Below are 57,671 nucleotides of genomic sequence, written 5' to 3' on the forward strand. Positions count from 1 at the left end.
GGTGCTGGCGCGGCAGGGGCCCGGCGCGGGTGACGGTGTCGCACAGGGTGAGGTGGCAGGCCAGGCCGTCGAAGCTGACGGCGCCGACGGCCAGGCAGCCGGTGGGGCGGTGGGCCAGGAGGGCGGCCAGCGCGTCCGGCAGGTAGTCCAGGCTGACGCCGGTGAGCGGTTCGCCGTTGTGTGCGAGCAGTGTGGCGGTGGGGCCGGCGAACAGAGTGTCGCCGGGGCGGTAGGCACGGATCGCCGGGGCGACGTAGTCGGTGAGGGTGGGTGCCTTGGGGGGCATCAGCACGAGCGGATTCTCCTTCGGAAACAGGACGGCACGGGCGCGGGGTTAAGGCGGGGCTGTCAGTCGGCGAGGCTGGCGCCGCCGTCCAGGTGCAGGGTCTGCATGGTGATGTGGCGGGCGTGCTCCGACAGCAGGAACAGCGCCGCGGCGGCCACGTCGGCCGGGGTGGCGATGCGGCGCAGCGGGATGCCGAGGCGGAACTGCTCGGGCACGCCCGCGATGGCGCTGGCCGGGTCGTGCCCGGCCTGGCGGAGCATCGGCGTGTCGGTGGAGCCGGGCGCGATGACGTTGCACCGGATGCCGAAGCCAGCCAGCTCCAGGCCGAGGCAGCGGGTGAACATGGTCGCGGCCGCCTTGGAGGCGGCGTAGGCGGCCAGGCCCAGCCGGGGCACGCTGGCGGCGTTGGAGGTGATGGTGACGATGGCACCCTGCCGGTGGGGGATCATCTGGCGGGCCACCGCCCGGCACAGGTGGAAGACGCCGTCGACGTTGACGGAGAAGAGCCGGTGCCAGTCGGCGTCGCTGAAGTCGGTGACCGGGCCGTGGTGCAGCAGGCCAGCCACGTTGACCAGCAGCCGCGGTGGCCCGTGCTCGGCCACGGCGGTGGCCAGCACGGCGTTCACGGCGGCGGGATCGGTGACGTCCAGGCGGTGGGCGCTGGCGGTGTGCCCGGCCGTGGTCAGGCCGGCGGCCAGCTCATGTGCTCGCTCGCCGTCGTGGTCGAGCGCGACCACGACGGCACCGGCGCGAGCCAGCGCGGTGGTGATGGCTGTGCCGATGCCGCCGGCCGCCCCGGTGACCAGTGCCGTCTGGCCGTTCAGCCCCCATCCGGCGGGGAGCGGCCAGGTCGGGTCGACCTCGGCTGCCGGGGACGCGGGCGCCACCCTGAGGCGGTTCATGGCGTCCCCGCATCGGTGAGCTGCTCCGCCCACCACCGGCAGGGGGTGATGTGGGCGTGCAGCAGCAGCGGATAGCCCTCCGGCGCGGCCAGCCAGTCCCCCAGCGGCGACAGGTCGGCCGCACACCGGACAACGACGCTGGGACAGCCGTGCCCGGCCGCGATCAGCGTCAGGTCCGCCACCCGCCCGGTTGCATCCTCGCCCCGGTGCTGTCGCTGGTCCTCGTCGTAGACGACGACCAGCAGCCGGGCGCGCAGGCGGGCCGCGCTCTCCAAATCCGCGGCGGTGCTCAGCGCGCTGTCCAGCTCGAGCGTGGTCACGGCCGGCCGGTCCGGTCTGGCCAGCGCCGCGCCGATGCCACTGGCCAGACCGAGCCGGGAGCCAGCCAGGCGGAAGGCGCCGGCGTCCGGGGTGCGCAGGTAACTGAGCGCATGGCCCATGAGAGGGCCGTGCTCGACGGTCAGAGTCCGCTGGTCGGGCAGGATCGCATCCAGCGCCATCGTCAGCGTGCGCGGGTCGATCCGGTCGGCGGGCTCCAGCATCGGCTGGTAGCCGATGTCGTGCCAGTGCCCCCGGGTGGCGATGCGATGCCGCACCTGCGTCGTGCGGTAGCCGTCCTGCGCGGGTAAGGCCTGCTGGACAGCACGGGCGGTGCGCGCGCAATCGCCGGCCACACCGAGGTCAACCCGCTGGTACAGGCCCAGCGCGGCAGGGTCGAGGTCGATCTGGGCCAGGCGGGCTTTCGGCGCCATCAAGCCGTGCCGGGTCGTCCACCCGTCCAGCGAGCACCCCCAGGCGATCACCAGGTCCGCGGCGTCCAGCAGGTCGGCCATGTCGGGCGGCGCCAGCACCCCTGCGATGCCCAGACTCCACGGGTTGCCGGTGAACAGCCCGCAGGCGGCGGCGGAGGTGGCCAGCAGCGCGCCGGCCTGCTCGGCGAGCGCTTCGAGCTCGGCCCGGGCGCGTATGCTGCCGCGTCCGGCGAGGAACACCGGCCGACGGGCGCGGCCGAGCAGCTGAGCCAGATCCTCCACGACGGCGGGGGCGGCCATCGGCGCGGCCAGCAGATCCATCGGCGGTTCGGCATCCGGAACCTCCCCGGTGTCGCTCGCGGTGCCGTCCCCAGCGTGGAGGTCGGGGAGGCAGATGACCACGGGCAGGCGGTGCTCCTCGGCCACGCGCGCCGCGTCCGCCACGATGGTGCCCACCGCCCGGGAGCCGGGCAGGTCGTAGGTCAGCGCGCCGGCGGCGTCGGCCAGCGTCAGATCGGTCAGGATGCGGTCGCCGGGAGCGGGACGCGCAGGAGGGGTGAAGACGAGCAGAGGAGTGCGGCTGGCGACCGCGTCCAGGATGCCGGGCACGGCGGCGGCCAGCGCATCGCTTGCCGCCAGCATCAGCACCGCCGGCCGCCTTCCGCTGGCCAGGGTGGAACCGCAGGCCATGGCCACGGCTCCGGCCTCGTGCCGGGCGTCCACCACCCGAACCCGGTGCGGAGCCAGGGCGGCGGCCAGAGCGGCGGTGTCCTCGCCCGCCGTGGTGAACACGTCGGCGATGCCGAGGCCGGCCACCGCGGCGCCGAACGCCGCCGATGGAAGGGCGGGCTCGCGGTGGAGGGACTGACTGCTCATCGCGCCACGTCCTGCCCCGCGGCCGCCGGGGAGGGCGGGTTCAGCGTGGCGAGGAGGGCATCCAGGTCGGCGATGCCCTGCCGGGCGTAGGCGATGATGGCGCGCAGCCGCTCCATCGAGCGGATGTCGCTGGTGCGCAGCATCGGCAGGGTATCGAGGTGGGCGTCCCAGCGTCCGTCCCGCTCCGAGATGGACGTGCCTGCCACACGCCGCTGATAGGGCGGCTGGTAAGGCGGCCGATGGGGTGATCGTGTCGGCGGCTCGATGTCGGTGATCGTCATGCGGGTCCTCCAGGAGACGGGACGAGCGGGACCAGGTTGGATCGGGCAGCCCGCATGGGGCTGTGGGAGCGGGGATCGGTCAGGCAGGCCAGTTCGGCCTCGGCCGCGCTGGCGATGGCCTCCAGGCGAGCGCGCTGGCGCAGCAGCGCGGCCCGCAGCTGATCCGCGTCCGCCGGCGCGGGGGGCATCGCGCCGGCGGACGCGGACACCGGGTGGGCAGGCACTGCCGCGGCGGTCCTGTCGGCCCTCGGCCCGGTCCTCAGGCGACGCACCAGGCCGGCCGAGGCCAGGAGCAGGGTGACGGCGGTGACCCCAGCGAGCACATCGGGGTAGCGGGCGGACACCTCGCCGGGGTAGCTGCCCAGGTAGGCGAGCGCGACCGCGGGGCCTATCGCTCCGCCGAGCATGCGGGCGGTCGTGAGGGAGCCCACCGCCAGCGCGAACCGGTCGGCGGGCACCCCGGACGTGCCCGCGATGGTCGCGGTCGTGGACAACACACCGAACCCGCAGCCCAGCAGCGTCAGCCCGGCGGCCGCCGCAGCGGAGGCGGGCGGTACGAGGTGGAGCCCCAGCAGCGCCACCGCACTGAGATAGCCACCTGCGTAGGTCGCCCACGAGGTGCCGACGCGACGGGCCAGCTTCCCGGTCAGCAAGCTGACCACCGCCACCGCGGCGGACAACGGCACGAGCGCCAGCCCCGCCTGCGTGGCAGGAATCCCCGTCTCGCGCAACAGCAGCGGAGCCACTGCGAGAACCGGAAACGCGGTCAGCCCGTACAGCAGGGAGGCCGTCATGCCCCACCTCCAGCCGGGGCAGCGCCACAGGCCTCGATCGATCGCCCCGGCCGGATGCCGCCGGGACCGGGCCAGTGCCAGCATGAACCCCGCCACAGTGACGGAGGCCGCCGACGCGGCGGCGAGCGATACCCATCCCCATTGCCCGCCCAGGGAGACCAGCAGCACCAGCGCGGTGGTGGCCGCCGCCAGCGCCGTCATGCCGAGCAGATCCGGGCGGGGCCGCCGTACAACAGGTGAGCTCGGCAGCGCGGCCGTCAGCAGGAGCAGCGCGCCGGCGGTGGCGGCCAGCGGCAGGTACAGGGCGCGCCAGCCGTAGGTGTCGAGCACCCATCCGCCCAAGGCGTGCATGACCAAGCCGCCGCCGCCGGTGGCCGCACCCCACAGCGCCGCCGCACCGCCGCGCCGCCGCGCCTCGACGCGGGCCAGCAGCAGCCCCAGTCCGGCCGGCAGCATCAACGCCGCGCCCACCCCTTGGGCGGCCCTCCCGGCCAGCAGCACCGGCCAGGACGGCCCGGCCACCATCGCGGCCGCGCCCGCCGCGAACAACCCCAGACCGGCGGCCAGCACGCCGCGCCGGCCGAGCAGATCGGCCAGCCGCCCGCCGGCGGCCAGTAGCCCGGCGATCGCCGCCAGGTTGATCGTGGCCAGCAGGCTCAACTGTGCCAACGGCACATCCGCGACGACGCGATCGCGGCCGAGCATCGGCAGCATCAGGGTGGCGGCCAGGGTGTCGGCCATCACCAGGGCGGTCGCGGCCGCGCAGACGAGCTTGACCAGGGCACCGGACGGGCGGCGGTGGGACCCGGCGGGGTCGGGCTCGTATCGCGGTCGCGGGGCGGCCGTCATGGTCGCGGTCATCGCCCGTACGCCTCGCCCCGCTGCCTCGCGGCACGATCAGCTGTCATCGCGCGCCGATGCTTCCCGGTGGGCCGCGGTACACCGCCGTTCGCGCACAGCTGGAAAGAGATCACGGCCGAACCGTAGAAGTCGTGGGTGTGAGCGGGGTTGCAGTCCGGTGTTGAGATCGGTTGTTATCCGGTGTCAATACGACAGGGGCGGCACATTCTTTGTGGATCCGCCATTTTCCCTGCGGCGGTGCCGGTCTCCGGCCGGCCTCGCCAAGTTGCCGTCATCCATCTACGATCAACAGTCGGGGTCCGCAGCCAGCAGAGCACCTTAAAGGATGTACCGTGCCCGACGATGCCCTCACCACGCAGGCTCACCTGCCAGCATCACCCGCCCGGATCTACAACTACCTGCTGGGCGGCACCGACAACTACGAGGTCGATCGCAGGGTGGCCGAGGTGGGCCTGCGCCGCGATCCGACCCTCGCCCAACTCGCCCGGGCCAACCGGGCGTTTTTGATCGAGACCGTGCGTCATGTCGCCCAGCAGCGTGTCGGCCAGTTCCTGGATGTCGGCTCGGGCCTGCCCACCGAGCTGAACGTGCATGAGGTCGCGCAGTCCGTGGAGCCGGGCGCCCGCACCATCTACGTCGACAACGACCCGGCGACCCTGGCCCACTCGCAGGCGCTCATCGAGGGCGACGAGCTGACCCGCTACATCCTGGCCGACATGCGCGACCCGCACGGCATCTTGACGCATCCCGAGGTCGTCCGGCTCCTGGACTACACCCAGCCCTGGGCTTTGGTGCTGTGCGCGGTGCTGCATTTCGTTCCGGACGCCGACGACCCCTACGGCCTGGTCTACCGGTTCATGCAAGAGGCGCCGCCCGGCAGCTACATGGTGTTCTCGCATGTCAGCAGCACCGACATCGATCCCGACCTGTTCGAGATTATGACCGCTACCAACGCCACCCTCCCGGTCCCCTACAGCTACCGAAGCGTGGAGGAGATCGGCCGCTTCTTCGCCCAGCCCGGCTGGAGCCTCCTGGAGCCGGGCATCGTGGACGTCCAGTCTTGGCGTCCTGGGAAGGCGCTCGAGCGCTATCCCCGCTTCGGGGCGCGCGTTCTGGGCGGGGTGGCCCGCAAGGATTCCTGACCGGAGCGCCTCAGCAGTTGGCGGGCGTCGGAGAGGACAAGGCGGGCAGCTTGGCACGGCAGCGCGCGGCGTGTTCGCTTCTGCCCTCGGCCTCACACAACACGGCCGCCTGGGCGTAGCGCTGGCCTGCCCGGTCATGGCGGGACAGAGCGGTCAGCGCGTCACCGGCGCCCTCTTCGGCGCGGGCCTGACCGGCCCGATGCCGTGCTTGCTCGCTCAGCCGGGCGGCACGCTCGAAGGCGTCCAGCGCCTCGCGCGCGCGATGGGCCGCGAGCAGGACCTGGCCCTGCGTGAGCAGCGCTAGGACCAGATAGGTCTGATGGGTAGGCAGGACGGCCAGCCGCGCGGCCACGGCGAGCGCCTGGCCGCCAGTGTCGAGCGCTTGTCCGTGGCGTCCCTGATCGCTGAGGGCCAGGGCCAGCGCCCGCAGCGCCAGCAGTTCCTCGTGCGCGTTCTTGGTGGTGCGGGCGAGGCCGAGGGCGCGTTTGGCGTCGGCCTCGGCCTTGGCCAGGTGCTCGGCGCGCCGATCGCCGAGGTCGGATGCGGTGGCGAGGTGGTGCCAGCAGGTGGAGCGCAGCGCCAGCGATCGGGCCGCCCCGTGCCGGTCGGACAGGGTCTCCCATACCGAGACGCATTGATCCAGCAGCGGCAGCGCACGGTAGGCGCCGCTGGGCTGGCGCACGATCAGATGGGCGAGGTGGTAGCGCGCCTCGGCCGCCCAGCGGGCGTTGACCGGCGCGACGGCCTGGAGAACCCGCCGCCACATGTGTTCGGCGTCGTCATGGCGGCCTTCCCGGCACAGATACGAGCTCACGCGCAGCGCGAGCCCCATCGCGTGCAGGTACAGCTGCTGATCGCAGGCGACTCGCACCACGTTGAGCAGGTTGCCCATTTCGGCGGCCAGCCACCGGTCCGCGTCCTGCATGATCAACGTCCGAGCGGGGGCAGGGGCGAACCCGGACAGGGTGAATGTCGACGCCATCGGCGGATGGCAGGGCGCGCGCACGATCTGCGCATCAGCCAGGCACACCAGTTCCAGCCAGCCGAGGAGCAGGCGGTAGATCGCCACATCGCGTTCGTCGGGCAGAGCAGCCAGCCGGTCTGCTGCGTAGGCCCGGAGCAGATCATGCTGGCGGTAACGGAGTTGTCCCAGCGTGTCAGCAGGGACGGTGGTGAGCAGGCTCTGGCGCGTCAGCGCGTCCAGTATCCTCTCCACCTCCTCTACGTTGCACTCATACTCCAGCATCGCGACTTCCCAGCTGGCGAATCCGGCGGACCCGAGCAGGGATGCCAGGCGGAAAATCCGGCGGGCCCGTTCCGGCAGTGCCTCGTAACTGTCGCTGATGCTCGCCTCGACCGCCACCTCGTCGGTGGCGAGCATGGACATCCTGCGCCTGCTGAGCTGATCGGCGAAGGTTCGCAAGGGCCAGTCCTGCTGGGCCGACAAGCGAGCCCCCGCGACGCGTACGGCCAGAGGCAGACCGCTGCACAGGGCGGCGATGTCGGCGGCCGCGGCGGGTTCGGCCTGAACGCGCTCGGCGCCGATGATGTCGCCGAGCAGGCTCAGTGCCTCCGGCTGAGTCAGCGGACCAAGCCGGATGCTGCGGATGCTGGCCATCCCGACCAGATGCGGGCGGCTGGTGAGGAGCACCGCGCAGCCGGGAGTGCCCGGCAGAAGCGGATGAGCTTGGTGCATGCCGCAGACGTCGTCGAGCACGACCAGGACGCGACGGTCGGCCAGCAGGGACCGGTACAGGGCGGTCCGGCTGCTCACCGTGGCGGGAAGCTGGGCGGGAGGGACCCCCAGTGCGGTCAGCACCTCACCGAGCACTTCTGCGGTGTCGCGGGGACGGTCCGAAGTGCCGGCCATGTGCACGTAGAGCTGCCCATCGCCAAAGACGGGCCGTAGCAGGTGTGCGGCCTGATGGGCAAGCGTGGACTTGCCCACTCCGGGCGGCCCCCAGACGGCGGCGATGGGCACGCCTGCCGCCGGCCCGGACAGGTGCGCGACAAGCTGGTCGATCTCGGCCGTGCGGCCGGTGAAATCGGTGACCACGGTCGGCAGCTGAGCCAGCGGCAGGCCGTCGCGGGCCTGTACGGATGTCGCCGACGGGAGGCGGCCGGTGGACGCCGATGCGCTGCTAGGGCCGGTCGGTGGCAGCCGGTCGGCAGCGATCTGGTCGCGCAGGTGCCGGAGCTGGGCGCCGGGTTCGGTGCCGGTGTCGCGGGCCAGCAGCCGGGCGATCGTCTCGTACTGGCGCAGGGCCTCCACCCGGTAGCCCGCCCGGTACAGCGCGGTCATCAGCAGTGCGTTGAGCGGCTCCGACAACGGGTCCTCTATCAGCTCCCGGCGGATGTCGCCCAGTAGCTGCTGGCCCTCGCCCAGCAGCAGGCGTGATTCCAGCAGGGCCTGCTGACTGACCTTGCGCTCCCACAGCAGTTCCGTCCGCCAAGAGGCCAGGCGCACAGGGTCGTCGGGTACGTCAGCAAGCGGCGGGTCACCCCACAGTTGCAAGGCCTGGCGCAGGCAGGCAACCGCCTCTGCGTGGTTGCCGGCTGCGATGTGCTCGTGCCCCTGCTGGGCCAGGCGGCGGAACTGCTCGACGTCGAGGCTGTCGTGAGGTTGCAGCTCGATGCGATAGCCGTGCCCGCGGGCTGGCGGCACTCGGCCGGGCAGCAGACGGCGCAGCTGCGACAGAGCGGTCTTCAGGGAGTTGTCCCGGCCGGCGGCCTCGCCCCAGACGGCCTCCATCAGCAGATCGCCGGCGACCTCGTCCGGCCAGGCCAGCAGCAGCGTGGCCAGCAGCGGTCGCCGGGTGCGCGGGATCTCGATGGGAGCCTCGTCCTGCACGCTGATCTGTCCCAGGACGGAAAAACGCACCTGTTCGCACCCCCTGACCGGAGTCGTCGAATCCGCTGCCGCAAGCATGGGGGCGCGGGCGGCAGCAAAGCGTGAATCACACGCCCGCCTTGAGTTGTGGTGCGGTGCGGGAGCAGAGCCCTCAACGTCTGGCGGACTTCACGCGCTCTGGCCGACCTGGTGAGGGCGGTGCGACTTCTGGGGAGCGTGCGCCCTGATTTGATCAAGACACTTACGAGCTTGTCAACCCTTGGAAAACATGTTGACTGCCGATTGACTGCGAGGTTGTCTGATGGCATCGCTGAGCTCCCGGGAGGCACTGTGGCCACACTCGCCGAACGTCTGGCAGAAGCTCTGGCCGCCAGGGGGATGTCCGCCCAGGAGTTGGTCAACGCCGTCACGGACACGGGCCGGAGCCTGACCAGGAGCTACATGAGCCTGCTGGTGTCGGGCAAGAAGGACAACCCCAGCCTCGACCTGCTCCGGACGATGGCCGAGATTCTCCGGGTGTCCTGCGGATGGCTGGCTGGCGAGGATGTGCCGCGGGACAGGCCCGTGGCCGAGCAGGCCGGCATCGCCGGGATCCCGCCCGCCCTCGAACTAGCCGCCGACTACGAACTGCTGTCGCCGGAATCCCGGCGTTCCATCAGCCACATGGTGCAACTGGCCCTACGTGCCGAGGCCCGCCCCGGCTCCCGCCGATCCGCAGCGCCCCTCCCCACCACCGGCGGCCAGGCAGGCGGTGGCGCCCACCCCTTCCCCGCCATCGCGGTGTACCAAGCCCACCATCTCACCGTGGAGCTGAACAATCTCATCGGCCAGCGGCTATATACCCTGCGTACGGCCGCGGCACTGCCGCCCGCCGAGGCCGCATCGATCCTGGCCGCCAGCGAGCGCGACATCGTCGCCCTGGAACGCGGCGAGCGCCCTATCTCCGAGGCCGAGCTTGACCGGCTGCTGACACTGTACGGAGTGCAAAGCGCCGAACAGCGCGCCCTGATCGGCGAGGTCGCCCGCGGCGAGCACGCGCACGCCTGGTGGCTGCGCTACTTCGCGACGATGCCGCCGTGGGTGGCCACCATGCTGGCGGCCGAAGCCGACTCCCGGGTGATCCGCGCCTACGGCGCCGAAGCCGTGCCCGCGCTGCTGCAGACCGAGGCCTACGCCCGGGCCGCCCGGCAGGCCGCACACCGCCCCGACCCTGCCCACGACCAGGTCGAGCTCGCCGTTCGGCTCGTCATGGACCGCCAGATCAACCCGATCGAGCGCCAGTCCGCCCGCCTGTGGGTCATCCTGCGCGAGGCCGCCCTGCTGGATATGCCCGGCGGGCCCGACGTGCAGGCCGAGCAGCTCAGCCATCTCATCGACCTGTCCAAACAAGAGAACATCGCCCTGCGCATCAACGCCCGTCACGGCGAGCGCTACCAGCCCCGCGGCGGCAGCTTCACCCTCCTGCAGCGCCTCGGCCGTCCCAATCTCGTCTACGTCACCGGACTGGTCGAAGACCGCCTCATCACCCGGCCGGAGGTCGTCGACGAATACCTGGTGGCCCACCTGCGGCTCGACATGTCGGCCGAACGCGAGGAGCGCACGATCGAGATCCTGACGGATATCCGCCGCCACGTCACATCTCGTTGACCATCGCCGTCCCTGCGCGTCGCCGGGCGGCCGTTCATCCTGCTGCCACCCCGACCCGAAGGAGCAAGCAACCGTGAGCCAGCCCGCCTGGATTGCCGGCGTGGACCCCACCGCGGTCTCCGCCGCAAGGATCTACGACGCCGCCCTCGGCGGCGTCAACAACCTCGACGTCGACCGGCGGGCGCTCGCCGCCATCCAGAAGGTCACGCCGTACGTCGTGCCCACGATCGTCGAGAACCGCAACGTCCTGCAGCGCATGGTGCGCTACTTACGCCAGCAGGGGGTACGCCAGTTCCTCGACATCGGCGCAGGCCTGCCCACCCGCGGCCAGGTTCACGAGATCGCCGACGATGCCAAGGTCGTCTACGTCGACAACGACCCCGAGGTCATCACCACCGCGCAAGCACTCATGGCCGGCACCGACCGGGTGCGGATCGTCCTGGGCGACGCCCGCGAGCCGGACGCCATCCTCGCCCACCGCGACGTGGCCGACTTCCTGGACTGGACCAGCCCCCTCGCCCTGCTGCTGATCGGCGTGCTGCACTTCATCCCCGACGAGGACGGCGTCTACGACCTGGTCGACCGGTTCAAGGCCGACCTGAGCCCCGGCGACTACGTCGCGATCACGCACGGCACGACCGACGGGTTCAACCCGGCCTGGTACGCCGCAGTCGCCAAACAATACGAATCGGCCCAGAACCGGCCCCACAATCGCCCCTACAAGGCGATCGAACCGTTCTTCACCGGATGCGAGCTGGTACCTCCGGGGCTCGTCAACGCCACCCAATGGCGACCCGACCACCGTGTCGCGCACCCGCCGGAGCACATCGGCATCTACAGCGGCATCGGTAAGATCCTGCCCCGCTCCAGCTGAGATCACGAGCCAGTCCCCCTGCCTGCCTCCGGTCGGACCGGGGCCGCCGGCCGGGCCATTCATCCTCCCGCACCCGCACGGCACGCCCCACCCTCTTGCCCGGAGGCCAACCATGCGCCAGACCACCGCGATGGTCTACCACCCCAACAACCCGGACCTGCGAGCCAACCCGTGGCCGACCTATCAGTGGCTGCGGGACGAGCAGCCCCTCTACCACAACCCCGGCGCCGGCTTTTGGGTGCTGTCGCGGCATGCCGATGTCTCGGCCGCGTGGCGCGACCCCGCCCTGTACTCCTCCGACCACGGTCCCGCTCTGGAACACTGGGCCCCCGACGCCTCCGCCACGATGGGGTTCGTCGCCATGGACCCGCCACAGCACACACTCCACCGGCGCCTGATCTCACAGGGCTTCACCCCTGGCCGGGTGCGCCATCTGGAACCGCGTATCCGCCAGCTCACTCGCGCCTACCTGCAGCCCCTCCTGGAGGAGGGTTCACTCGACTTCGCCGACTTCGCCACCGCGATCCCCGTCGACGTCATCTCCGAGCTTATCGGCGTCCCGGTCGCCGACAGGCCCCTGCTGCTACAGCTCAGCCGGCAGATCATGACCCGCGACGACGCCAACGGCCGGCTCACTCCCGCGGTGCGGCAGGCCAACGCCGAACTGGCCAGCTACTACGCCAGCCTGATCGCCGAGCGGCGCGCCCGGCCCCGCGAAGACCTCACCTCCGCGCTGCTACGGGCGGACATCGATGGAGAACGACTCGCCGAGCGCGACGTCATCGCGACCCTGATGCTGCTCGGCGTGGCCGGCAACGACACCACGGCGAAGCTGCTCACCACCGCCTGGCGGTGCGCCTGGCAGCATCCCGACCAGCGCGCACGCCTCTGGTCGGGCGAGCTCGACGTCGGCTGCTGGGTGGAGGAGACGCTGCGCTATGAGGGCCCCTCGGCCTACACCGCACGCCGCCTGACCCGCCCCACCGAACTGCACGGCGTTGTCGTGCCCGCCGGCGCATGCGTCCTGCTGGTGATCGCCGCGGCCAACCGCGACGAGCGTGTCTTCCCCGCCGCCGACCGCTACGACCTGAGCCGCGACACCAGCCGTACCTTGGCCTTCGGCCTGGGCCAGCATTTCTGCCTGGGCGCCTCGCTGGCCCGGCTGGAAGCCACCGTCGTGCTGCAGGAACTGGTGCGCGCGGTGGAAGCCGACTACGAGGTGGACCTGGCCGCCGCGTCCTGGGCCGTCAGTCCCAACGTGCGCGGCCACGCCACACTGCCCACCACGGTCAAACGGCGGTAGCCACCCGTCTGACCGCACCGCCGCGCGGCCCTCCTGTCCCCGGAAGGGGCAGGAGGGCCACATCCGCGTGCTCACTGCGACCTCCGGCACCGGACGCTGACCTCGCAGCAACCGGATCACAACCGCGCGAACACCATCGGTGGCTACCCTGCTCGCCATGATCCACTACAGCATGTCGTCGCGCACGCTCACGCCCAGCACCGCTCCCGCAGCCGCCCCACCCCGGCCGGCGCCCTCTGGAACAGGCATGAGGCCCGACCTCACTACCGAACTGCCGGTCACCTCGCCCGCCGCCTACGCGGCCCTGGTGCCGGCCCTGCCCTCCAGCACCCCTGGAGCTCCGCCGCACACCCTGTGGAGCATCTCTCCCCTGGCCGCGGCGCACCTGAGCTTGGACAAAGTCCTGCTCCACCAGAAGTGGCTCATCCAGGCCGGAGCCGCACACACGGTGCTGATCACCGACGTGCACGCTGCTCTGTGCCCGGACGCCGATCCGTTCCGGATCGAGCAACAAGCCCGCTGCTACGAGCACTACCTCAGCCAAATCTGCGGGCTCGCCGCCACCATCGTGCGGGGCAGCGCCTTCCAACGCTCCCCCACCTACCAGCTGCAACTGGCCAGACTCCTGGACCGGGACACCGACACGAACGCCGGCAACAACCCTCGCACCAAAGCGGCCGCCATGCAGATTCTCGACCCCTGCTTCCTCAGCATCGACGCCGTCATGCTCGACCAGGAAACCCTCCTGCCACGCCCCGCCCACAGGCACCAGACCGGTGACGGGCCTGCCCCCATCTACACCCCGCCGCTGTACAGCACGACCGGCCGCCCCCTACGGGAGAGCACGCCCGACGCCCGGATCTTTATCCACGATAGTCAGCACGAACTCGCCCGGAAGATCAAACAAATGTACGCGCCGCCAGCCGACCACACGCTGGCACAAGGCAGTGTCAACGCCGTCCTGGAGTACTTCCGCTGGTCGGTGTTCCCGTGGGTCACCGACGCCGTGCCCGTGCACCTGACCGACGGCGGCTACGGCTTCTTCACCTCGTACGACGACTTGGAAACGGCCTATGCGGCCGGCCAGATCCACCCCAGCGACGCCAAGACCGCACTGCTGCTCATGCTGACGGCCCGGCTGCAGACGATCCAGGCCCACCTGCCCGACACCCCTTCAGACGCTGATCGATGACACCAGGATGGAGCAGGAGCAGACCGCCAAGGCCCCACCGAGTGGCGGACCAGGAAGCCAACGTCCACCGGCGTGCTCCGCTGGGCGCATTGTCGACCAGGGGATGTCGAGCGGGAGAGCCACAACCACCCTTCTCCCGTGGAGACCGCATGGTCGAGAATGCCCTACACCTGACTCAGGACTGGCTCACGCCTTCCCCATCCTCCACGGAGCTGAACACGCAGGGACTGGCCGACTTTCTTCGCGGATTCTTCGGCCCACTGTTCCTCGTCACCGTTTCGGTGGTCGCCTTGTTCTTCCTCTTCACCCGCGAGATCACGCGGTTTGTGCAGTTTCTCGCCGTGGCCATCACCATCGGCGTGATCTTTTACGTGCCGAACGTCATCGAGGTCCTCGCTCGAGGCATCGCAGGAGCCTTGGGGCTGGCATGACCCTCATCACCTGCGAAGAAGCTGGCCCCAGGCACGGTGGCCCTGCCAGAGCAGGTCCGGCCGTGACGCGCCTTTCCCGACGAAGCCGAACCACCGGCGAGCGACCGTGGGGCACGCAGAACTCCTGGTCTCTGATCGGCTGTAGGGACGCGTCGGTCATTCTGTTCAACCCGCGGGCGGTCTGCCCTGCCCGCGCCTTCAGAGGAGCACCCGACCAGGTCCGGCGCGGGCCGCTTCTTCGGCTTCGGCCATCAAGGGGACTTCGTGTGACGGAGTGCTGATGTCATGAAACTGCGAGCAACTACGCGGATCGCCTGCACGGGTCCTCGCAATTTGATCATCCGTGCGCTACGGCCTCGATCCTCAGTACAGGGAGGGGACGGGTGAGGGCGCAGCTCAGCGCGGGACAAAGGGACATATCGAGGTTGGCGATGCCATCCGAGCTGAGACGCCGCATCGAGAATGCCGGCAAGGGCCATGGCTACCCTCAGCCCAGCATCCACCCAGCCGAACTGATCAGTACCTTGCACCTGGAGCAACGCGAGGATCCGGAACGTGCCGCGTCTCTCCTACCCGTGACTCCGATGCTGCTGGGAGCCGCGCAGGTGCCGATATCCGGAGGGAGGCATGTGTTCACATTCCGGAACCCGCTGAGCGCGCGCCTGCCCTCAACGGGGCACCCCGCGGAGCACGGAATCTGCCGAGCGGTGCGCCGGGCAGTACCTTGCGGCGCCCTTTGGCGTGGCGGTCTTCAGCAGGTCCGAAGAGCTCTGCGCATCTCGACGCTGGTCATGGCTTGGCTGGTGTAGATGCCGGCCGAGGGCGGTTCCATGGCGCCGCGCCGAGTAGTGTGCGGTCTTGCCCGCCCGCCCCCAGGCGGCCTGTCACTGGGTGGTCGATCTGCCACCGCTTCCGGCTTTCCACCGCGGTTGCGCGGTTCGCGTATCACGCGCAGCGTCAGCCGGAGGCGCCCTTGGCCTGAATAGCCCATCGCCCGGACGACATCCCGGGCCCTCCTAATCCAAGACGCATCAGGTGCACGATCGGCCACCGGCACGATCGCCAGCACCTCTGTCTGGTGCGCCCACGAACACCTCAGGAGCACACCGTGAGCCATGCGCTCTCTTCAGTACGCCCGAAAACGGCCTCCGGCCACCGCTTTGGCCGGCATTTCGGCGAGGCCGACACCACAAGCCCAGCCATGACCACGCACTCCCCTGTCCGCCTGGACGACCTGCCGGACGGGACGGTCAAGATTCCCCTCGAACTGCCGCATGGAGCGGCCTGGCCGGTCGCGGTGCAAGTGGCCGCGCTGTCCCAACGGCAAGCGGGCTGCACCGCGAGCATCGGTTATCTGGCCAGACGACTCAGGGTGCACCCTTCCACGATCTACCACGGGCTCGCCGCTGCCGGAGGATGGATCGTCACCGACTCCAGCACGTCCGTGACCCGCCGCTTTCTGGCCCCAATCCCGCAGAACGCCGCGTGGGCGCGCATTTCGTACCGGGCGGCGGCCGGAGTCGGCTGTCACCGTGTCGGCGGCGTGTGGGCGCCCCGCCGGAACCGGGCCGCGCTGCTGGAGCTGTACTGCCGGCTGCGCTGCGATGAGGAGGTCGGCCGGGTTCGTGAGCAAGCCGCGCTGGCCGAGGATCTGGGAGTGACGGACCGGACAGTGCGGTCTCTGCTGGCCACGCTGGAGTCCGACGGCTGGATCACCGGCCACCGTGTGGGCCGTCTGATCGCCTATCGAACGCACGATGCCCCCTTGCGCGTGGCGAACTCTGGTCCCGGCGTTCGTGATGAGGGGGGCGGGTGCACCATGTTCGCAGCGGACGAGCAATCCCGGAAGGCGGGACGAGACGATCTTGGAAGTCGCGGCGAAATGATCTCGGAAGCTGAGCCTGCACAGAAGCCCGACGATCAAGCGGGAGGGAGGAAGCGTGATGGTTTGCCTCTCGCCGTAGGCGCTCTACAGCACCGTAGGAGCGCTGAGGACGGATCGCTGCCCGAGAGGGCACAAATCGGCGGCGTCGACGGGCAGGCGATGGAGCGACTGCCGCGCCCGGCGATGCGACCCGGCGGAGCGCTGAGTGTGATGTGCGCGTTGCCGCTCGGCTGGCAGGCGCGCATGTCGGAGACCGAGCGGGAACGGGTGCTGACCGCGATCGAGACTGAGCTCCGAAAGGGCCGGACCGCCGCAGAGCTGTCGGCTCGCGTGCGTCGCCGGCTGACGGTCTGGCGTGGGTTGCCGGTGCGGCGGCCGGTGGCAGCGGCCTTGACGGTGGTGCGGCGCGGCTACCACTGCCCGCGTCCTGAGTGTGAGGATCATGTGCTGCCCTCCGGGCATGCCTGTCTGGCGTGCGTGTCCATCGGAGCGCAGGTGAATGAGGCACGCCGGGCGCCGGTTGCCTCGTCTGCCGTCCCTGGACCCGGTGACCGGCCGACATGGCCGCCGAAGCCCGTGCCCTCTCCCCCGCCTTTCCGGGCCGGTCTGCCGGATGACTTCGCCGATGCTCGTCGCCGTGGCGCGGCCCTGGCCCGCCGTACGCTCGAGGCCTGGAGACTACCGACCGTCGACAAGCTCACCCCGTCCGGGCAAGGCATCCATTCAGGTAGATAGTGAGGCAGGCGTGCGCACGGATGTCAGGACCAGCTCTATTCCGAACTTTGGACCCACCTGGCATGCGATCTCTGGTGAGGGTGGCCTTGCGGCGGCGATGGCATCGATCGGATCAGACTTGCCCAGAAAGCGGCGGGCCCTGCGGTCCGATTGGGTATCTCGATGGCGTCGATGTGCTCGGCCTTCAGCAGGCAGGTCAGGGCGGCACCGTAGACGCCGCTATCCACGACCTCGCCCCTGTCCAACTGCCCGAAGCTGCGCATCCACGCCAGCAGGGCGGCGCATCCGGCCGCTGTGGCGGGGAAGTGCACGGTCCCCAGCACGCGTCCGGCGAGGTCGACGACCGCCGCAGTGTGGGTGTCCACGCCGCCGGCGACTTCACTGATCGATACCCGGGTAGGGCATCACCTATGATCAGGAGAAAGCAGATACGCCGTCCGTCAGAAGCGACAGCATGCTGGTGATCAGGACGCGCTCCACGTCCTCGGGAGCCAGCCGGCCCTCCTCGCGCTCCTGAGCGGCGCTGTGCACGAGCGAGAAGAACGTCGTCACCAGCCAGGGAAGCGGCAGGTCGGTGCGGAAGTCACCGCCCCGCCGCCCACGCTCGATGAGCCGTTCCACCCGGCGCAGAGGCCGGTCGTGGTGCCGCCTGATCCGCTCGGTGGCCATCGTCCGGTCGGCGGCCACGAAAAGCCGGCGGTGCTGGTCGAGAATCTCCCATGACGACCGCAGCAGAGCCGCCATGGCCTCCGGCGCCGGCGCGGTCTCCAGCGCCGGGTCCTCCAGCGCCGGGTCCGCGGCGCCGATCACGTGGTTCAGCACCGCCTCCACCAGCGCCTCACGCGACGGGAAGTGCCCGTACAGGGTCACTCGTCCCACCCCGGCGGCCTTGGCGATGGCCGCGACACTGGCGGCCGGGTCGGAGCTCAGCAGTCGCGTACCCGCGGCGAGGATGGCCGCGATATTGCGCTCGGCGTCGGCCCGCCGGACGGGCACGGACTGTCGTGAGGCGGCCTTCACCATGCGACCACCCTACGACGCCCACCCTCCGTGGCCGACAGCATGACCGGACAACCCAGCACCGCGCCACCAGCACGGCGAGGCCGCACCGATCCTTGTGTTGCACAGCACCCTGCACGCGTGTCGTCGCCGTAGCCCTGATCTGCGTCAGAGTCGGGCGGCTGAAGTGGGGTCCACCAGAACGCTGCCGGCGGACCCCGGTGCCCGAACTCTCAGGAGTCCGCGACGGCGCAACCGGCGGCTTCCACCGCCGCGCGGACCTGTTCCTCGCCGACAGGGCCATCAGTCAGGACGCTGACCCGCCCCTCAGCCGGATCGACCTCCACACCGACGACTCCCGGCACCTGGATGAGCTCCGACTTGATGGCGGCCAGACAGTGGCCGCAGGTCTCCGGGGACAGGCCGGCGATGCGATAAGCGACGAGGCTGTAGGCAACAGTGATCATTGGATCCCTCCTTCTGCTTCACGGCGAGTACTGCGCCGCGTCAGAACAGATCGTGCTGCACGGAAGTACCGGCGTGGAGGTATCAGACGCTTCCGAAACACGACATGGCGAAAACCGGAACCTTTGCCACAAAAGGGCCGAATGTGCCACTGTTCAGCGTTGAGCCGGCGCTAGGGAGGAAGTTCGGTGGTGGACGAGGGGCCGCTTGCTGCGGATGACAGCGTGGCGCGTTCCTTGTACGCCCGCATGCGGGACCGAGGAGAGTCGTTGCCCGAGGCCGCCGAGGAGCTGCGCCTGGCGGCGGCGGACATCGACCGGGCTCGCTCCCAGCTCGTCCGGCTCCAGCTGCTGAATCCTGAGACGCAGACCGCTGCCGACGTCGCCACCGCGCTCAACCGGAGCCTGCAGAGCAGCCACCGGCTGCTCGACAGCCTGATCGAGCAGCACGTCAAGACGGCTTCGCTGGCGAAGCACTATCTCGGCCTGTCCGGACCGGCGGACAGCCACGCGCATGTGGAGTTCTTCCCCTGGCCCGACCGCCGCGAGCACCTGTCCGAGCGCATTGACGAGCTGGCCGAACAGGCTGAACACGAAGTGCTCGGCATGCATCCGATCGCGCCGTGGACCCGCGAATCGCTGGAGGCCGGCCTGGCCCGCAGCGAGACCACCGCCCGCAACGGCGTACGGTTGCGTGCTCTGCACGCGCAGATCGCCATGTCGAACCCGCTGATTCGTGAGTTCATGGGTGAATGGCGCAGGTGCGGCATCGAGGTGCGGGTCACGCCTGTGATCCCTACGCGCATGCTCATCTACGACCGTCACACCGCCGTCGTCCAGGCCGATCCGGAGTCGCTGCAGGCGGGCACCGTGCTGATTCGCGGCGGAGGCGTGGTGAAGTCGCTGGCGGCGATCTACGACTACTGCTGGACGACGGCCTCCGAGCCCGAGGACGTCCCACGGTCGACCGATGGCGTGTCGCTCACCGAGCAGCAGCTCGCCGTGCTGCGCATGCTCGCAGCGGGGGCGAAGGACTCCGCCATCGCGCGCAGCATGGGCGTCTCGACGCGCACCATCACCCGGCTGGTCGGCGAGCTGACGGCGGTACTGGGCGCGAGCAGCCGGTTCCAGGCAGGCGTGCGGGCGGCACGACTCGGCTGGCTCGACCCCGGCTGACCGGCGAGCCTGCCGCGCGATTCAGTCATCGACGTCGAGGGCGAACCCGTCGGCGGCCAGCTCGGTCAGGAAGGCGATCGGGTCCACCAGCTGCTCGATGTGGCGCACGCCGGCCGGCAGTCCCGGCAGGTGGCGAACGATCAGCGCGGCCGCGCGGCCGGTCGCGCGGCTCTGGGAGTGCCCGCTGAAGGACGCCTGAGCCGCCCCCGCACTAACCGTCACGGCGAAGCCGTCACCGCCGAAGTGGATCTTCGTCAGCGCCGTGAGCAGCAGCCCGCGTGTCCGGGGACGGCGCAGCAGCCCCGCGATCGTGGGCCGCCGGGCGGCGGCCAGCAGCGTGGTGAACAGGCGGGAGTCGAGGCACAGGCCCGTGCGGGCGGACGGCACGGCGATCGTGCGGGGCAGCGTGTACTGGTCGGAGAAGGGGAAGCGGTGCACGGTACGGGTTCCGTACGGCTCGGGGAAGGCCATCGTCCACGATCCGTCGAGCACGCCGAGCCCGTCGAGCGTCCAGGCGATGGCCGCGGAGCCGTGCTGCTCCCCCGAGCCGAGCAGCACGCCGATGCGCAGGTCGCGGCCCGGTGACCGCTCGTCGACCAGGCGGGCCAGCAGGTTGGTGACGCCGGGGACGAGCCCGACGCTCAGGGCGGCGGTCGTGCCGCGTGCGGTGGCGAGGTCGTCCAGCTCCTCGATCGAGGCCAGCACGTCGCGGGAGGCCGACACGTCGACGTAGCCGATGCCGCGCTCCAGGCAGGCGCGGGCGACGGAGGCGTTGCCGGTCTCGGCGCACATGAGCACCGTCGTGACGCCTTCCAGCGCTCTGGCCAGGTCGGCGGGGTCGGCGGCGTCCACGCGTACCGGCCTTGCGCCGGGGACGGGCCGGGCCCGGCCGGGATGGCGACCGGCGACGATCACCCGCGTGCCGGGACGTGCTGACAGGGCCAGCGCGGCCTCGCGGCCGACCGCGCCGTATCCGCCGAGGATCAGGACGACGCCACCGCTCCCCACGCTTTTCGTAGTCACACTACAAGAATGTTTTCGTAGTGCCGCTATAGTCAAGCCGTGAGCGCACCACGACACGCCAGCGGCCGTACCCCCGAGAAGGAGGACGGGAGGGCGGCACGGGCCAGATCGACCCGCGCCCGCATCATCGCGGCCGCCACCGAGCTGTTCACCACGAGCGGCTACGCGAGCACGAGCATCAACGCCATCGCGGCCGAGGCACGCGTCGGCGAGCAGACCGTCTACTACGCCTTCGGCACCAAAAGGGCCATCCTGACCGCGGCCCTCGATCGGGCCGTCGCGGGCGACGACGAGCCGGTGCCCACCCTCGAACGCCCCTGGGCGCGGGAGGCGATCGCCGACCCCGACCCGCTCGGGCAGCTCCGCCGCCAGGTGGCCGGCGCGGGCGAGATCTACTCACGGGCCGCGCCCCTCCTCGACGTCGTGCGCAGCGCCGCCACCACCGACCCCGACCTCGCCGAGGTCTGGGCCGCCAACGTCCGGCAACGCCTCACCGTGCAACGCGCCTTCACCGAAGCGCTGGCCCGCAAGACGCCCCTGCGCGACGGGCTCACCAGCGAGCTCGCGGCCGACGTCACGCTGACGATCCTGTCCCCCGAGACGTACAACCTGCTGGTCCACAACCGCGGCTGGAGCCGGGCGCGCTGGCGCGGCTGGGCCTTCGACGCCCTCGTCGGCCTGCTCACCACCCTGCCCCGCCCCGATCAGACGCTTGAGGAATGACCATCCGTCCGGGTGGCGGAGGCGAGGAACAGCGGCAGCGCGAGGAACAGCCGATCCTGTTCTGCTCGTCGCACCTGCTCGCCCGTCCAGGCGTCATGCTGCTCCCGGGTGATGATCCCGGCCGCGTGCACAGCCTGCGCGATGCCGGTCAGCATGCCGAGCATCGTCTTGCCGGTGAAGACCCCGACGTGCACCTCCACCTCCACCTCGCGGAATCCGGCGTCCAGCAGCAGGTTGCGGTAGCCGCGGGCGGCGCGCGGGCTGGCGGTCAGGTCGGCGCGGGCCTGCACGATGGTCCGGGTGAGGCCGGGCTGGTCGGAGTCGATGACAAAGGTGTCCCAGTCCTGCCCGATGAGCACGATCCGGCCTCCGGGGGCCAGCACGCGGGCGGCCTCGGTCAAGGCCCGGGCCGGGTCGCCGAGTTCGTGGAAGACCTTGTCCGCCCGGTACCCGGCCACCTCGTGGTCGCCCAGGGGAAGCCGGTAGGCGTCGCCGGCGCGGAAGTCGGCATCGGGCCAGCGCCGCTGGGCAACCGTGATCATCTCTTCGCTGACGTCCATGCCGACCGCCGTGACCTTCCTGTCGTTCAGCTCGGCAACCGCCCGGCCCGCGCCGCAGCCCACGTCGACGGCAGCGTCCCCGGGCTGGAGCCTGAGCAGGTCGTACGATCGGGCGCGCAGCATGGCGGCGGCCGGGATGGCGTCGGCGAGGTCGAGCAGCTTGATGAGTTCCGTGTCGTTGGACATGTACGCCACCATGCGACTTAATGTCGACATGAAGTCAAATCCGGTGATGGCCATCGGCGACGTCGCCGCCCGGTTCGGGCTCGCGCCGCACGTGCTCCGCCATTGGGAGGCGATGGGGCTGCTGGCCCCGGCCCGCGCTGAGGGCGACCGCCGCCGCTACGGCCGCGACGACCTCTACCGGATCGCGGTGATCCTGCGCGCCAGGGAAGCCGGCATCGGCCTGGAGGATCTCCGCCAGATGCTCACCACCACCGATCCGGCCGCCCGCCGGGAGCTCCTTCATCGCCACCGCGAGGACCTGGTACGGCGCATCGCCGCCGCCCAGGCCCAGCTCGATCTCCTCGATTGCGCGCTGACCTGCGATCACGAGGACTTCTCCAGTTGCCGGCACTTCCAGGCGATGCTCACTGAACGCGTCGAACAGGCCGCCGCCCCGTCTGCGGTGCCGGTCGGGCAGTGATCACGGACCTGGCCGGCACGCGCCGTGCGGGCCAGGTCCGTGATCTTACGCGTGCCCGTCTCCCACTATGATCCGGTCGTCGACGCGATTCCATACGGGGATCGTGCGGAGCTCTTCCCGGGTGAAGGGCTCGCCGCGCAGCGACGTGCCGGCTGCGCGCAGATGCACCCGGTAGAGGCCGGCCACCGGAGTGGGCAGTTTCTCGCCGAACTCGCCGTCCGCCACTTCGGGCAGCGGCAGCACGTACGGCTTCGCGGCGGGCCCGCTGATCTCGGCGTGGACCGAGACGGTGTGCGCGAGCGGGATCCCGGCCTCCGCGAGCGACACCCGGATCTGCGCGTCGCCGCCGGGCAGGCGGGAGGACTGCCGGACGACGACGTCCATCCGGATCGCCGAGCGGGCCTGCACCGCCAGGGTGTAGGGCAGGCCGTGCGTCCTGATCCGGTTGATCTCCTCGCGGTTGCCGCGTTCCTCCAGCTCGCTGATGATCCGCTTCAGTTCGTCCGGATCGATGGACAGGTGGGCCTTCCACTCCCCGCCGACCGGCCCCGGCATCACCGGCGCGGGCAGGGCCAGCCGGAGTACCTGGTGGTGGGAGGTGGCGGCCAGCTCGGCACCGTTGGTGTCGTCGATGCGGGTGCGGTCGGGCGCTTCGAGGGCGACCTTGAGCGCCCGGGCGTAGGGGGTGAGCACGATCACGTCGCTGCGGCTGTCGGCCTCGGTCAGCGGGTACGGCTCCACGGCCGTCCCGCCGATGGGGACGAATCCGTCCGGGTCGACGATGATCGCGGAGTTCGTCATGCCTGCGATGATCTGGGCGTAGTACTTCTGCAGCCGGATCTGGTCGTCGGCGCCGGCCTGGCCGGTGAGGAGCAGGTACCCGCCGGAGCTGTTGACCAGCTCGCCGAGCGCGACGGGGTTGAGCTGCTCGGCCGTGCCGAGCCCGACGGCGAACACCCGGGAGGTGATCAGCGGTGCGACGTCGGCGACGAACTTCGCGGCCGTCTCGAACCCGTCGGTGAACACCACCGTCGCCTGCGAGCTGAACCCGGAGACCTTTCCGAGCTGCGCGGCGGCCAGCTCCAGGCCGTCACCGATGGAGGTGAGGCCGTTGGGGTTGGTCACGTGGGCGGCGATGGCGGCCAGCGCGCCCGTCCGTCCCGCGCCGCCGATCGTGCCGCCCGCCACCTCGACGGGCATCGCCTCGGCGGCATCGGTATCGAACTGGATCACCCCGACGGCGTCATCGTCGCCGAGCAGGTGCACGAACAGCGGCGCGGAGTTGCGCAGCACCTCGATGCGTTTGAGCCCGGCCACGCCGGACGGCGCGTCCATGCTGCCGGACCGGTCGAGCACCATCGACGAGGCGACCGTGGGCTTGGCGATCACGTTGGCCTCGATCGGGATGCTGAAGGCGTCGCCGGTCTCGGTGACATTGACCTCCAGCGTGCCGGACGCCGACGAGCCCGCCAGGCCCGGCTGGAATAGCACCCAGACGAAGACGTCATGCGACTCGTACGCCTGCGGGTCGGGCGTCACCACCGACGACTGCAGCACGGTGAAGGCCGGATCGCCCTTCACCGCGGCCTGGCAGGTGACTTGGCGGCAGCCGCGGATCCGCAGGCGCAGCGCGCGGGCGGTCTGCTCGCCCTCGGCGACGTCCAGGAACCGCAGCGGCAGCCCGGCGGTGGGCGCGATCTGCGTGACGCTCACCGGCAGCGAGTCGTAGCACGGCGGGGTCACCACGGACGGGTGGCGGCAGTTCTTGATCTCGATGTCGGTGGAGCCGCTGGTCCACGGTGGGATCGGCGAGCCGAACTCGACCGTGCCGTCCCACGGCTGCAGGTTGTGCAGGATGCCGCGTGGGCCGCTGGAGTTCGTCTCGCTTCCGTACACCTGCGCCTGGTCCAGCCGCCACTCGCGGCCCGGCTGGGTTTGCCACATCGCGAACAGCCGGTCCACGTTGGAGTGCAGCAGGAAGACGAAGGGGTCCTCAAAGGACTTGTGCGGGTCGAAAATGTTGCTCCCCGGCCCGAAGAACCCGTGCGCGGTGTTGTGTGAGCTCTCCAGCGCGGTGCGGAAGGCCGGCCACTGCTGTGCCTGCGGCAGCGCGTCACCGCTGGCGAGGATCATGGCGTCGGAGTCCACCCCCGGCGCGCCGGGATCGCAGAACCGCTTGATGGCCGGGGGCGGGTCGGCGGGGTTGCCCGTGTCGTCGCGGCTGCCCTGCACTTGATCACCGTTGTGCAGCGCCGCCAGGACGCCCTGCAGCAGACCGCCGGCGGTGCCGAAGAAGTTGTCGGTCGTCAGGTCCACCGTGCCGCCGTTGCCGTCGTCGGCGGCGCGCGGGTCCTGCGTCCAGTCCCAGTAGTGCAGCGCCACGCCCGGGTCCACCTGTTGCAGGAGGCGTTCGAAGCGGTTGCACAGCTCGCGGTGCCAGGGGATGAACGATGGCCCGTTGTGGTTGTGGGTGCCCTGATGGATCTGGTCTTGCTTGTCCCAGTACGACACGCCGTCGGCGTACGACAGGAGGTCCGCCTTCCGTACCGCGGCGACGAAGGCGTCGCGCTCGGCCTGGCTGAGATGTGCGACATTACGCCGCATCGGTCTGCCCATGATCGTCCCCCCATGGGGCCTGGACACGGTTGACACATCGACGCTACGCACGCCGGACCAGGGAGCGACACCGGGAAATCCCTAGTGCTGCCTCAGACACCGCGGCCAGGGTGGCAGTCTGCGTCCCTTTTCGGCTTGACTCCAGGAAGCCAGCCACCACTCTTGTACTATCCGTCTTAGGAGGAACGGCCATGCGCGGTCTTGCCTTGCTCGCCCTCGTCGTTGCCGCGCTGGCCCTGCCTCTTCCACCCCAGGCCTTGGCACACGATCATCCGAGCGGGATCAGTGATCTGGTCACACCCGCCTTGTTCCGCGTCGAGGCGACCTCGCAGGTCAAGATCATCCTGTCTGACCCATCTGACGACGCCGTGCGCGTCGAGCGTAGCTTCGACGTCCCCCTCGGAACGGGTAGCGGCGTGATGATCAATCCCGACGGTGCCATCGTGACGCTCGGCGAAGTCGTCAAGAGCGAGCGGAACCCAGCCGTCTACGCGGTCAACAAGTTGTTCGCCGAACAGTACGGATTGGACATCCCTGACGACTTCAGCCTCCATTCGGTGACGAACGGTCAGCGCAACCGGCAACTCCAGCAGTGTTACTCGGGGGAGAGCCCCTCCACGGCCTGCGACCTCGACATCAGCACCACCGTCAGAGTGTTCCGCAACACCTTGCCGCCGGACACTCAGGGGTTCAGCGCCAGCATCGTGCAGGCCGCTACGCCCGGGAGTCCAGCGATTCTCATGGCCTCCGGTCTAGCCGGAGTCGGAGAGCTCCCCACAGCTCCACTCGCCACCGAAGTTCCCGCTCAGGCGGGCGCCGCCGTGAACATCGCGGGCTTCCTGGGCCGCCCGGCCGCAGACACTGGCGATCACGTCGATATTGCCCATCTCGGCCAGCCTGGCGCCGCCGCGGAGGCGGGCCGTGGCTTCGCCGATCCGCAGAAGAAGGTCGACGAGCCGTCCAAACTGGGCGCGCTCATCGACCAGGGGCTCCGCGGCGGACCGGTGATCGGCGACAAGGACGGACACGTCATCGGCCTGCTCGCCGGAGGCGGTAAGGACGCGAAGATGATCGGCGTTCGTGAGATCGCCGCCGCGCTGCGGAAGGCGAACATCACCCCTCGCAGAGGTGGTGTGGACGCGGCCTTCGAAGCCGCGCTGACGCGATTCCACACGCACTACTACAGCCAGGCGGTGCCAGGGTTCCAACGCGTCCTGGCCCTCTCACCGGGCCATGTCATGGCTGCCGAACACCTCAGGACTGCGTTGGCCAAGAGAGACGGCCCAGAGGACAAGGGGACGATTGCACCGGAAACGGAAGGAACCATGTCGTTGTGGCTGATCATCGTAGGGGTGGCGCTCATCGCTGCCGTGCTGGGCAGCGCACTACTCCTGTGGGTCCGTCGCTCACCAAGGTCTGAGGAGCCCAGACCGGGGGCGACGTCGGATGACACGGCGAGTTCGACCGTGAATGTCAGGCGCCCCGGGACGCCTTCTCCACCTCTGGACCCACAGGTCCGGGCCTCCACGAGATATTGCACCGCCTGTGGCATGCAGATGGAGCAGGGTCACAGGTTCTGTGCCTACTGCGGACGCCCGGCGAGTATCTGATCTCATCCACTCCGGCGTTGCAGAGCCCAGCGCCGTTGCCACTCAGGGTGGGCCGCGGCATCAATGGCTGCGGCCCTCGCCCCTCAGCCTCCTGTGTAGCGGAAGATCCAGAGCCCGCTGTCGCGGTCGCTACCGAAGATGTACGTCTTGTTCTTGATCTGCTTGGCCTCGACGCCCCAGAAGTCATTGCCGTCGGTGCCGATGTACCTCCCGGCCTCTCTGATGCCCCTGCTGCTGACCTTGATCACCCGAATGCCGCCGGCGTAGTAGGACAGGTACGCCAGATCGCTGCGCTCCGGGTCAGTGGCAACCTCGTGCACGCTCAGAGCGCCGAAGCCACTGGCGAAGGCCGGATCAAGACCTTCCTTGATCGCATAGTTGTCGATCTCCCTCAGCGTCCTCGCGTCGAGGAGGTGCACGGTCCCCCAGCCGTCGAACGTCGTCGTCGCCCTGACACCGGCGCCGAGGGTACCGAGGGCGGGCATGTCCGCCGCGCTGGGAGAGGTGTACTCGGGGGTGTCGCCGAACAGCAGGTGGCCCGCCCGATGACCGATGCAGATCGCGGAGGCGGTGATGGTGAAGTCGTGCCCCTGGGCGCCGCAGAAGAACCCGTCGGCGAAGCGCCCGTTGCTGGTGGCCACATGGCTCTGCACGATGATCACCTTGTCGTATCCGGCGAGTTGCCCGGACTCCACCTTGTTCGAGAAGAAACAGACACCGCGGAGGAAGACCACCGTGTCCGCGCCGCTGGCGGCCTTCGCAGGCACCTCCGCGCGGTCGCTCACGCCGTTCCCGTCGGTGTCCTCCACGCACCCGCTGCCGCCCCATACGGTCTTGGCGCCCTGGAAGGTCTGGCCGGGCAGCGTGCTGATCGGCACCGTCCAGTCGAACTCGCCCGCGCCGTAGGTTCCGGCGTTGGGCCCGTCAGTGACCTGGAAAGCTGTTCTGACCGGGGAGAAGTCCTCGTCCGTCCCCACGATGAACCGGTTGTCGTTGGTCCATTCCGCCTGGTGGCCGTTGCCTTCGGGCGGGGTGAAGCCGAGCAGCTTCTCGGGGTCGGGGTAGCGGGAGTCCGTGACGAAGACCGGGTTGGCCGGGTCGTCGAGGTTGAGGATCACCCAGCCGGCGTCCCAGTAGGACAGCAGGCCGATCCAGTGCCCACGGATGCGCTTGACCACCATGTCGTGCAGGAAGACGGTCTGGCCGTTCGCACCGACCTCGGCGGCGGGCCAGTCAGCGATGCTGGTCTCAGCGATCAGCACGGGGTTGGCCGGGTCGGTGATCTCCATGATGTCCACGTCGCCGACCGACTGTTCCAGGTCGTCGGACATCATGGCGAAGACGCGCTCGCCTGCCTGCCAGGCGAAGACGCTGTGCTCGTCGTTCGCCACCGGCTGGGTGCCGTCATTGAAGTCGCCCTTGCCGATCGCCAGCGGGATGATGTTCCTGGGATCGGTCACGTTGTAGATCGACATGCCGCCGACGGCTTCTGGGGCGTCCGAGCAGATCTCGTTGTTGGTGACCAGGATGTCACCCTTGAAGCTCGCCGTCTTCACCCTAATGACCTGCATGCCCTCCCCGGGATACGACCCATTGGGGAAGGCGGTGAAGGAGAGCTCCTTCGGCGCGTCCGGCTTGGAGACATCCACCGTGTAGAAGCCACCAGGCCCGCAGGGGGTGGTGTTCAACCTGCGCGCCGCAAGGTAGGCGTAGTTTCCGAAGACCGCGACGTCCGCGATGTGACCGGCGCGATCTTCACCGGTGGCACCGCTCATGTCGAGCTTGGCCACGAGCTGCACGTTCTTCTGCGTGGCGGGAAGGTGCCCGTCGTTGGCGCCGTGCTGATCGTCATGGCCGGCGATCTCGGGATCTCTGACCTCGGACTTCAGGCTGGGCGCGGGGGTGGGTGGTTGAGGGTCCGCGATCCCGACGCCACTCATGGCTAAGGTCAGGAACACGACACCGGGGATTACGAATAAGCCTCTTCGCATGTTGGACCTCTTCGTCTCTTCCACTGGGGACACAGGCGGTGGCCGTACATGGATCGGACAGTACGTCCTAACATGCATAGGAGGAAGAGGAGTGCCCGAATGTGGACGTAACCTCTGCCTATACGACTTAGAGTGGCCCGAGGCAAGAAGCCTCTCAGGGCTAATTACGATCTTCTATAGGTGTTGACAACCCGCGCCAAGCGGACCGCCATAGCGGCACCCGTCAGTGGTGGTAGGCGTGAATGACCGCGTGACCCTTGCCCCGCCCGATGATCCATTTGTTGATGGGCGTGGTGACGAGGAAGGCCACGAGCAGCGAGAACGCTAGGGCTCCCCAGAAGAGCAAGGAGGCGAGGCCGGCGTCCATGGCGCCGGGGACGATCAGCATGACACCGTTGTCGACGATCTCCATGACGAGGATCGACAGGGTGTCGGCGGCCAGCGCGAGCCGCAGCGCCTGGCGCCACTTCAAACCCGCCCGGAACAGGCCGCGAAGGGTGAGCGCGTAGCCGAAGACGAACGCCAGCGCGACGGCTAGCACGATGCTGGGGAGGTTGTGCCAACCCAGGGCGGTGGCGATCACCATGCCGAGCACCTCGCCGATGGCACAGCCCGTAAGGCAGTGCAAGGTCGCCGAGGCGGCCACTCCCCATGTCGCCTTCATCGGCCCGTGGTGGCCGTGCTCCTCGGCTTGATGCTGGGAGTGACTCCTATGCGGATTGGTAGTGGAAGCGTGAGAGCTGTGGTCGTGCATCTCATGCCTACCGTGGTGCATCGATTCAGACATTGGTACCTTCTAGGTCGATCAGCCACATTTTGGCCCGGCCAAACCTATACCCCCGGTCCGTATGGTGGCAATGCCGGACGAACCTCCATCGTTCTCGTCTCCTATGCGGCATCGGACATCCAGCGGATGCTCAGCCGTGTTGCCGGCCCTGTCTCTGACCTGCGGCGGTCATGCGGTGGACGGCCTCGGCGAGACGTTCCGGAGCAGTGGCGAAGTTGAGACGGACGAACCCGTGCCCGGGCGGCCCGAACCGCGTACCGGAGGACAGCCCGACCCTGCCGTGACGCAGGAACACCTCGACGGGGTCGTCGTCCCAGCCGAGCGCGCGGCAGTCGAGCCAGGCCACGTATCCCGCCTGAGGCGGGTGGTAGCCGATGGCGGGCAGGTGCTCGGCGAGCAGGACGGCCAGGAGGCGGCGGTTGCCGTCGAGGCCGGTGAGCAGCCGCTCAAGCCAGGGGCCGCCGTCGGTGAAGGCGGCCTCGGAGGCGAGCACCCCGAACAGGCCGGCCCCCTCGCTGACCTCCTCGTGGATCTGCGCCACGTCGGTACGGGCGGCGGGCCCGGGCACGGCGAGGGCGGCTTTGAGCCCGGCGATGTTCCACGCCTTGGAGGCCGAGACGAGGGCGACCGAGCGGGCCGCGGCCTCGTGGTCCAGGGACGGGAACGGGACGTGCCGGACGCCGGGATGGGTGAGGGGCGCGAGGATCTCGTCCGTGACGACCCGCACGCCGTAGCGGCCGGCCAGCTCGGCGACCTGCGTCAGCTCCTCGCGGGTGAGGACCAGGCCGGTGGGGTTGTGCGGGTTGCACAGCAGGTACGCCCGCGCGCCCGCGGCGAAGTCGCGCTCCAGCCGGTCAAGGTCGAGCCGGTGCCCGTCGGGCCCGTGGGCGAGCGGGCTGGGGACGATCCGGCGGCCGATGCGTTCGATCCAGTAGAAGAAGGGCGGGTATCCAGGGGTGTTGACGACGACGCCGTCGCCGGGCGCGGTGACGATCCGGAGGATCTCCACGATGCCGGACATGACATCCGGGACCAGCCGGGCGGCGGCGGGGTCGGGGTGCCAGCCGTAGTGTCGTGCGGCGAAGCCGGCGAAGGCCTCGGGGAGCCGGCCGGCGAGCGCGTATCCGGTGTCGCCGCGGCTGATGGCGGCGGTCAGGGCCGCGGCGACGGGTTCGGCGAGCGGGGTGTCCATTTCCGCGATGCGCAGGGGCAGGACGTCCGCGGGGAACTCGCGCCACTTGACGCTGCGCCGGTCGCGGAGCTCCTCGGTGCTGCAGGCGGTGAGGACGTCGTGCTGGTCCGCAGCCAAGATGACCTTCCTTCCTGAGATGGCCTCGATCAAAGCCCGCGCCACCAGGTGCGCGAACCATACCGGGGTTAGGTATAAAAGTGGACAGAGAAGAATATACCCCTCCTAGGTATGGAGACGGTACAGACTCTGAAAGCAGGACACGTCAGGAGTGAAGCAGCGGCATGCGCTCGGTCATCTAGGAGGCTGGCCCGCGGAGGGCCTCGATCACCTTGGCGAATCCCATGTAGATGTGCGCGAAAACGAACATGGCCTCCATGAAGGTGATGCGGTACATCCCCTCGAGTACCGGATCCTCGGCGGCGACCTTCGCCAGCGGCTCCCTCTTCTCACCCCAGTGGATGAGGTCGCCGTACTGGTAGTACGAGATGAGAACCTCCGGGGGACGTTCGTAGCCGAACGCCACGTAAGGGCCCCCCATGACACCGTCTTCGACCATCTTCTTACGAACCAGCTGCTTGAGAGAGTGGCCGCGAAGCTTGTTGTGCGCCTGATGCCACGGCGTCAGCACTCGCATGCCGGCTTCTCGTACGTGCGGCGGCTCGCCCTTGAGGCGCTTGCAGAGCGCCTTGTAAACACGCTCGAAGCTCGCCTCTTCCTTCGGCGCGTAGAACTGGCGGAAAGTAACCGCAACACCCCGGCTGACCTCTCTGCTGAGAAATTCACGCTGGAGGTTCTCTTCAACCCCGTCGGCGGTCACGTTGTATGCGAACCGCTGTTCCACGTTGAGAAGCGAGCTCTCCAGCAGATCGTCGATCGAGAGCATGTACCGCTCAACCAGATCCTTGTTGTCCTTGGACAGCGGCAGCGTCAGGCGTGGCGCTCTGGCGGGGTCGGGCAGGTCGAAGACGTAAGTGAGCCACTTCCACCACATCTCGAAGGCCTCCGGGCGCGCGGCGGTCTCGATGTAGGGCGGTCGGAACTTGAGCTTGACCTTGTCGAGGATGTATGCCTCGATACTGACGCCCTCAAGGTGGAGCGTGTATGGCTCGAAATCTGTGCCCATGGGGCAACGATCCCAGATACGCATACCGTCAGTCGACTTTTTAGTATGCGACATAACGGGAGCTACTCACGGATCGGTAACGTTCCATACCTAATACGCTGATATCTATAAGAATCGGCCACGTGCTTCAGTCTTTCGAACCGCAGCCGACGGTCGCGTCCGAGATGCGGTGTAAAAGTGAACGAGCGTAGGTTGCCGTGCTGAACCGACCAAAGTTCGCACCACGCAAGGACCTACGCTCGTGCCACGCACACTACCGCCCGTCCAGGCCATCCGCGCCGAGATCGACGCCCTGTTCACCGAAGGTCGTGACCTGGTCAAGGTCATCGAGGACGTCGCCCGTCTCGGCGCCCGCTTGATCATCCAGACCGCCGTCGAAGCCGAAGTGGACGCCTTCCTTGGCCGCGCCCGCTACCAGCGCGCCGCCACCGCCACTGCCACCGCAACCGCCGGCGACGCGGAGGCCCCGGTGCGGCCCGGCTACCGCAACGGGCACTGCCCGACCACCGTCAAGACCACCAGCGGGCCGATCACCATCGCCCGCCCCAAGCTGCGGGGCACCACCGAGAAGTTCGCCTCCCGCCTGTTCGGCGCCGGTGTCACCCGCACCCACGCGCTGGAGACCCTCGTGATCGCCTCCTTCGTGCGCGGCCTGTCCGTGCGTGACGTCGAAGGCGCGCTGGCCGACGCGCTCGGCCCCAAGACCGCCCTGTCCAAGTCCACGGTCTCGACCATCTGCCAGGCCATCATCGCCGAGTACGACATCTGGTGCCGCCGCGACCTCACCGCGGTGGAGCTGGACTACCTGTTCCTGGACGCCAGCCATTTCAAGATGCACGACGGCAGCCGGGCCGAGCCGATCCTGGCGGCCTGGGGCATCACCACGGCCGGCAAGCCCGTCTTCGTCGGCCTGGCCGCCGCCGGCTCGGAATCCACCGACGCCTGGCATGATTTCCTGACCGACCTGGCCGGCCGTGGTCTGCGCCCGCCGCTGCTGATCGTCTCCGACGGCGCGCCCGGCCTGATCAGCGCCGCCGAGCAGGTCTTCGCCTCCTCGCTGCGCCAGCGGTGCCTGGTACATCGCGCCAGAAATGTGCTGGCCAAGATCAGCGCCGGCGACCAGGCCGAGGTGAAGGCCGCCTACTGGCACATCTTCGACCTCAGCGACCTGGGTGACGAGGCCGAGGTCGGCCAGCAGCTCGTGGACTGGGTGCAGCGACGCATCGACGCCTTCGCCGAAACCTGGGCCGGCCGCTACCCGGCGGCGGTCAAATGCCTGCTCACCGACCGGCAGAGCCTGACCACCTACCTGCGCTTCCCGATCGAGCATCACAAGCGCGTGCGGCACTCCAACTTCATCGAACGCACCTTCGGTGAGACCCGCCGCCGGGCCAAGGTCATCGGCCGCTTCCCCGCCGAGACCAGCTGCGTCTCGCCGGTCTGGGCCGTCCTCGACCGAGCCGCCCGTGGCTGGCGCGGCTTCACCATGACCAGCACCGGCCTGCGCACCCTGCAAGACCTCCGTCGAGCCCTGCTGTATCCGCCCACACAGCTCCACCCGGCCGACGACCCGTCCTTGGCACCCATCACCGAGGCCGCTTAAGATCCACTCACGGCACCTACCTCGTCGAGCTATTTACACCGCTCCGAGGACGCGACCGCAGCCGACTCCCCCTGCCACGGTGACACAGACGGTCATCGTGACGCCGCCCGCCCCCGTCGTCAACGTTCAGGTCCCACCAGACGATTGGAGCTGGTGGCAGGACGTCATCTGGGGAGACTTCGGCGGAGCGGCTTTCGGCGTTCTCGGCGCCCTCGCTGCCGCTTGGTACGCTTCCCGGCTCATGGCGCGAGCAGACCGCCGAGCCCGCGATGAGGAGCACCGCCGCACCGTCGCGTTGCAGTACGCCGACGCAGCTCGTCGGCTGTCGAAGGCGATCACCGAACTTGCGGGGCAGGTCCTCCTGCCCGAGCCCGATCATCGGGTGATCGAGGATGCCCTTGAGCAATTCAACCTGCTCACGGGACGAATTGTCCGCCTCTATTCGAACTATCCAGTACGCGGACGGGCTTTCAAGACGTACAAGTGGGTCATGGCCCGCCTGCCGGGTCCGATCCGCCGGGACATCATGTCTCCACATGAACGCTTCGCTCTGTGGGTGGCGATCATCGGGCAACCGATCGACCTGTTGCTTGACGTTCACTTCATGACCGTTACGGAGCCTCGGGAGCTCGTGAACAAGCTTCGTGCGATGTCTGCGGACGTGAAGGACATCGAGCACACGACCTTGGAGTGGCTCAGGGCGCCCAACGAGTGGAAGCCCGATCGGTCCACGCGGGAGATGCACGAGCGTGTCCGGAAGCTACTCCCCCGACCTTGATCGTCGAACTCCCATCGGCCGGTGCGGGCTCAGCTCGGGCGCTTGGTCCGATAGTCCAGACGGTACCGGGATAACGCTTGCCAGTCATGCGGAGACCACTCTGACGACTCCCGCGAGATTTCGCGTGTGCACGGGCACGATCTTGACGACGTCCCCCGTCCGGGGAGCCTGGATCATCTTGCCGTCTCCCCAGTAGATGGCCGCGTGTGAGATGTAGCCGGGCTTCGTCGGGTCCAGCCGCCAGAAGATGAGGTCACCCGGCCGCATCTCGGAGAAGGGCACCTGCGGGCCGCTGGCGAACTGCTGGTGCGTCACCCGGGGCAGGCGGATCCCGGCGCGTCCGAAGGCCCATTGGATGAGTCCGGAGCAGTCGAAGGCGTTCGGCCCCTCGGCACCCCAGACATAGGGAGCGCCGAGCTTGCTCGCAGCCGCGGTCAAGACCGTACGGATCCGGTCGCTGGATAGCGAATCCGCAGGCTTGCCTGGCTGGAGGGGCTTGAACACGGGCTTGAGCACGACGACCTGGATCTCCTGCGGCAGCTTACGCGACAACTCGGCCTTGAGCTTGGCCGTGTCCGTACGCGGGGCGCTCACCAGAAGCGCGTTCCTCTCGGGGAGACCGAGGCGTCGAGCCGTGTCTCGGGACACGACGGCATCGATGACCCCCAGTCCCATGGTGGCCACGGACCCGACTCGCAGCTTCTGGTTCCCCACGCTCACCGAACTGCCCAACGCCGGCCCGCCGTCAGTCCCCAACCCGAAGGAGACCACGGCGTCGCCAGCGGCGATGCTCCGCCACAACGGATCTGACCGCGCCGTGGGGCTGGGTGTGTAGGAACGGAACGACGACGGATCCACACCCACTGTGGACACGTGCCGCCCCGCGATCGGCAGGCGGGCCGCGTCCACAGGCTCCACCGCAGACACGCCCGCCTGTCCCAGCACACTCGCCATCACTTTCTCGGACAACGTGCGGTCGCTGAGCACAAGAAGGTGTGCTTCAAGGCGTCGTTTCAGCGGTGCGACCGGTTCGGCCGACGGCCTGGTGGTGGGCAGGCGCCCGCTCATGGCGGACGAGCGCTCGGCCGGCCTGGTGACCTCGGAGACGGGTTTCAAGTTGGCGAGAGCCACCACTCCCGTGGTCAGGACGACGACGATCACCGCGAACAGCAAGAAGATCGCCGAAAAGCTACTACGATTCATCGTGTGGATGCGAGTCACAGACGATCGTGCGTACAGCCGAAATAATGTGCCTCCACCGGCCGTCGACTCAGTCCTGTCTACTACGCAATATAGTGACTATTTGGGCATCGGTGAAGGCGGAGGTGTCCTCGGAGCTGACGATCGCCTGCCACGGCGATGTGGTATCGACCTCTTTACGCTCCGAAGGTTCCGCGCTTCGGCAACTGAGGATGTTCATCGCGACGGCGGTCACGTTCTTCGGCCCAGACCACATGACACCAAGGATGGAAATCAGAGTGACAGACGTCTTCGCACGCCTGGAATCCTTCGGCGAGCGCTTCCGGCTCCAGCGGGGGCTCGCGCCGGGTGAGGACTGGATCGGCTGTGACCGGTTGCTGGATCCGTGGTCCGACGAGCTCGGCCAGGTGCTCGACGCCGAGCGGCGAGCCAGCGGCCAGGTCTCCGACCACGCGACCGCGTTGACCGTGATGGCGGTCTACGCGGGCACCGTGACCGCGTCAGCCATCCTCGCCTGGGCTCTCGATGGCAAGGTGATCGACATGCGGCCTGGCAACGTCGCCATCCGGCTCTCTCCGCATCACGGTTTCGAAGCCGTCGGGCTACGCGAGCCCACCGTCACCGACGCACCGGCGGAGACCCTGGTCTCCTGGATATTGGACGAGCACCTGCTGCCCCTGGCGCGGGCCATGCGTGTGCGTACGCGGGCCGGTCTGCGGCAGCTCTACGGCGGCGTGGCCCACGGCTGCGCGGCGGCCTTCTGCATCGCCAGCCGCCGAGGCGGCGACGTCGATCAGCTCGAACGTGCCTACGAAACCTTCCTGGCCGCCGCCCCCGGGAACCTGGAACGCCTCGGCACGGTCATCCGGCTCAAGGAGGACACCCGGGAAGGGCTCTTCTACCTGCGCAACACCTGCTGCCTCTACTACACCTCGGCCGAGAAGGTGAAGTGCTCCAGCTGCTGCCTGGACAGCGTCGAGGACCGGGTGAAGAACTACCGGCGGGTGCTGGCCGAGGGCGTCGTCCCGCACTAACAGACAAGAAGTCCAAGAGGGCATTGACCAACTCCAGTCGGTGAATTAAAACCGATTCACCGACCCTTCATCACATCATGTCGATCAAGCCTGTGCGCCCTGAGCGGCGCGGACGACGGCGGCTGGGCACGGAGAATCCCGAGGTCCAGCGGCGGTTGCTCGACGCCGCCGGGCAGATCATCGCGACGGAGGGCTGGCCGGCGCTGCGCATCGACGACCTCGTCCGGCGTGCGGGGCTGTCGGTCGGCACCTTCTACCTGTATTTCGACAACAAAGCCGACCTGTTCGTCCAGCTCGTCGTCCGGCACACCGAAAGGTTGCGGGCGCGACTGCGCGAGGCCTACGCCGGCGACGGCACCGCCGCCGAGCGCCTCGACCGCGCCCTGGACGCCTACCTGGATTTCGTCACCGAGACCGGGCCGGGGTTCCTGCACTTCAGGAACGCCGGGAACATCGAGACCACCGTCGGCCCGCTGTCCACGTGGGCCTTCAGGCAGCACGCCGACGACCTGCGCCCCCTCCTGGAAACAGCTATGGCCGAAGGGCGATCCGCGAGGAGGCGCCCGACCTCCTCGCGCAGGCCGTCCTCGCCCTGCACCAGCACATCGCGGCCTTCTGGCTGGAGCACCCTGAGCGGTACTCCCGTCAGCGCATCAAGCAGTTCCTCTCCGATTTCGTCGCCTACGGCCTGAGCAGCGACCGCTGAGCAGGCAGATTCTTCCGGCTGGAAGAAGGGAGACGCACATGCGCAACCGCACCCTCGTCATGCTGGCCGTCACGCTCGTCCTGGTGGTGATGTCCGCACCTGTCAGGGCGTCCGCCGCCGCCTACGATCCTCCGACCTGGAATCCACCGGCGGGGCACAACGTCACGACGGTGCGCTGGGGCCCCATCACCATCCCGCCGATGAGGGGTGACGAGGTCGGCGAGATCAAGAACGAGATCGCCCTCGACGGCAACTGCAATCCCCTCATCGGGCTCATCACGAGCTGCCGCAGCATGAAGATCGCCAAGCCGTGCGAGAACTGCTTCATCACCGGGATCATGCCCGACCTCGTCTTCGCCGGGACCGACCGCGGCGTCAACATGGACACCGGCGGCATGCTGCACCACGCCGTCAACGTCAACTTCAGCCGCTGGGACGTCACCTGCCCGCCCGGCCTCGGGGACGTCATCAACCAGCTCGGCCTGCTACAGGGCGGCAACGAACGATTCTTCGCGGCAGGCAACGAACGCACGCTCAACCGGCTCTACGCCACCGGCAACAACGGCTACTACGTCAAGGCCGGCGACAAGTGGGGCCTCATCTACGACCTCATGAACATGACCGAGCAGCCGGTCACCGTCGAGTTCAAGTACACGTTCAGCTGGGTTCCGAACGCCACGCGGGTGGACCCGGTCTGGCTGGACATCGACCAGTGCGGCGACTCCGAGCGCTCCATCCCCGCCGGCTACTCCGACTCGCACTGGACCACGACGGTGCCTCACAGCGGCACCCTGGTCGCGGTCGGCGGCCACGCCCACGACCACAGCATCAGCGTGTCCCTACAGAACGTCACCAGGAACCGCTATTCCTGCACGTCGGTGGCCGGATACGCGCCTGACTCCATGATGGGCCCCGCGGGGCCAGGGGCCGGGACCGACGGCCACCCGACCGCCGCGAACACGGTCACCTCGGACGGCCATCCGAACGCGCCGCTGATGGCGTACATGGGGTCGGTCTCGGACTTCACCACCTGCGAGCCGAACCTCGCCTTCTCCGCCGGGGACAGGATCCGAGTGCACGCCCAGTACAACGAGCCCAGCGCTTATGACAGCGCCATGGGGATCATGGTGGCGTTCGTCCGCTGGCGGTAAACGCGCGTCCAGCCCGAGTGCTCCTGCGGCTACAGCCATGGACGTCTTGCGGTTGATGCGCATTTCGGTGTGTTCTCTCGATCGTGGTGAAGGTCAGGACCTGTCCGCGGGCAGGCGGGAAGCCTGCTCCGCACGGGCCGCCGGCCTATATGCGCAACATCGAGAGAATCGCCAGGCGCCGGGACGTGAGCTTCGGCGGAGGTCTGGCGACCCAGCTCAGGGATGAGCGTGTCTCGCCGTTGTCATCGCCGCGCCGTCCCACTCTGGCCCAGGTCGCGATCAGCAGCAGGATCACGAACGTCATGAGCACGGCCAGGCAGACGTCCGTAGGGTCGAACCCGGGCATCGTGCCGTCGGGGGCCAGCGCCTCCATGCCCGCGGGAACCACGGACACGACGGCCGGGGCGGCCTGCATGCCGTGGGAGGAGCCGCCGTGCCCGCCGTCGAGGTGCCCGAGCGTGTGCATGCCGCAGACACCCAGGGCGAGGGCCACGAGCAGGACGGCCCGCAGCGCGCGCACCGCACGACGCTGCCACATAGATCCCACCGCCCTCGCAGATCTTCGGCACGTCATGACACTTGCCAGTGTACTAACGCGGCTACGGCACCCGGCCTTCAATCGTTCAACGGGAGCCCGGCGAAGGCCGCCTCGTCCGGCTTCGGTCAGGCGTAGACCAGCTCGTAGCCGGCTTCCTCCACGGCGTCGCGCACACGAGCTTGCTCGATGGGCTCATCCGCCGTCACCGTCACCTTGCCGGTGGCCAGGTCGACGTCGACGTCCGTCACGCCGGCGATCTTGCCGACCTCGGACTTCACCGAACCCACGCAGTGGCCACAGGTCATCCCGCTCACGGTATAGGTCGCACTGCTCATCATGACTCCCCTCGTTCCATACCCCTCATAGGTATGAGGCAGTTGGACGATATGCCAACAATGACCGCCTTGCAACCCTAACCCCCTACGGGTATCTGAGACGTATCTCACGTCGAACCTAATACCCCATGGGGGTATTGTCTGTCGCATGAGAAAGCTCAACTCCATCGTCATCGCCGGGGCCTCGCTGGCAGGTCTGCGCGCGTTCCAGGCCCTGCGGCGCGAAGGTTTCGACGGCACGATCACCCTCGTGGGAGCCGAGAAGCACCTGCCCTACAACCGTCCCCCGCTGTCCAAGAGCATGCTGAGAGGCGACGACGAGGTCACGCTTCCCGGCGCCGAGGAGCTCGGCGACCGATGGCTCAAGGGCCGCCACGCCGTCCGGCTGGACACCTCAGCGCGGCGGCTCATCCTGGACGACGGATCGGAGATCCCCTACGACGGCCTGGTCATCGCCACCGGCGCGAGCCCGCGACGGCTGCCCGACGCCCCCGAGGGCGTCTACACCCTGCGCACCATCGAGGATTCCCTGGCGCTGCGCGCGGAGCTGGCCGCGGGGCCGAGCGACGTCGTCGTCATCGGCGGCGGCTTCATCGGGGGCGAGGTCGCCTCGACCGCCCGCGCCCTCGGGCTCGGCGTCACGCTCGTGGACGCGTCCCCGTACCCGATGCACAACGTCCTGGGCACCGAGACCGCGCGCTGGCTGGCCGGCCACCACCGGGACAACGGCGTCGAACTCGTCAGCGAGACCCGCGTGACCGGATTCGAGGGGAATGGCAGGGTGACGGGCGTCCGGTTGAGCGACGGCCGCACGCTGCCCGCCGACCTGGTCATCGCCGGCATCGGCGTGGTCCCGAACACCGACTGGCTGGACGGCAGCGGCCTGACGATGAACGACGGGGTGGTCTGCGACGAGCGCCTGTTCGCCTCGGGCGCGCAGGACGTGGTCGCCGCCGGCGACGTCGCACGCTGGCCGCACAGCCTGTACGGGGGCACGCTCGTCCGCGTCGAGCACTGGTCGAACGCCAACGACCAGGGCGCCGCCGCGGCACTCAACCTGCTGGCCGGCCCGGAGAACGCCAAGCCCTTCGCCGACCTGCCCGCCTTCGCCACCCACATGCACGGCGCGCGCGTCCAGATCGCCGGCCTGCCCCATCTGGCGGACGAGAGCCGCGTCGTGACCGGGGACCCGGCCGAGGGACGCTTCGCCGTCGCCTTCGCCAAGGACGGCACGCTCGTCGGCGCCGTCGCGGTGAACGCCCCCAAGGACCTGATCCGCATCAAGCGAGCCATCGCGGCCGGTGATCATCTGGACGCCCTGGCGTGAAGAGCAGGCGCTCCTGGCCACGCATCTACGATCGCCGGTAGCATTTTGTGCAGACCACTGGTGGAGGGACGATCACATGGTGCGTGGCCTAGGAGAGCTCGAGTCCACAATCATGGATCACATGTGGGCCATCAAGCGTCCGGCCTCGGTCAGGGATGTCCTGGAGCACCTACAGCAGGAACGCGCCCTCGCCTACACGACGGTCATGACCGTGATGGACAAGCTGCACACCAAGGGCCTGCTCAAGCGGCAGCCGGTCGGCCGCGCCTACATCTACGAGGCGGTGTCGTCCAAGGAGGCTTACACCGCCGACGTGATGCGCGCGTCCCTGGCCGCGAGCGGCAACAGGGCGGCCACGCTCGTGCACTTCCTCGAGCGACTGACCCCGGAGGAGGCCAGCGCCTTGGAGGCGGCGCTGCAGGTGTACCCGCCCGGGGGACGCAGCTCATGATCGTGGCGATCGTCCTGGTCCTGTACGGCCTTCTCGCGGCGCTGGCGCTGCCGAAGGTGCTCAAGCGGGCTTCCTGGGCCGACCGCGCGCCTCGACTGGGGATCGCCATGTGGCAGGCGGCCGGAGCCTCGGTGGTCGCCTCGGCGCTACTCGCGGCGTTCGCCGTCGCTGTGCCCGCCTCCGTGGTGGGGCACGGCCTGGCCGACCTGTTCGAGGCCTGCGCCGCCCTGCTCGGTGACGAGGCAGCTCTGAACTCGACCAGTACTCGCGCGAGTCTCGCCGTCGCCGTGCTCATCGTGGCCAGGGTCGGCTACATGGGGGCCGCGGTCCTGCTCCGTGCGCGTCGGGAACGTCGCCGGCATGCCGAGGCGCTGTCACTTCTCGGCCGGCACGACGGTGATCTGGACGCGCTGGTGGTGGACTACGACGAGCGCCTGGTGTACTGCCTGCCCGGCAGGAAGGGGCACGCGGTCATCACCACCGGCGCGCTGCGCTCGCTCGCCCCCGAGCAGGTCGCCGCCGTGCTCGCCCACGAACAGGCGCATCTGCGGGGGCGCCACCACCTGGTGCTCGCCGCGGCCGAGGCGCTGGCCCGGGCGTTTCCTCGCGTGCCCCTGTTCGAACAGGGCCGCGTGGAGGTCGCGCGCCTGGTCGAATTGCTGGCCGACGACGTCGCGGCACGCCGCCACCAGCGCATCCACATCGCGACCGCGCTGGTCGGGCTCGCGACAGGAAGCGTGCCGGCGTTCGCGCTGGGCGCGGGCGGCGAGACCGCGCTGACGCGCGTCCGCCGGATGCTGCACCCGCAGGCGCCGCTCGGCCGCCGCGAGCGCATCACCGGCCGCCTCGCGGTCACCGTGCTCCTAGCCGGCCCCGCCACCCTGGCAGCGGCACCGGGCGTCGCCGCATTCCTCGCCCATCACTGCCACTCCCTTCTCTCCCTCTGATCTACTACGAAGAGCAATAGTAGCTATCTGTAGACTCGCGCCATGAAGCGTGCGGGACAGCGACTATGCGCGAGCGCTGCGGGAATCGCGCTGGCCTTGGCACTGGCCGGCTGCGGCCAGGGGGCGCAGGAGCCGGGGGCAACAGGCGATCCAAGTTTGGGCACAGGCCATGTACACGGGCTCGGCATCGACCCGTCCGATGGAGCCCTCTACGTGGCAGGGCACCACGGACTTTTCAAGATCACCTCGTCCTCCACGGCTAGCCGGGTCGCAGACCGCGACCAGGACCACATGGGCTTCACCATCGGAGGGTCGAAGACATTCCTGGCCAGCGGGCATCCGTCGGCCGAGGATGTCGCCCCGGAACGCCCGCCCCATCTTGGTCTCATCAAGTCGACGGACTCTGGGCTCACCTGGAAGACGATCTCGGAAGACGGCTCTGCCGACTTCCATTCCGTCCAGCCCGCCGGTGACAACCTGTACGCCTACGACAGCCAGACCTCGAAGGTCTGGCGCAGCCTCGACGGCGGGGCCACCTGGACACAGGGCACCGAGGAAAAGATCATCGACCTCGGAGCCGACTCCGAGCAATCGTCGCGCCTCTACGCCACGACGCCGGACGGACTGAAGGTCAGCGAGGACGGCGGGCTGAACTACAACGACCTCACGAACGCTCCTCTTCTCAGCCACATCGACGTACTGCCAGGCGAGGTGCTCGTCGGCGCCGGAGCCGATGGCCAGATCCACATCAGTCAGGACTCGGGGAAGTCCTGGTCGGCCGCCGGGAAGCTGCCCGGTCAGGCGGCCGCCTTCACCGCTGTGAACCGCCAGCATCTGCTGGCCGCCATGGACGACGGCACGGTGCTGCAGTCCAAGGACGGCGGCGCGACCTTCGCCACAGCTTTCTCGCCCGCCGGCTGAGCTTGCCGTCGCCTCGTCGGCGCAAGTCGTGCATGTTCTGGAGGACGCCGGCAGGAGGTCGTCCATACGGGTGCACGGCCATCCGTGGTCAGGTCATCATACGCCGGGGGGTATGGTCGAGCCATGGAGATGACCCCCGCCCTGGTGGGCGACGCGTTGACGCGGTTGCGACGGGCACACGGGCAGCTCGCCGGCGTGATCTCGATGATCGAGGACGGTGAGGAGTGCGCCGCCGTGCTCACCCAGCTCGCCGCCGTCTCCCGCGCCCTTGACCGGGCCGGATTCAAGATCGTGGCCACCGGGATGCGGCACTGCCAGGCCGCGCGTGAGCGCGGGGACGAGCCGCCCATGACCGAGCAGGAGCTGGAGAAGCTCTTCCTGGCGCTGGCCTGACGCCGCGCCGGGAGGGAAGTTCAGGACCGTCGTGTCATCGCCGGATACCCCCGGGGGTGTAGGAGAGATCATGAGTGTTGACGTCCATGTCATCGAGACCTCGTCGCTCGGCGACCGCAGCTATCTGGCCACCGACGGGCAGGTGGCCGTCGTGGTCGATCCCCAGCGGGACGTCGATCGCGTGCTCTCCCTCTCGGGCCGCCTCGGCGTGCGCGTCACGCACGTCGTCGAGACGCATCTGCACAACGACTACGTCTCGGGCGGGCTGGAGCTGGCCAGGCTGACCGGCGCGCACTACGGCCTCGCCGCCGCCGACCGGGCGCCGTTCCCGCACCTGCCGCTGTCCGACGGGGACGTCGTCGAGGTCTCGCCCGCGCTGCGGCTGCGGGCCCTGGCCACGCCGGGCCACACCTTCCACCACCTGTCGTACGCGCTGGAGAGCGGCGGGGCGGCCGAAGGGGTCTTCACCGGCGGCTCGCTGCTGTTCGGCACGACGGGCCGTACCGATCTGCTGGGCGCCGAGCACGCCGCCACGCTGGCGCGCGAGCAGCACGCGTCCGTACGGAGGCTGGCCGACCTGCTGCCCGACGGGGCCGCGATCTGGCCGACCCACGGCTTCGGCAGCTTCTGCTCGGCCGCCCAGGCCTCCGGCGACGACTCCACCATCGAGCGCGAGCGGCAGGTCAACCCGGCGCTGCGGCTGGCCGCCGACGCGTTCGTCACGCAGACCCTGGCCGGGCTCGACGCCTACCCCGCCTACTACGCGCACATGGGCGTGATCAACCTGCGCGGCCCCGAGCCGGTGGACCTGCGCCGGCCCTCGCCCATCACCCCGGGCGAGCTGCGCGGGCGGCTGGAGGCCGGGCAGTGGGTGGTCGACCTGCGGCACCGCACCGCGTACGCGCGGGCGCACCTGGCCGGCACTGTCAGCCTGGGCCTGGACGGTCCGATGGCCACCTGGCTCGGCTGGCTGATCGACTGGGGCGCGCCGCTCACCCTGATCGGCGAGACGCCCGAGCAGGTCGCCGCGGCGCGGCGGGAGCTCGTGCGCATCGGCGTCGACCGCGTCGCCGCCGCGGCGACCGGCACGCCGCAGGAGCTCGCCACCCATCCGGCGCAGGTGAGGTCGCTGCCCACGACGACGTTCGCCGGGCTGGCCGCGGCGCTGGCCGGTGACGTGCCGGACGGGCTGCCCGCCCCCGACGTGATCCTCGACGTCAGGCTCGGCAACGAATGGCAGGACTCCCACATCGACGGCGCCGTGCACGTGCCGCTGCCCGAGCTCGCCGCCCGCACCGGCGACATCCCGTCCGGGGCGGTATGGGTGCACTGCGGCAGCGGCTACCGGGCCACCGCGGCGGCCTCGCTGCTGGCCAGGGCCGGGCGGGAGGTCGTGCTGGTGAACGACGCGTTCGCCGACGCCGCCGCCTCCGGCCTGGCCATGGCCTCCTGATCCGCCTGTTCAAGACCCGCCTGTCCATTCGCCGCGGGAGCGGGCGGCGCCCGTCCAACCAGAAAGACCAGCACGTGAACACTCTCACCACCGCACAGGTTCGTACTCTTCTCGACAGCGGCGCGAACGTCCGGCTGATCGACGTCCGCAGCCCTGGGGAGTTCACGGCGAGCCACATTCCCGGTTCGGCCAATGTCCCCCTCGACCTGCTGCGCAAGCACTCCACACAACTCCGCGCCGAGCATGACGATCACGTCGTGCTCGTGTGCCGGTCGGGTGTGCGCGCCCGTGACGCTCACCAGATCGTCGCCGCAGCCGGCCTGGCGGCCGTGAGCGTGCTCGACGGCGGCCTGAACGCCTGGGAAAGTCAGGGCGCACCGGTGAATCGCGGCCGCGGCACCTGGGCGATGGAGCGCCAGGTCCGCATGGTGGCGGGGAGCATCGTGCTCGCCGGTGTCGCCGCCAGCGTCTTCTGGAAGCCGGCCAAGTGGGCGGCCGGGGCGATCGGCGCGGGTTTGGCCTTCTCGGCGCTCACCGACACGTGCGCGATGGCCAGGGCGCTGTCGTTCCTGCCGTGGAACAGGACGCCGCCGGCCCGGCCCGGCTCCGAGACGCCGGCGGCACTGACCGCACGGTCATGACCGGTATGGTCACGCTCGGCGCCGGAGCCGAGGGCGCCTCATCGTGGTGACCTCCGGCCTGGTGATCGGCCTGGTGTCGGGACTGCTCGGCGCCGGCAGCTCCATCCTGGCGACGCCCGTCCTCATGTACGGCGTCGGCCCGCCGGGGCGGTGAACCGGCGTGGCCGCGGACACCTGCGTCAGGATGTCGATGCAGTACGTGTCCTCTTCGACCATGCGCGTGCTCATGTTGAGCACGGATCTCGGGTGCAGGCACTCATGATGACCATGATCAGGCGACCGACGGCGTCCTCGGACGGCAGTGCTCTGGCGGCCGTGACGGCGTGCAGGCAGTAGGTCGCGAGTTCGTCGGGAACGACGTCGTCGCGAAAGGCGCCGGTCCGTGCGCCTTCGGCGAGCAGATCCCTGAGCATGCCGTGGATCCGCTGTTCAGCGTGCCCAACTCGTTCGTCGCGGTGCAGGACTGCCATGAGCGCGCCATCCCCGTGTCCACGGGACCGACGCGAGATGTGCGCGTACGCCTCCAGCACGGCCCGCAACCCCTCGACGGGCTCGCCTGCCTGATCCCGCACCTTGGCCAGTTGTTCGAGGTGAGCGGCGATCTGCTGCTCGTGCCAGGCAAGCAGGATCGCTTCGACGTCAGGGAAGTACTTGTAGAGCGTCGCGCGGCCGATGCCGGCCTTCTCCGCGATCTGGGACATCGTGACCGATCGCAGCCCGTGCTCCGCCACGAGCGCCGACGTGTGCGTGAGGATCGCCTCGCGCACGTCGCGGCGATGCGCCTCGATCGTCTCGTTCCACAGCCTCGGCACGGTCTGAGCATATGCGATGAGGGATCAATACACGATGTATTGACGTAGACAGACTGTTTCGTAAAACATGGTTCGCATGCAGGCGCGACGACCATGGAGGTCAGACAGATGACAGAGCAACACATGCCACGCTGGGTGAAGGTGGCCGGGATCATCACGGCCGTTGCCGTGCTGCTCTTCGTCATCCTGATCCTCATGGGCGGCCATGGGCCTGGCCGTCACATGGGGGCCTCGGGCGAGGCCACTGCGGCCGCCGCGAATCCCTCGGCCGCATGAGCCCCATGGCGCCTCGCCTGCGCAAACTGGCCCTTACGGCGCACGTCTGCGTCTCCGTGGGATGGCTGGGCGCGGTACTGGTCTTTCTGGCGCTGGCAGTCGTCGGCTTGACCAGCCCGGACGCGCGGACAGTCCGCGCCGTCTATCTGGCGATGGAGCCGGCCGCCTGGTACGCCCTCGTGCCGCTGGCCGCGGCCTCGCTGCTCACCGGGCTCGTGCAGTCGCTGGGCACCACGTGGGGTTTGTTCCGGCACTATTGGGTGCTGTTCAAGCTGTTGATCAACGTGGCTGCCATCGTCGTCCTGCTGATGTACACCGAGACCCTGGGCTATCTGGCCGGCGTCGCGGCGGCCCCGGGAACCGATCCCGAGGTGCTGCGGAGCCCTTCCGTGCTCATCCACTCCGTCCTGGCGGCGGTGCTGCTGCTCCTGGCCACACTGTTGGCCGTGTTCAAGCCTCGGGGCCGGATGAGTTTCATCGCGTCCAGGACCGCGGCATCCCAGCCATGAAGGGATGGCTCCACGCCGTCCGGCGTGGAGCCATCCCGTTCGTACTACTTGAAGCGGCGCAGCCGCAGGCTGTTGGTGACCACGAAGACGCTGGAGAACGCCATGGCCGCGCCCGCGATCATCGGGTTGAGCAGGCCCAGGGCCGCGAGTGGCAGGGCGGCCACGTTGTAGGCGAAGGCCCAGAACAGGTTGCCCTTGATGGTCGACAGCGTGCGCCGGGACAGCCGGATCGCGTCCGCGGCCACCCGCAGGTCGCCGCGGACCAGGGTCAGGTCGCTCGCCTCGATCGCCGCGTCGGTGCCGGTGCCCATGGCCAGGCCCAGGTCCGCCTGGGCCAGCGCGGCGGCGTCGTTGACGCCGTCGCCCACCATCGCCACGGTCTTGCCGTCGGCCTGCAGCTTCTTGACCACGTCCACCTTGTCGGCGGGCAGCACCTCGGCGATCACCTCGTCGATGCCCACCTCTTGCGCGACGGTCCTGGCCACGGCCTCGTTGTCGCCGGTCAACAGGACCGGGGTCAGGCCCAGCGCTTTGAGCTGGGTGATGGCCTCCCTGCTGGTCGGCTTGACCACATCGGCCACCACCAGCACGGCCCGCGCCTTGCTGTCCCAGCCGACCGCGACCGCGGTGCGGCCGGCGGCCTGCGCCTCGTGCAGGTCCCGCTCCAGGTCGGCGGGCAGGTGCTGGGACCACTCCTCCAGCAGACGCGGGCGGCCGACCAGCACCGCGTGCCCGTCCACGATGCCCTGCACGCCCAGCCCCTCGACGTTGGCGAAGTCCTCCAGGGCGGGCAGGTCACCGACCCGGGCGGCGGCACCCCTGGCGATCGCCTGCGCGATGGGGTGTTCGGAGGCGTGCTCCAGCGCGCCGGCCAGGCGCAGCACCTCTTCCTCGCTCTCCCCCTGCCGCCCGGTGAGACTTGAGGAGCTCGACATGCCCCACACGATCCGCAGGCCAGGCGTCCTCGGCGGGACGTCGCTGGCCGTCTTCCTGGCCATCGTGCACTTCGTCAACGACGCGATCACGGCGATGCTCGGCGCCCTGCTGCCGACCTTGCAGGCCCGTTTCGAGCTGGGGCCCGTGCTGCTGGCCCTGATCGTGGCCGTCTACTCCATCTCGTCGTCGGTCACCCAGCCGTTCTTCGGCGCGATGGCGGAGGATCGCAGCCTGCGCCTGGTCGGAGCGGCAGGCGTGCTGCTGGCCTCGTTGTTCCTGAGCCTGATCGGGGTCGCGCCCGCACTGGTGGCGGTGTTCGCCCTGCTGATCATCGGCGGTATGGGGTCGGCGGCGCTGCATCCCGTGGGCACGGCGGTGGCCGGCGGCCCGGCCGTACCGAACCGCACCCTCGGCGTGGGGCTGTTCACGGCGGGCGGGATGGCCGGGTTCGCCCTCGGGCCGGTGCTGATCCTCGCCATCGCCTCGGCCTTCGGCGTGGAGGCCACCCCGTGGCTGATGGCGCCGGGCATCATGCTCGCCGCCCTGGTGTTCGCGCTACTGCCCGACTGGGAGCCCCACGGTCGCAGGCCACTGCGGGCGCTCTTCCAGCTCCGCCTGCTGCGCGGCCCCGTCGGCGGGCTGACGCTCGCGGCGAGCCTGGCGAGCCTCGCCTTCGTCACCTTCACCAGCTCGGTCCCCCTCTGGCTGGTCAACGAGCACGACCTGCCGACCGACCACGGGCTCATCGGCTGGACGCTGGCCGCGTTCTCCCTGGCGGCGGGACTCGGCTCCCTGCTCGGCGGCGTGCTGGCACCCCGCCTCGGCCGCCGGCGGGTGCTGGTGGGCTCCCTGGGCCTGGCCCCATTCCCGCTGATCGCGGTCCTGGGCCTGGAGCCGGGCGGCGTCGCCTCCTTCGCCGCGACCGTCCTGGCGGGCGCCCTCCTGTATGTGGGCAGCCCGATCACCGTGGTCCTCGCGCAGGACCTCGCGCCCGCCGCCCCGGCGAGCGCCGCCGGCATGGTCCTGGGAGTGTCTGCCGCCCTGGCGGGCGCCCTGTACGTCGCCCTGGGCTGGCTGCAGGAAGTGGTCGGCGTCGGCGGTGGGATGGCCGCCGGCTTCGCGCTCGCCGGCCCCGCGGCGCTGATCGTCCTGGCGGTGCTGCGCCGGCACCCGGAAGCCGGACGTTGAGCCGGCAGGCTTGACAGATACCCCCCGTGGTATTAATTGTCCCTCGCAAATACCCCCTATGGGTATTAACTCTGACAGGAGAGAACCCATGTCCGCACCATCCCCCCGGCGCTGGGCCGCCCTGGCCCTGATCGCCACCGCCCAGTTCATCGTCATCATGGACACCTCGATCATCGGCGTCGCCCTCCCCCGCATCCAGCAGGACCTGGGCTTCTCCCAGGAAAACCTGTCCTGGGTCTTCAACGCCTACGTCGTCGCCTTCGGCGGCCTGCTGCTGCTCGGCGGCCGCCTGTCCGACCTGCTCGGCGCCCGCCGCCTGTTCAGCACCGGCTGGCTGATCCTGCTCGCCGGCTCCCTGCTGGCCGGCATCGCCCCCGAGGTATGGGTGGAGCTGACCGGCCGCGCCGTCCAGGGCATCGGCGCCGCGCTCATCGCCCCGTCCGCACTCACCCTGCTCATGATGCTGTTCGGCCACGCCCCCAAGGAGCTGACCAAGGCCCTGGCCCTGTACGGCGCCGCCGCCCCGGCCGGCGGCACCGCCGGCGTCTTCCTCGGCGGCCTCATCACCGAATACCTCAGCTGGCCCTGGGTCTTCTACATCAACATCCCCATCGCGATCGCCGCGCTCCTGGCCACCGGCCCGCTGATGCCCGCCACCACCTCCACGCGCGGCTCCATCGACGTGCTCGGCACCCTGACCGTCACCCTCGGCCTCGGCACCGCCGTCTACGCCATCGTCCGCGCCCCCGAAGCGGGCTGGGCCGCCGCCCAGACCTGGATCACCCTGGCCGTCGCCGCAGCCCTGCTCATCGCGTTCATCGCCATCCAGGCCCGCCGCCGCGAGCCGCTGATGCGCCGGTCCATCTTCCGCACCCCGAACCTGGCCGCCGCCAACCTCACCCAGCTCCTGCTCGGCGGCGCCTGGATCCCGATGTGGTTCTTCCTCAACCTCTACCTGCAGCAGGTCCTCGGCTACAGCGCCTTCCCCAGCGGCGCCGCCCTGCTCCCGATGACCATCCTCATCATGCTCGGCATGATCGTCCTGGCCCCCAAGGCCATCGGCCGCTTCGGCCCGAAGACCACCACCGTCACCGGCCTCGCCCTGCTCACCGCCGGCATGGCCTGGCTCTCGCTGATCAGCCCGGACGGCAGCTTCGCCACCGACGTCCTGCCCGCCAGCCTGGTGGCCGCCCTCGGCATGTCGCTGGCCTTCATCCCCTCCCTCGGCACCGCCATCTCCGCCGCCCGCCCCGAGGAGGGCGGCCTGGCCTCCGGCATCGTCAACACCAGCTACCAGGTCGGCTCCGCCCTCGGCCTGGCCGCCATGACCGCCGTCGCCGCCGCCAACGGCGCCGACCGGCTCGGCGACCTGCCCGCCCTGACCGACGGCTTCTCCGCCGCGTTCGTCGGAGCCGCCGCCATCGCCCTGGCCGCCGCCCTGCTGGCCGCCGCCACCCTGCGCACCCGCGCCACCGCACCCGCCGACGACGTCACCGCGTCCCGCGGCTGACCCATCCGCACCCAAAGGAGAATCCCATGTCCATCCTCATCGCCTACGACGGCTCATCTGATGCCCAGCACGCCATCGAGGAGACCGCACGCCTCTTCCCGGGAGCCTCCACCGTGGTTCTCTACGCCCGCCAACCGCTGGAAAGCCTCGCCGCTCATCTGGAAGGCCACCCGGCCCTGGAGGACCTGCGCGACCTCGACACCAGAACCTTGGACGCCTCCGAGCAACTGGCCGCCGAAGGCGCCGAGCGGGCTCGAGCCCTCGGACTCAAGGCCGAACCTCGGGTGGCCTCCGTCCCCGAGGAGACGGCAGCCGAGGCCATCGTGGACGTGGCGGAGGAGATCGACGCCTCGCTGATCGTCCTCGGGTCCCGCGGGCGCCGCGGGTTGCCGGCACTGCTGTCGGGCAGCACCTCCACCCGGGTCATGCACTCCACCGGCCGGCCGACGCTGATCATTCCCTCCGGAGCTCTGGCCGCTGCTCGCCGAGCCAGCAGAGCAGGTGCCGGACGCTGAGACGTACGCGCCCCAGCTCCCGAACCATCCGTGGAGCCGGGGCGCGTACGCGTCCATTGAACCCAGCGCATACCACCCGCGTAACCACACGTAAGACCAGATCAGCTACCACCAATAGTAAGTCGGCCTGCCTAGCGAAATTGCGCAGAACAGGGCAACAACCTCCCGCCTTCTGTACTATTTCGGCCCAGGTTCAGAGACTTACGAGGAGGCATCGTAGTGGCCGTGTGGACGAGGCTCGGGCGAACAGCAGTAGCCACCGCGTTAGCCTTGATCACACTGGCCGCGGCACCCAGCGGCGCTCTCGCCGAACCGTCACCGGCCAAGATCCGGGCCAAGCTGGTGAAGCTCAACGAACAGGCGGACCAACTGGTCGAGCGGTACAACCAGGCGAACGAGGCGTACAAGTCGGCCAAGAAGAAGTACGAGAAGCTCAACACCGAACTCAGCCGCAAGGACGCCCAAGCCGGCGAACTGCGCGAAGAACTGGCCACGATCGCGAGCAACAGCTACCAGGCCGGACCGTTCGGAAGCTGGCCGGCGTTCGCACTGCAGGGCAACCCCCAGACGGCCCTGAGCAGCATGGCCTCCCTCGAACAACTCGCACAGGACCGAGCGGTCAAAATACTCGCCTACGAGACGGCGACGAAGGACCTGCGCGACCGGCGTGCCGAAGCGAAGCAGGTCCTGGCAGAGGCCGACGACGCTCGCGACAAAGTCCGCGACGAGAAGACGAAGGTGGACAAGCTGGTCAAAGAACAGACCAAGCTCCTGCGCCGGCTGGGCACCTTCCGGACCGGCGATCCCAACAGCCCCGGCATCGAGTACACCGGTCCGGCCTCCGGCAACGCCCGCCGCGCGCTCCAGTTCGCCTTCGCCCAGGTGGGCAAGCCCTACCGGTACGGCGGCACCGGCCCGGGCTCCTACGACTGCTCCGGCCTCACGCAGGCCGCCTGGCGCACCGGCGGCGTCGAACTGCCCCGGACGACCTGGACCCAGTGGTCCTGGGGCGCCAGCCGCCGCGTCCCCCTGGACGCACTGCAGCCCGGCGACCTGCTCTTCAGCAAGGGACTCGGGCACATGGGCATGTACGCCGGCAACGGCAAGATGGTGCACGCTCCCCAGACCGGAGACGTCATCAAGGTGGTCGACCTCGACGACTACTGGCGCAACCGCCTGCTCGGCGCGGTCCGCCCGTGATCGTCATACCCTCCACGCGACACCGAACAAGTAGTCGCCGCCGATCCGGGTAACCCATCGATCATCTACCCGCAGCCCATGGTGAGGCAGTTCAGCGAGGAACTCTCCTGCTGTGAACCGGTCTTCCTTCGGATGATCGAAAAGGACGCGAAAGGACGGACGAGCCAGGGCGGTCGCGGTCACTTCTTCGAAGAAGAACCTGCCGCCCACGGGCAGGACTCGCCCTACCTCGCGCAATGCAGTCCGCCAGTCGGGAATGTGATGGATGATCCCGAAGTCGAAGACAGCATCCTAGTCGCCGTCCTCGGCCCCGAAGGCGGCACGCAGATCAGTGGCGTCGCCTACCACGAGTCGCACGCGCCCTGCCTGGCGTGCCAGCCGTTGCCGGGCCCGGCCAATCATGGCCGGGTCCAGGTCGACCGCGTCAACGCGTACGGCCCCGAACTTGTCCAGGATCAGTTTGGTCCCGTATCCGCTGCCGCACCCGATCTCCACCGCCCGGCCTCCGGGCGTCCGGCCGCCTAGCTTCATCAGCAACGGCGCTTCGTACCAACGCTGCAGAACGCGGCGGATGGCACTGTTGACCACCAGGGTTTCCATCCGGTTCATCAGCATGGAAAGCCCCCTTCGCCGCCACGTCCACAACACGGGACGCGTCTTCCGTCACCGAACGAGCTGCCGCGCCGGGCCCGCTCAGAGGAACGGACATGCGGCGAGCAGAGCAAGTCAGAGCCGTTTGAGAATCTGCTCCAACTGTTTCACTTCTTCCTGCTGAGTGGCGATGATGGTCTTCGCGAGCTCCTTGGCCTGCGGGTCCGCCCCATCTGTCTCTTCGGTCCGGGCCATCTCGATCGCCCCTTTGTGATGGGTGATCATCTGCTCCGCGAAGAGCTTGTCGAACTCCTTGCCTTCGGCGCCCTGAAGCTTTTGCATGTCCTCTTCCGACATGCCACCGGGCATGTCGTGCCCCATACCCGGCATGGGCTCAGGCTTGCCCCACTCGGACAGCCAGCCCTTCATGGTCTGGATCTCCTCCTCCTGCCCTTTCTCGATCTTGGACGCAAGCGTCCTGATCTCTGAGTCGGAGGCCCGTGTAGCGGCGAGCTTGGCCATCTCGATGGCCTCCTGGTGGTGCAGGATCATCATCTGGGCGAACATGACGTCCGCGTCGTTGAAGGCACGCGATGGCTGACCGCTGGTCGCAGGAGTGGTCGGCGTTGTCTGGCTCAGCGCTGTGAAGCCAGCGCTCGAGGTGCTGCCGCCACGGCACGCCGCCGACAGGGCGAGTGCGCTCGCGGCAATCGTGTAGAAAATCTTGCGGTTGATACGCATGATGCTTCGCTCTCTCGCTTCCTCCCAGCTGCCGACTGGTCGCGGACAGCCTCGGGGCCCCATCCGCATACGCCGAGAGCCTGGAGTGCGGACAAGCACCGGGCTCTACCGCACCCGCTGCGGCAAACTCACCATCACCCCTCCTGACATGGGCGGACATCCCTCCAACTCAGACTCCTGACCAGCCGGGCCGGTTCTATTCCTGCGATCACCATCAGACGGCTCAGATGCAGCCTCTCCCGAAGAGGAACGCTACAACCTCAGCCGGAACCTTTATCTCGTACATGGATGTTCGAAATAATCCCAGAGGGAGACATGCTGACCACCACATGAACGAGCAGACAGGCACGCACGACCTCGTCATCGACACCCACTCCGCGAGATTCCGCTATCACCGTGCCGGCAGCCGCCGATGGCACCTCTGAACAGCCATGAATCTGCCGCTTGAGCCGTAGTAGATACCGGCAAGCACAGCGCCGCCGCCTGCACCGAGGGAGCAGCCCGAGACCGATCTAAATGATCACACCCATAATCAGAGGTATAGCCCGTGCGGATAGGGGCGGCCGTTATCCACATCGTCAGGTCAAGAGGAGGGTATGCTGGGGCTCTCGTTAACAGAGAGCGACCGCATAACTCACGGGGCGCAAGCGACGGGGAACGCTGAGCTGGGTCGGTGCTCTCGTGTGTCTAGGGGCATGCGATGGCCGAAAATTATTCCGGGGTGTCCGCTGCTGATGTCTGGGCAGATCCCGTCTCGTTCGGCGGCAACGTCGTTCGTCAGCTTTTGGCTCCGCAACAGGTCGCCCGGCGCAGTTCGCCGGACAATCTGGAGCTGATGACGCCGGAGGAGGTAGTGGCCTCCTATTCCGGTGTGCTGAGTTTCGATGAAAGCGGGCTACGACGGGCTCAGCTCGGTGCGTTGCATTGCGTTCTGGGGCACTGGACGACCGCTTCCACCGAGCCCGCCACCGTCGTGATGCCGACCGGCACGGGCAAGACCGAGACAATGCTCGCCTTGCTTGTCGCCGCGAAGATACCGAAGCTCTTGGTCCTCGTACCGTCGGATCACTTGCGCGATCAAGTGGCGAACAAATTCGAGCGACTCGGTGTCCTGCAGCGACTCAAAATCGTGCACCCAGACGCCTGTCGGCCCGTCGTCGGCCGGATGACCAAGGGTATGGACGACACCGACGAGGCCGCACGATTTGCCGCGGCCTGCAATGTCATCGTTGCAACACCTCAGGTGCTGCAGAAGTGCGCCGAGGGAGTCCGGACCGCCATTCTCACCGCATGCACCCATCTGTTCGTGGATGAGGCACACCACGTGGAGGCGCCAACCTGGTCGTATGTCCGTGCGTGGTTCACTGGTCGGCGCGTGGTGCAGTTCACCGCCACCCCGTTCCGAGAAGACGGCCGTCACATCGCCGGGAAGATCGTCTATGGCTTTCCGCTGCGCGAGGCTCAGAAAGACGGGTACTTCGCCCCGATCAATTACGTGTCCGTCCTCGACTTCGCCAACCCCGACAGAACACTGGCCACGAAAGCCGTTGCCCAGTTGCGCGCGGATCTCGACGCAGGCCTCGACCATCTCCTGATGGCCAGAGCCAGATCCATCCCGCGAGCGCAGGAGCTCTTGGAGCTCTACCAGCAACTTGCTCCCGATCTCAATCCTGTGATCTTGAACAGTCGGATGGGAGTCCGCGCGAAACGGGAGGCCTTGACGGCGATCAAAAGCCGCGAAGCGTTGATCATCGTTTGCGTCAACATGCTGGGTGAAGGTTTCGATCTTCCCGCCCTGAAGATCGCGGCTGTGCACGACCCGCAAAAGAGCCTGAGCGTGACGCTGCAGTTCATCGGCCGCTTCACTCGAGCTCAGCCAGGAGACCAACACCTTGGCGACGCGTGGATGTTCGTCAGTCGCCCCGACAGCGAGCTCGACACACGCCTGCGGAGCCTGTACGCCGAGGATGCCGACTGGAACGCTGTAGTTCGGAACCTGTCCGAAGCAGCCGTCGAGGCCGAGGTCGAGGTCAGCGAGTTTGAGAGGGGGTTCACCAGCCGTCCAGAGGACCTCGTGCTGAGCAACCTTCAGCCCAAGCTGAGCACCGTCGTCTATCGCGCACCGACCGCCTCGTGGAATCCGGACGCGCTCTACAATTACTTCGGCGCTGACATCCTTGTCACCGATCCCATCGGCCTGAACCTGCGGGCGGGCGTGGCCTGGTGTGTAGTCGAACGCCATGCCCCCGTCAGGTGGAGCGAGAGCCGAGTCCTGGAGGAGACCAGCTACGAGCTGTACGTCCTCTACTTCGATCAAGAACGACGACTGCTCTACATCAACAACTCCGCCAACGATGGGATCTTCGAAGACCTGGCCGAGGCCGTGCTCGGTGAAGGCGCGAGCGGCTTCACCGGATCGACCGTCTATAGGGCCTTCGGCGACATCGTCCGCCTCATCCCCACCAACGTCGGCGTCCTCGACGTACGAAACCAGTTCCGGCGATTCTCCATGCACGTCGGCACCGACGTCAGCCAGGGTTTCCCCACGGCCGAGGCGCGGACCAAGACGCAGACCCACATCGCCGGCACGGGCTATCGCCGTGGCGAACGCATCTCCATCGCCGCCAGCGCCAAGGGCCGGGTCTGGAGCCCGGACACCGCCAGCAATCTGAAGTACTGGCGTGACTGGTGCGACGAGATCGGCCCGCGCCTGCTCGACGACTCGATCAGCATCGAGGACATCATCGCGAACTTCATCCTGCCCGAGCCGATCCAAGAGCGGCCCGCCGCCGCGGTCCTGTCCCTCGAATGGCCATGGAACCTCTACGATCTGGCCACTGAAACCCTCCATCTGGAGTACGACGGCCGCCGATACTGGATCCTCGACGCCGACCTCCGCCCAGACAACAGCTCGACCACCGGCCCCGTCGTGTTCGAAGTTGCCACCGATCACTGGACCGTTCCGTACCAACTCGACATCCAAGGGGGAAAGCTCTTCTACCAATGCCTGTCGTCCAGCGAGCTGATCGTCCACAGGAAGAACGAGTCTCTCCCCTTAAGTCAGTGGCTGAACGCGGTAGGACTGACCGTGCTGTTTCAAGGCGATCAAATGCTCCAACCGGATGGTGTTCTGCTGCGCATCGACCAGGACATCGAGCCCTATCCTCGTGAAAGGCTCATCGCCGTCAACTGGACGGGCACCGACCTCAAGGTGGAGTCACAAAAGCCCGAGAAGCTGCCCCACTCCATCCAGGCCAGGGTCATCCGGGACCTGCTCAGCGAGCGTCACTGGGACATCGTGCTGGACGACGACGGCGCCGGCGAAGTCGCTGATGTCGTGGCCATGGCGCTCACCAGCGACCATCTTCTTGTCCGCCTTGTGCACTGCAAGTACGCACGCATGGGCAAGGCTGCTACGCAGGTGAAGGATCTGTACGAGGTCTGCGGCCAGGCGATGAAGAGCGTCCGCTGGCGCGAGAACCCCGCGCGGCTCTTCCAGCATTTGGAGCGGCGCGCGCGCAAGAAGTATGCGAGAACCGGCGTCTCGCCGTGGGAAGCCGGCGACCTCGCCACGTTGTACCGCCTGCGGGATCGGGCGAAGCTTCTTCGATACACGTTCGAGATCGTCATCGTTCAGCCTGGGCTGTCGAAGGCGCAGGCCACCTTTGAGCAGTTGGAGCAGCTGGCCGCAACCGAACTCCATGTCCGCCACACGGCCGACGCGTCACTCACTGTCCATTGCAGCGCATGACCAGATGGCTACGCACAAGGGGTTCGATGCCGGCCGCCGGCCGCCCTGCGATGCCGCCCAGCCACGCCAGCGACACGGCGCGCTCTTGATCGCTTGATGATCAGGGTCGCGCCGATCAGCATGGCAAGAGCGCCTGCTGGAACAGCCATCCCGTCGAGCAAAGACAGGGTATCGGGCGGGGCCGAGGTCGCTGATGCTGTGACCGGAACCTGTCAATCTGATCAAGGCAGTTGAGCTGGGCTAATTCTGTGTTGTCTTCTCTGTGGCGTCCTTCGCTTCGTCGGTCTTGGGCTTGTTGATCCAGGCGGGGCCGGGCAGGTCGGGCGGGGTGGGCAGGCCGCCGCTGGCGAACCGTTCGGGATGGGCGGTGTGGGCAGCGGTCAGGACGGTGGCGCGCCGGTCACGGATGGCGGCGGCGCGGCCGTAGTGCACGTCGATGGGG

Annotated in this window: 51 protein-coding genes and 3 pseudogenes (1 of these 54 running past the window's edge); 30 read left to right on the forward strand and 24 right to left on the reverse strand. The window is 68.8% G+C overall.

Annotation, left to right across the window (positions count from 1 at the left end; genetic code table 11):
- The 5 genes from KIS93_RS55770 to KIS93_RS55790 form a co-directional block, all read right to left on the reverse strand.
- Window positions 1–292: hypothetical protein (locus KIS93_RS55770; RefSeq protein WP_222108048.1), on the reverse strand; the 292-nt coding region annotated here is incomplete at its 3' end.
- 56 nt (window positions 293–348) lie between these two features.
- Complete coding sequence (locus tag KIS93_RS55775) at window positions 349–1,188, reverse strand: 2,3-dihydro-2,3-dihydroxybenzoate dehydrogenase (RefSeq protein ID WP_080039232.1); 840 nt, start codon at window positions 1,186–1,188, stop codon at window positions 349–351.
- Entirely contained in the window at window positions 1,185–2,816 is a 1,632-nt protein-coding gene (locus tag KIS93_RS55780) for a thiamine pyrophosphate-binding protein (RefSeq protein ID WP_080039233.1), read from the reverse strand. Before KIS93_RS55780 ends, KIS93_RS55775 begins: the two co-directional genes overlap by 4 nt.
- Window positions 2,813–3,097: a hypothetical protein gene (locus KIS93_RS55785; RefSeq protein ID WP_080039234.1), complete on the reverse strand. Its 285-nt coding sequence runs from the start codon at window positions 3,095–3,097 to the stop codon at window positions 2,813–2,815. The genes KIS93_RS55780 and KIS93_RS55785 overlap by 4 nt, the downstream gene beginning before the upstream one ends.
- Window positions 3,094–4,752 (reverse strand): MFS transporter, encoded by a 1,659-nt coding sequence (locus KIS93_RS55790; RefSeq protein WP_080039235.1) that lies wholly within the window; start codon window positions 4,750–4,752, stop codon window positions 3,094–3,096. Before KIS93_RS55790 ends, KIS93_RS55785 begins: the two co-directional genes overlap by 4 nt.
- 332 nt (window positions 4,753–5,084) lie before the next feature.
- On the opposite strand from KIS93_RS55790, the gene KIS93_RS55795 reads away from it, so the two are divergent.
- Entirely contained in the window at window positions 5,085–5,894 is an 810-nt protein-coding gene (locus tag KIS93_RS55795; protein ID WP_186405037.1) for an SAM-dependent methyltransferase, read from the forward strand.
- Between the two features lie 10 nt (window positions 5,895–5,904).
- Here KIS93_RS55795 and KIS93_RS55800 read toward each other — a convergent pair whose 3' ends face one another.
- Window positions 5,905–8,775 (reverse strand): AfsR/SARP family transcriptional regulator, encoded by a 2,871-nt coding sequence (locus KIS93_RS55800; protein ID WP_186405038.1) that lies wholly within the window; start codon window positions 8,773–8,775, stop codon window positions 5,905–5,907.
- 300 nt (window positions 8,776–9,075) lie between these two features.
- Here KIS93_RS55800 and KIS93_RS55805 point away from each other — a divergent pair, with 300 nt between their 5' ends.
- From KIS93_RS55805 to KIS93_RS55830, 6 genes are all read left to right on the forward strand, one after another.
- Entirely contained in the window at window positions 9,076–10,392 is a 1,317-nt protein-coding gene (locus tag KIS93_RS55805; RefSeq protein WP_155127522.1) for a DUF5753 domain-containing protein, read from the forward strand.
- A gap of 73 nt (window positions 10,393–10,465) precedes the next feature.
- Window positions 10,466–11,266 carry an SAM-dependent methyltransferase gene (locus KIS93_RS55810; protein ID WP_186405039.1) on the forward strand — a complete coding sequence of 267 codons (801 nt, stop codon included), beginning with the start codon at window positions 10,466–10,468 and terminating at the stop codon, window positions 11,264–11,266.
- Window positions 11,267–11,378: 112 nt separating this feature from the next.
- A complete protein-coding gene (locus tag KIS93_RS55815) occupies window positions 11,379–12,569 on the forward strand; it encodes a cytochrome P450 (RefSeq protein ID WP_230466217.1) in 1,191 nt (396 codons plus the stop codon).
- A gap of 157 nt (window positions 12,570–12,726) precedes the next feature.
- Complete coding sequence (locus tag KIS93_RS55820) at window positions 12,727–13,761, forward strand: nucleotidyl transferase family protein (RefSeq protein WP_155127525.1); 1,035 nt, start codon at window positions 12,727–12,729, stop codon at window positions 13,759–13,761.
- Window positions 13,762–13,910: 149 nt separating this feature from the next.
- Entirely contained in the window at window positions 13,911–14,192 is a 282-nt protein-coding gene (locus tag KIS93_RS55825; protein ID WP_080039241.1) for a hypothetical protein, read from the forward strand.
- 1,108 nt (window positions 14,193–15,300) lie between these two features.
- Entirely contained in the window at window positions 15,301–16,812 is a 1,512-nt protein-coding gene (locus tag KIS93_RS55830) for a hypothetical protein (RefSeq protein ID WP_155127528.1), read from the forward strand.
- A gap of 414 nt (window positions 16,813–17,226) precedes the next feature.
- Here KIS93_RS55830 and KIS93_RS55835 read toward each other — a convergent pair whose 3' ends face one another.
- Together KIS93_RS55835 and KIS93_RS55840 are read right to left on the reverse strand one after the other, a co-directional pair.
- Complete coding sequence (locus KIS93_RS55835; protein WP_230466218.1) at window positions 17,227–17,835, reverse strand: TetR/AcrR family transcriptional regulator; 609 nt, start codon at window positions 17,833–17,835, stop codon at window positions 17,227–17,229.
- 209 nt (window positions 17,836–18,044) lie between these two features.
- Complete coding sequence (locus KIS93_RS55840; RefSeq protein WP_080039243.1) at window positions 18,045–18,278, reverse strand: heavy-metal-associated domain-containing protein; 234 nt, start codon at window positions 18,276–18,278, stop codon at window positions 18,045–18,047.
- A 186-nt stretch (window positions 18,279–18,464) separates the two neighbouring features.
- Here KIS93_RS55840 and KIS93_RS55845 point away from each other — a divergent pair, with 186 nt between their 5' ends.
- Entirely contained in the window at window positions 18,465–19,451 is a 987-nt protein-coding gene (locus tag KIS93_RS55845; RefSeq protein ID WP_155127531.1) for a helix-turn-helix transcriptional regulator, read from the forward strand.
- A gap of 21 nt (window positions 19,452–19,472) precedes the next feature.
- Here KIS93_RS55845 and KIS93_RS55850 read toward each other — a convergent pair whose 3' ends face one another.
- Entirely contained in the window at window positions 19,473–20,474 is a 1,002-nt protein-coding gene (locus KIS93_RS55850) for a saccharopine dehydrogenase family protein (RefSeq protein ID WP_230466219.1), read from the reverse strand.
- A gap of 39 nt (window positions 20,475–20,513) precedes the next feature.
- On the opposite strand from KIS93_RS55850, the gene KIS93_RS55855 reads away from it, so the two are divergent.
- Window positions 20,514–21,197 (forward strand): TetR/AcrR family transcriptional regulator, encoded by a 684-nt coding sequence (locus KIS93_RS55855; RefSeq protein WP_080039246.1) that lies wholly within the window; start codon window positions 20,514–20,516, stop codon window positions 21,195–21,197.
- On the opposite strand, the gene KIS93_RS55860 is transcribed toward KIS93_RS55855, so the two are convergent.
- Complete coding sequence (locus KIS93_RS55860; protein WP_222108049.1) at window positions 21,179–21,943, reverse strand: methyltransferase domain-containing protein; 765 nt, start codon at window positions 21,941–21,943, stop codon at window positions 21,179–21,181. The two genes, KIS93_RS55855 and KIS93_RS55860, sit on opposite strands and share 19 nt — an antisense overlap.
- Between KIS93_RS55860 and KIS93_RS55865 the strand changes: the two genes are divergently transcribed.
- Window positions 21,942–22,403 carry a helix-turn-helix domain-containing protein gene (locus tag KIS93_RS55865; RefSeq protein WP_222108050.1) on the forward strand — a complete coding sequence of 154 codons (462 nt, stop codon included), beginning with the start codon at window positions 21,942–21,944 and terminating at the stop codon, window positions 22,401–22,403. The genes KIS93_RS55860 and KIS93_RS55865 overlap by 2 nt on opposite strands.
- 45 nt (window positions 22,404–22,448) lie before the next feature.
- On the opposite strand, the gene KIS93_RS55870 is transcribed toward KIS93_RS55865, so the two are convergent.
- Window positions 22,449–25,007: a tyrosinase family protein gene (locus KIS93_RS55870; protein ID WP_186405040.1), complete on the reverse strand. Its 2,559-nt coding sequence runs from the start codon at window positions 25,005–25,007 to the stop codon at window positions 22,449–22,451.
- 203 nt (window positions 25,008–25,210) lie between these two features.
- On the opposite strand from KIS93_RS55870, the gene KIS93_RS55875 reads away from it, so the two are divergent.
- Window positions 25,211–26,629, forward strand: a complete 1,419-nt coding sequence (locus KIS93_RS55875; protein WP_080039250.1) for a zinc ribbon domain-containing protein — start codon at window positions 25,211–25,213, stop codon at window positions 26,627–26,629.
- 83 nt (window positions 26,630–26,712) lie between these two features.
- On the opposite strand, the gene KIS93_RS55880 is transcribed toward KIS93_RS55875, so the two are convergent.
- The 4 genes from KIS93_RS55880 to KIS93_RS55895 form a co-directional block, all read right to left on the reverse strand.
- Entirely contained in the window at window positions 26,713–28,587 is a 1,875-nt protein-coding gene (locus KIS93_RS55880) for a hypothetical protein (protein WP_155127534.1), read from the reverse strand.
- Window positions 28,588–28,843: 256 nt separating this feature from the next.
- Window positions 28,844–29,284 carry a DUF4396 domain-containing protein gene (locus tag KIS93_RS55885; RefSeq protein ID WP_155129696.1) on the reverse strand — a complete coding sequence of 147 codons (441 nt, stop codon included), beginning with the start codon at window positions 29,282–29,284 and terminating at the stop codon, window positions 28,844–28,846.
- A 253-nt stretch (window positions 29,285–29,537) separates the two neighbouring features.
- A complete protein-coding gene (locus KIS93_RS55890) occupies window positions 29,538–30,716 on the reverse strand; it encodes a MalY/PatB family protein (protein WP_230466221.1) in 1,179 nt (392 codons plus the stop codon).
- A gap of 178 nt (window positions 30,717–30,894) precedes the next feature.
- Window positions 30,895–31,722: a hypothetical protein gene (locus tag KIS93_RS55895; protein WP_186405041.1), complete on the reverse strand. Its 828-nt coding sequence runs from the start codon at window positions 31,720–31,722 to the stop codon at window positions 30,895–30,897.
- Window positions 31,723–31,963: 241 nt separating this feature from the next.
- Here KIS93_RS55895 and KIS93_RS55900 point away from each other — a divergent pair, with 241 nt between their 5' ends.
- Complete coding sequence (locus KIS93_RS55900) at window positions 31,964–33,325, forward strand: IS256 family transposase (RefSeq protein WP_080039253.1); 1,362 nt, start codon at window positions 31,964–31,966, stop codon at window positions 33,323–33,325.
- Window positions 33,326–33,404: 79 nt separating this feature from the next.
- Complete coding sequence (locus KIS93_RS55905) at window positions 33,405–34,103, forward strand: hypothetical protein (protein ID WP_080039254.1); 699 nt, start codon at window positions 33,405–33,407, stop codon at window positions 34,101–34,103.
- Window positions 34,104–34,187: 84 nt separating this feature from the next.
- Here the strand turns inward: KIS93_RS55905 and KIS93_RS55910 are convergent, their stop codons facing one another.
- Window positions 34,188–35,306 carry a C40 family peptidase gene (locus KIS93_RS55910; protein ID WP_155127540.1) on the reverse strand — a complete coding sequence of 373 codons (1,119 nt, stop codon included), beginning with the start codon at window positions 35,304–35,306 and terminating at the stop codon, window positions 34,188–34,190.
- 110 nt (window positions 35,307–35,416) lie between these two features.
- On the opposite strand from KIS93_RS55910, the gene KIS93_RS55915 reads away from it, so the two are divergent.
- From KIS93_RS55915 to KIS93_RS55925, 3 genes are all read left to right on the forward strand, one after another.
- On the forward strand, window positions 35,417–36,337 hold the full coding sequence (locus tag KIS93_RS55915) for a (2Fe-2S)-binding protein (protein WP_155127543.1): 921 nt from the start codon (window positions 35,417–35,419) through the stop codon (window positions 36,335–36,337).
- Between the two features lie 77 nt (window positions 36,338–36,414).
- A complete protein-coding gene (locus KIS93_RS55920) occupies window positions 36,415–37,029 on the forward strand; it encodes a TetR/AcrR family transcriptional regulator (RefSeq protein WP_186405042.1) in 615 nt (204 codons plus the stop codon).
- Between the two features lie 52 nt (window positions 37,030–37,081).
- Window positions 37,082–38,194, forward strand: a complete 1,113-nt coding sequence (locus KIS93_RS55925; RefSeq protein ID WP_080039258.1) for a hypothetical protein — start codon at window positions 37,082–37,084, stop codon at window positions 38,192–38,194.
- Between the two features lie 145 nt (window positions 38,195–38,339).
- Here the strand turns inward: KIS93_RS55925 and KIS93_RS55930 are convergent, their stop codons facing one another.
- The gene (locus tag KIS93_RS55930; protein WP_080039259.1) at window positions 38,340–38,732 is read right to left on the reverse strand and encodes a DUF6153 family protein; all 393 of its coding nucleotides are present in this window, start codon (window positions 38,730–38,732) and stop codon (window positions 38,340–38,342) included.
- A 125-nt stretch (window positions 38,733–38,857) separates the two neighbouring features.
- A complete protein-coding gene (locus KIS93_RS69395; protein WP_420895895.1) occupies window positions 38,858–39,241 on the reverse strand; it encodes a heavy-metal-associated domain-containing protein in 384 nt (127 codons plus the stop codon).
- Between KIS93_RS69395 and KIS93_RS55940 the strand changes: the two genes are divergently transcribed.
- From KIS93_RS55940 to KIS93_RS55970, 7 genes are all read left to right on the forward strand, one after another.
- Complete coding sequence (locus tag KIS93_RS55940; protein WP_080039260.1) at window positions 39,216–40,394, forward strand: NAD(P)/FAD-dependent oxidoreductase; 1,179 nt, start codon at window positions 39,216–39,218, stop codon at window positions 40,392–40,394. The genes KIS93_RS69395 and KIS93_RS55940 overlap by 26 nt on opposite strands.
- Window positions 40,395–40,470: 76 nt before the next feature.
- Window positions 40,471–40,845 (forward strand): BlaI/MecI/CopY family transcriptional regulator, encoded by a 375-nt coding sequence (locus KIS93_RS55945; RefSeq protein WP_080039261.1) that lies wholly within the window; start codon window positions 40,471–40,473, stop codon window positions 40,843–40,845.
- Entirely contained in the window at window positions 40,842–41,792 is a 951-nt protein-coding gene (locus tag KIS93_RS55950) for a M56 family metallopeptidase (RefSeq protein WP_080039262.1), read from the forward strand. The genes KIS93_RS55945 and KIS93_RS55950 overlap by 4 nt, the downstream gene beginning before the upstream one ends.
- Before the next feature lie 42 nt (window positions 41,793–41,834).
- Window positions 41,835–42,713 carry a F510_1955 family glycosylhydrolase gene (locus tag KIS93_RS55955; RefSeq protein ID WP_155127546.1) on the forward strand — a complete coding sequence of 293 codons (879 nt, stop codon included), beginning with the start codon at window positions 41,835–41,837 and terminating at the stop codon, window positions 42,711–42,713.
- Between the two features lie 123 nt (window positions 42,714–42,836).
- Complete coding sequence (locus tag KIS93_RS55960; RefSeq protein WP_080039264.1) at window positions 42,837–43,106, forward strand: metal-sensitive transcriptional regulator; 270 nt, start codon at window positions 42,837–42,839, stop codon at window positions 43,104–43,106.
- A 70-nt stretch (window positions 43,107–43,176) separates the two neighbouring features.
- Window positions 43,177–44,559, forward strand: a complete 1,383-nt coding sequence (locus tag KIS93_RS55965; protein ID WP_080039265.1) for an MBL fold metallo-hydrolase — start codon at window positions 43,177–43,179, stop codon at window positions 44,557–44,559.
- 74 nt (window positions 44,560–44,633) lie between these two features.
- A complete protein-coding gene (locus KIS93_RS55970; protein ID WP_080039266.1) occupies window positions 44,634–45,200 on the forward strand; it encodes a rhodanese-like domain-containing protein in 567 nt (188 codons plus the stop codon).
- Window positions 45,201–45,362: 162 nt separating this feature from the next.
- Here KIS93_RS55970 and KIS93_RS69400 read toward each other — a convergent pair.
- A pseudogene (locus tag KIS93_RS69400) lies at window positions 45,363–45,428 on the reverse strand (metal-sensing transcriptional repressor); the annotation flags it as partial.
- Window positions 45,425–46,012 carry a TetR/AcrR family transcriptional regulator gene (locus KIS93_RS55980; RefSeq protein WP_080039268.1) on the reverse strand — a complete coding sequence of 196 codons (588 nt, stop codon included), beginning with the start codon at window positions 46,010–46,012 and terminating at the stop codon, window positions 45,425–45,427. The pseudogene KIS93_RS69400 and the gene KIS93_RS55980, both read right to left, overlap by 4 nt.
- 108 nt (window positions 46,013–46,120) lie before the next feature.
- Between KIS93_RS55980 and KIS93_RS55985 the strand changes: the two genes are divergently transcribed.
- Together KIS93_RS55985 and KIS93_RS55990 are read left to right on the forward strand one after the other, a co-directional pair.
- Window positions 46,121–46,288, forward strand: coding sequence for a hypothetical protein (locus KIS93_RS55985; protein ID WP_186405043.1), 168 nt, complete (start codon window positions 46,121–46,123; stop codon window positions 46,286–46,288).
- A gap of 5 nt (window positions 46,289–46,293) precedes the next feature.
- The gene (locus KIS93_RS55990) at window positions 46,294–46,797 is read left to right on the forward strand and encodes a DUF2269 domain-containing protein (protein ID WP_080039269.1); all 504 of its coding nucleotides are present in this window, start codon (window positions 46,294–46,296) and stop codon (window positions 46,795–46,797) included.
- Window positions 46,798–46,841: 44 nt separating this feature from the next.
- Here KIS93_RS55990 and KIS93_RS55995 read toward each other — a convergent pair.
- Window positions 46,842–47,699: pseudogene (locus KIS93_RS55995) on the reverse strand (heavy metal translocating P-type ATPase); the annotation flags it as partial.
- Window positions 47,700–47,730: 31 nt separating this feature from the next.
- On the opposite strand from KIS93_RS55995, the gene KIS93_RS56000 reads away from it, so the two are divergent.
- The 4 genes from KIS93_RS56000 to KIS93_RS56015 all read left to right on the forward strand — a co-directional run bounded on the left by KIS93_RS56000 (window position 47,731) and on the right by KIS93_RS56015 (window position 52,146).
- Window positions 47,731–48,921: an MFS transporter gene (locus KIS93_RS56000; protein ID WP_186405044.1), complete on the forward strand. Its 1,191-nt coding sequence runs from the start codon at window positions 47,731–47,733 to the stop codon at window positions 48,919–48,921.
- Window positions 48,922–49,009: 88 nt separating this feature from the next.
- The gene (locus KIS93_RS56005) at window positions 49,010–50,431 is read left to right on the forward strand and encodes an MFS transporter (RefSeq protein ID WP_080039271.1); all 1,422 of its coding nucleotides are present in this window, start codon (window positions 49,010–49,012) and stop codon (window positions 50,429–50,431) included.
- A 26-nt stretch (window positions 50,432–50,457) separates the two neighbouring features.
- Complete coding sequence (locus KIS93_RS56010; protein ID WP_080039272.1) at window positions 50,458–50,946, forward strand: universal stress protein; 489 nt, start codon at window positions 50,458–50,460, stop codon at window positions 50,944–50,946.
- Window positions 50,947–51,216: 270 nt separating this feature from the next.
- A complete protein-coding gene (locus KIS93_RS56015) occupies window positions 51,217–52,146 on the forward strand; it encodes a C40 family peptidase (protein WP_230466223.1) in 930 nt (309 codons plus the stop codon).
- Window positions 52,147–52,149: 3 nt separating this feature from the next.
- Here the strand turns inward: KIS93_RS56015 and KIS93_RS68605 are convergent.
- Window positions 52,150–52,761 (reverse strand): annotated as a pseudogene (locus KIS93_RS68605) (class I SAM-dependent methyltransferase).
- A gap of 111 nt (window positions 52,762–52,872) precedes the next feature.
- A complete protein-coding gene (locus tag KIS93_RS56025; protein WP_155127552.1) occupies window positions 52,873–53,478 on the reverse strand; it encodes a DUF305 domain-containing protein in 606 nt (201 codons plus the stop codon).
- Window positions 53,479–54,178: 700 nt separating this feature from the next.
- On the opposite strand from KIS93_RS56025, the gene KIS93_RS56030 reads away from it, so the two are divergent.
- Window positions 54,179–57,229 (forward strand): DEAD/DEAH box helicase, encoded by a 3,051-nt coding sequence (locus KIS93_RS56030; protein WP_080039273.1) that lies wholly within the window; start codon window positions 54,179–54,181, stop codon window positions 57,227–57,229.
- A gap of 240 nt (window positions 57,230–57,469) precedes the next feature.
- On the opposite strand, the gene KIS93_RS56035 is transcribed toward KIS93_RS56030, so the two are convergent.
- The gene (locus KIS93_RS56035; RefSeq protein ID WP_418114795.1) for an IS3 family transposase occupies window positions 57,470–57,671 on the reverse strand; it runs 1,264 nt beyond the window's last position. Within the gene, window positions 57,470–57,671 belong to an annotated coding region that runs on past the window's edge; the region does not span the whole gene.

It is taken from the genome of [Actinomadura] parvosata subsp. kistnae, assembly GCF_900323885.1.
GTDB classification, from domain to species: Bacteria; Actinomycetota; Actinomycetes; order Streptosporangiales; family Streptosporangiaceae; genus Nonomuraea; species Nonomuraea composti.

Coding starts and splice junctions, on each gene's coding strand:
- KIS93_RS55775 (WP_080039232.1), bottom strand. CDS start 1,188: ATGAACCGCCTCAGGGTGGCGCCCGCGTCCCCGGCAGCCGAGGTCGAC.
- KIS93_RS55780 (WP_080039233.1), bottom strand. CDS start 2,816: ATGAGCAGTCAGTCCCTCCACCGCGAGCCCGCCCTTCCATCGGCGGCG.
- KIS93_RS55785 (WP_080039234.1), bottom strand. CDS start 3,097: ATGACGATCACCGACATCGAGCCGCCGACACGATCACCCCATCGGCCG.
- KIS93_RS55790 (WP_080039235.1), bottom strand. CDS start 4,752: ATGACCGCGACCATGACGGCCGCCCCGCGACCGCGATACGAGCCCGAC.
- KIS93_RS55815 (WP_230466217.1), top strand. CDS start 11,379: ATGCGCCAGACCACCGCGATGGTCTACCACCCCAACAACCCGGACCTG.
- KIS93_RS55820 (WP_155127525.1), top strand. CDS start 12,727: ATGATCCACTACAGCATGTCGTCGCGCACGCTCACGCCCAGCACCGCT.
- KIS93_RS55825 (WP_080039241.1), top strand. CDS start 13,911: ATGGTCGAGAATGCCCTACACCTGACTCAGGACTGGCTCACGCCTTCC.
- KIS93_RS55835 (WP_230466218.1), bottom strand. CDS start 17,835: ATGGTGAAGGCCGCCTCACGACAGTCCGTGCCCGTCCGGCGGGCCGAC.
- KIS93_RS55840 (WP_080039243.1), bottom strand. CDS start 18,278: ATGATCACTGTTGCCTACAGCCTCGTCGCTTATCGCATCGCCGGCCTG.
- KIS93_RS55865 (WP_222108050.1), top strand. CDS start 21,942: ATGTACGCCACCATGCGACTTAATGTCGACATGAAGTCAAATCCGGTG.
- KIS93_RS55860 (WP_222108049.1), bottom strand. CDS start 21,943: ATGTCCAACGACACGGAACTCATCAAGCTGCTCGACCTCGCCGACGCC.
- KIS93_RS55870 (WP_186405040.1), bottom strand. CDS start 25,007: ATGCGGCGTAATGTCGCACATCTCAGCCAGGCCGAGCGCGACGCCTTC.
- KIS93_RS55875 (WP_080039250.1), top strand. CDS start 25,211: ATGCGCGGTCTTGCCTTGCTCGCCCTCGTCGTTGCCGCGCTGGCCCTG.
- KIS93_RS55885 (WP_155129696.1), bottom strand. CDS start 29,284: ATGAAGGCGACATGGGGAGTGGCCGCCTCGGCGACCTTGCACTGCCTT.
- KIS93_RS55895 (WP_186405041.1), bottom strand. CDS start 31,722: ATGGGCACAGATTTCGAGCCATACACGCTCCACCTTGAGGGCGTCAGT.
- KIS93_RS55910 (WP_155127540.1), bottom strand. CDS start 35,306: ATGAATCGTAGTAGCTTTTCGGCGATCTTCTTGCTGTTCGCGGTGATC.
- KIS93_RS55920 (WP_186405042.1), top strand. CDS start 36,415: ATGTCGATCAAGCCTGTGCGCCCTGAGCGGCGCGGACGACGGCGGCTG.
- KIS93_RS55925 (WP_080039258.1), top strand. CDS start 37,082: ATGCGCAACCGCACCCTCGTCATGCTGGCCGTCACGCTCGTCCTGGTG.
- KIS93_RS55930 (WP_080039259.1), bottom strand. CDS start 38,732: ATGTGGCAGCGTCGTGCGGTGCGCGCGCTGCGGGCCGTCCTGCTCGTG.
- KIS93_RS55940 (WP_080039260.1), top strand. CDS start 39,216: ATGAGAAAGCTCAACTCCATCGTCATCGCCGGGGCCTCGCTGGCAGGT.
- KIS93_RS69395 (WP_420895895.1), bottom strand. CDS start 39,241: ATGACGATGGAGTTGAGCTTTCTCATGCGACAGACAATACCCCCATGG.
- KIS93_RS55945 (WP_080039261.1), top strand. CDS start 40,471: ATGGTGCGTGGCCTAGGAGAGCTCGAGTCCACAATCATGGATCACATG.
- KIS93_RS55950 (WP_080039262.1), top strand. CDS start 40,842: ATGATCGTGGCGATCGTCCTGGTCCTGTACGGCCTTCTCGCGGCGCTG.
- KIS93_RS55955 (WP_155127546.1), top strand. CDS start 41,835: ATGAAGCGTGCGGGACAGCGACTATGCGCGAGCGCTGCGGGAATCGCG.
- KIS93_RS55960 (WP_080039264.1), top strand. CDS start 42,837: ATGGAGATGACCCCCGCCCTGGTGGGCGACGCGTTGACGCGGTTGCGA.
- KIS93_RS55965 (WP_080039265.1), top strand. CDS start 43,177: ATGAGTGTTGACGTCCATGTCATCGAGACCTCGTCGCTCGGCGACCGC.
- KIS93_RS55985 (WP_186405043.1), top strand. CDS start 46,121: ATGACAGAGCAACACATGCCACGCTGGGTGAAGGTGGCCGGGATCATC.
- KIS93_RS55990 (WP_080039269.1), top strand. CDS start 46,294: ATGGCGCCTCGCCTGCGCAAACTGGCCCTTACGGCGCACGTCTGCGTC.
- KIS93_RS56000 (WP_186405044.1), top strand. CDS start 47,731: ATGCCCCACACGATCCGCAGGCCAGGCGTCCTCGGCGGGACGTCGCTG.
- KIS93_RS56005 (WP_080039271.1), top strand. CDS start 49,010: ATGTCCGCACCATCCCCCCGGCGCTGGGCCGCCCTGGCCCTGATCGCC.
- KIS93_RS56010 (WP_080039272.1), top strand. CDS start 50,458: ATGTCCATCCTCATCGCCTACGACGGCTCATCTGATGCCCAGCACGCC.
- KIS93_RS56025 (WP_155127552.1), bottom strand. CDS start 53,478: ATGCGTATCAACCGCAAGATTTTCTACACGATTGCCGCGAGCGCACTC.
- KIS93_RS56030 (WP_080039273.1), top strand. CDS start 54,179: ATGGCCGAAAATTATTCCGGGGTGTCCGCTGCTGATGTCTGGGCAGAT.